Source organism: Skermanella aerolata KACC 11604 (genome assembly GCF_000936425.1).
GTDB classification, from domain to species: Bacteria; Pseudomonadota; Alphaproteobacteria; order Azospirillales; family Azospirillaceae; genus Skermanella; species Skermanella aerolata.
Window position 1 is genome coordinate 1 of sequence record NZ_AVFK01000010.1, and the last position, 56,591, is coordinate 56,591.

Here is a 56,591-nt window from a genome sequence, read left to right on the forward strand (position 1 = left end):
TCGCCGTCGCCTGACTGCTCAAAACCCGCCAATACCGTGAGCAATTACATTGGAGCAGCCCTGGCACAAACATCATGGAGAATACGACTGCCGCTGGTCCGACAACGGATATCCACCCCCAATTGATGCGGGCACGGGCGAAAGTGAGCGCATCAAGCATCGGCGAACTCCAACGGCCGGAGGCGGCTATGCTGTCGAAGCTCTCTTTCAATGACAGGAAAGGCCGTTCAACGCAAAAATGGGCAAGCGTCGAGAGGAGTAACAACACGGCTATAATGGCAATGGTCCTAAGCGACTCGTAGATCCATGAGTCAGGAGATGGGGTGACTTGCCCATACTCGTAAATCTCGAGGAGATAACGAGCAATCGCGAAGGCGGGAAGATGGAGGAGATAAATTGCGAAGGATAGCCGGCCAAGCACTCGGAATGGTGATGATCGGAGCAATTTAGCTGCAATGCTGGTGCGATTATAAAATACCCAGATTAGCAGTGAAGAAAAGATTGCCGCCATAATCATATATGCTCCGGATGACCACCATAAATAAGGTGACCAGAGAGAAAAATGCCAATAATACCCGAATATCGGTATTATCAATATAAAAACTACACCAAAATATTTTGATTTTATTAAATTAATTACTGAATTATTCTGAATATGATTGTGAGCACATATTCGTCCTGCGATTGCACCCAAGAAAAATATCTCAACATAACTGAGAGAAAAGTAATACATGCTGAAGGGGATACCATGGGGATTGCCTGGGCCAAGATAATACATTAGGAAGGTACGGATCAGCAATGCGCCAAAGCAAACTATTATTATATAGCTTGCCTTCTTTGATTTAGTAAATAATAAAAACAAAAAAGGAAATACGGCGTAAAATTTCTCCTCAACATTGATTGACCAGATCACTCCAAAAAAATGTGGAATTCTATCGAAAACCAACGGCCCAAATCCAAATCCGGACATGTTGAGATTGAAAAACAGCAAGAATGGAACCAGGCCAAGATTCCAAAACCATTCCAAAGTCATATGCTCGATAACATGACTGGTTCCTCTGAAAGGACCGGCAGGGCCGGCGAGCACGACAATGAAAATCATCGTTGCGACATAGAGCGGCCAGATTCGAAATACTCGCCGAAGGTAGAACTTCGCGATCCTGATCTTACCATCGTGCATTTCTTCAAGAGTCAGAAGATAACTCATCAAAAAAGCTGACAGAGAAAAGAAAAATGATACCGCCATATTGGCAGTGGAAAACCCGTTCAGCCAAGTATCCGGAAAAAGGTGGGTAAGTGCGACGGTAAGCGCAGCCAGTCCTCTGAGACCGTCGAGCTCCGGTATCCAGGTTGAGCCTGAAGTTCTAGCCTTCATCCTAAAAAGTCCCTGGCACCGGTAATTCACGTGAGTTCAGCGAAAGTCCTTCCATGTCCATTCCAAGAGCCGCAGGCACCTCGTAGGTGCTCATGACCAAAAGGATGCCGGCGTCTGGCGATATCCGTGCCAGCGACCAGATGAAGGCCTGTCGCATCCAACCCGGCGATAGGGGGGCGACAGCCCTCAAACACGCCGTGATTCCAAGCAATGCGAAGATCATCGTAGCCCGTACCGAGCAGGCGTCTATCTTCGAAGACAACTGATTCTGAGCAAGGCCAGCACCATCAAGAGCGATCTGGAACGCCGTGTGCGTCAGTCCACCAACCTGGCCTTGGGAGAAATGCGGCGCCCCGTAAAATCTGAGTATGCTTAAGCTGTAGAAGTAACTATAGCCGACGTTTTCCTTATAATCGGCGCTGGGTGGTATCGCTTTGACAACAAATTCCACTGGTAGCCATGCAATGGATATCACCGTGACCATGCTCGGAATGACTGTTGGCCACCACGCCGGTGTCGAACGAGACATACTGCCATGGCGCATGGTCATCGGAAATTTCCCCGGGCCGGCGTCCGAAAAGTTTCTGGATCGGTGTGGCGGAAGAATAGCTGAAGCCTTCGGAAGGTGCTGTTCAGCTTGTCACCTTGCGGTGTGAGGATAAGAATGCCGGCCGGAGTACGCTGCATAAGGCCTACCTGAATTAGGTTCCCGATCCTTTCCTCCACCATCATCTTGGGATGGTAGCGCTCGGCGACGGTTTGTTCCGGCAAGGCGCCGTGGCGCAGCCGGAGTAGCATGGAAGCCGAGATGCTGCTCCCGACCATGGTGAAGAAGAAAATGTATAGTTCGCACAGGAAGGCGTAGCAAAGCGCCGTCGCAATCAACCCTGACCCAAGTCCCCCTTCCAAATAGAGTTGGGCGAGCATGACGCAGCCGGCGATGCCGCCGATGAGGACGAACTTGTGGACAGACGTTCCGGGCAATCGTAACCGGCAGGCGACAGCGAGAACGGCGATGGCTGTGCCGAGATAGGCCAACGGAATTGTAACAGTGCTCATGGTTTCGGCCGGGGTCCATGGACTGTCCAGGTCAGCCCCGCAAGTACGGAGCTGACCACATGACCCATGAAGGTCAGTTCGAGGCGGTCGCCAGACGACCGCCGGATCAACCCGAGGAGAGCCAGCCCAGAGGTTCGATCCTGGTTCTTTCGGGCGCCGATCGCTTCAAGTTCGGCGAGAACCCGAATCAATCCTTCCGCATCCTGGTTTTTCAGCCGGTCAAGGATGCTCAAAGAGAAACCTCCTTGTGCCAACGACCAGAGTTCCAGGAACGATAGGCTGTAGATGCCATGAACTGCGGCAGCGCCGACCAGCGCGGCAACTTGGCCGGTCACCGCCGCCGCGGCCAGAGCCGCCAATATTGCCATAAGGAAGGACACAAAGTGGTAGAGGAAGATCCACCGCTCCTGCCGGAACGGTGCCCACTCCCTGAACACAACCACGTATGCCAAAAAATGACCAACAACATACGCCAAAGTGCCGATCATGGCTATCAGTGTGGCATCTGTCATGGCAGTCCATTTCTGGCACATGCGCTAACGCTGACGATCAATACGGCCCCTTGAAGTCGTCGGCGAGGTCGATGTCGCCGAGATGGCTGTGGGTCCGTCCGAGAGTCGCGAGAACCGCACGGGCAATAGTCGAAGCCTTCGGGTAGAAGGCAGCTTCCAGAGACATGGAAACCGGCGCAGGGCAGTCGGCAAGTGCGATGCGGCGCACGGGGGCCTTCAGGCTGTGGAACGCCTTTTCGGCGGCCAGGGCTGCGATCTCGCTGACCACACCACAGAGTTCCCAACTAGTGTCGGCGACGACCAGACGGCCTGTCTTGCGAACGGAGGAGAGGATGGTCTCCTCGTCCAGCGGCCGGATCGAGCGCAGGTCGACCAGCTCGACCGAGACACCTTCCTTGGCCAACTCCTCGGCTGCGCGCATGGCCTCGATCACCATGAACGACGTGGCCACGATGGTCACGTCGGTCCCTTCCTGGACCACGCGGGCTTTACCGATCGGCGTCGGCACATAGGCCTCGTCCACCGGGCCGGAAATGCCGTACAGCGTCCGGTGCTCGAGAATCACGGTCGGGGCGTTGCTCTGCAAGGCGGCGATGGTCAAGCCCTTGGCATCCTGAGGCAGGGCCGGAAGAACGACCTGAAGACCGGGAAAGTGAGCCAGCAAGCTTTGCAGGCTTTGGGAATGGGTAGCCCCCTGACCCCATCCCTTGCCGACCACGGCGCGCACGACGACGGGAACGCTGCCAGCATTGCCGCCATACATGTAGCGCCACTTGGCGGCCAGATTGATCAGTTGGTCAAAGGCAAGGAACATGAAATCGTTGCGCGGATGCACCATCATCGGGCGCTTGCCCATGGCGGCGGCGCCGATGCATATCCCTGTCATGGCATTTTCCATGGCGGGCGAGTCGAAGACCCGCTCCGGCCCGAAACGGCGAGTCGCTTCGACGGTCGACCCGAAGATACCGGATGCATAATCGACGGCGATGCCGGTGACGAAAATACTGGAATCGCGCTCCATTGCCTGAACCAAGCCTTCTGACAAAGCCTCGTAGTATTTCAGCTCACGCATATCAATAGTCCTCGGGAATCAACACGGAGGTTAATGGAACGATGCTGTTCTAGTCGTTATGCTAGTAAATATTATCGAACAGGTTTTGCGCTTCCGGCCACGGCGCTTGCTTCGCTGTCAGCACGGCAACGCGAATTTCCGATTCGACCTCCTCCGTCCATCGGGCTATCTGGGCCTCCGACGCGATGCCGCGGCTCTGGAGTCGTTCGCCGGCCAGCTTGACCGGGCAGTGCTCGATCCACTTGTCCAATTCCGCCTTGGTCCGGTATGTGCGGCCAAGTTCATGGTCGAAACCGGGGCCGACATGCTCGCGCCAGCGGTAGGTCATGCATTCCAGGAAAACCGGACCGTTGCCTGCCCGGATCGACTCGACCGCCCGTGTGGCAGCTTCGAAAACGGCGATCGTGTCATTGCCGTCCACTTTCTCGGCCGTCACCTTGAAGGCGCGTGCGCGCTCGCAGAGTTCGGTGCCGGTCGGCTGCCGAGTCGACAGCGGGCTCTCGGTTGAATAGAGATTGTTTTCGCAGACGAACAGGACCGGCAGCTTGCGCAACGCCGCGTAGTTCATGCTTTCGTAGAAGACCCCTTCCTCGCATGTCGCTTCACCGAAGAAGGTCACCGCGACGCGGGACGAGCGGTCCATTTGAAAGGCCAAGGCCGATCCGGTGGCAACCGCGATGGTCTGGCCCAGGATGGCGCTGCTGACGACGAAGCCCTTGTCCACCGCCGTCAAGTGAACCGATCCGCCCCGGCCGTTGGCGCAGCCGGTCTCGCGTCCGTAAAGCTCGGCCGCAAGGCCGGCAACGCTGCCGCCCTTGGCCAGATAGTGGTTATGACAGCGGTGGTGGCTGTAGACGACATCGTCAGGCAGCAACGCCTCGCAAACTCCCGAGGCCACCGCCTCCTGGCCAACCCCGAAATGGGTCGGCGTACGCATTTCCTGCTCGCTGTAGAGAGCGGCCAGGGACTCCTCGGCGCGGCGCAGCCGCAGAACCGACTTGAACAGCCGTATCTCGACATCGGGTGTGACAGTGCCCATTCTCAAGCCTCGTTAAAGAAGGCGCGCCGGATATTCTTCGGCGCGCGCTTTTTGCTTTCCATCGGGGTAAAGTGCGGACGCGGTGTGACGGCACCGAGGGCGGAACTGCCCCGGAACCGCATGCCATCAGCGACGGCGTGCCGCAGCTCTCGGCTTCACGCGCTGGTCACCCCATCATTGGGGAACCTTGGTGCTGATCTTGCTGCTGTCGAAGCGGATGATTTCCCAAACCAGCGTCAGGAGCGTCTTTCCAACATTCGCCAGGTTGCGGAGTCGCAGGGCACTCGATTTGTTCGTGTTCTCGGCGCCCTGCACGCCAATCTGCACACAGCTGCATCCTGCCTTCAGCAGCTTGGTCATGACCTCGCCCTGGAAGGCGAAGCGAGTGCTGCTGATCGTGATCTGCCGCAGCAGAGCAGTGCGGTGTACGGCCAAACCATTATAATATTTGATATTTTGCCTGAATAGAAGGTTCAGCAATCCCGTGTACGAGCGTGACATGACATAGCGGGACGGCGTCTTGATCCGTTTCAGGTTGACCATGTAAGGCGCGATGATATCGGCGGAGCCGATCGCATCGAAGATCGGGGGAAGGCTGCTGGCCGGCAGTCCACCGTCACCGCATAGCAGCATCAGATACTCGAACTTGGCCTGCGCGATGCCCAACTTATAGGCGGAGCCCAAACCCTGGTTCCGTTCGTTATGCACGACGCGGACCTTGGGGTGACCGTCCGCAATTTCGTTCATTATCGCCCCGGTACGGTCGGTGCTGCCGTCGTTGACGAGAATGATTTCGAAATCTTGAAAGCGATCCTCAAGAACGGCAACGATATCGCTGACGATGTCGGCAACGACCTCTTCCTCATTCAGAGCGGGAACGACTATGGAAATGGACTGACTGGAATTGATTTTCGTCATCTGAACCCTTCGAATTCACTGCTGCTTCCATGATTGAGGCCGAAGACGCTAGTGCGATATGATTAACCTAATCGGCCGAGTTTCCGGACCACGCCTGCCAAATATGCTGATTTGAAGTATTGCATTATCGAAAAGATTATGTCAACTGGGGTAATCCAATCAGGGCGCGCGACAAAGCGCTGCTTCAGGATACGCGTGAGGGCTATCCAGGCTGGGGCTCCTGTCTGGAGACAGGCTTGTCCTGTGGCTCACGGGTCCGCCAAGCAAATCAAATGAATGTTTCAGGTGAGGAATGAAAAATAAATTCTCATAATGTTGTTCAGGATTCTGTAATGGACATCAAATATCGGCCGTTAGCGCTGGCCTGTTTTATTGCCGTGCTGTATGTTTGGGCATTTAGTCAAATTCCAGTTATTGCACTGCCTCACTGGGGACATGACGATGGTCTCTTTGTTCGGCTAGCTCGCAACCTGACGCAAACGGGATGGCTCGGCGTTTACGACTCCACCACCCTGATTAAGGGACCGATGTTCCCGGCATGGCTCGCCCTGAACAATGCGCTCGGTCTTCCGCTGCGATTCAGCCAGGCGTTGCTGAATGTCCTCGCCGCCGGTGTGGCCGTTTCGGCTCTACGTCCCATGATAAGGCAGGAAGGCGTGGCGGTGGCCATATTCGCGGCCCTGCTGTTCAATCCGTTCGTCTATAGCGGCAAGCAGCTTCAAGTGCTCCGCGAAATAACCTACCTGCCTCTCACGGTCCTGATCCTTGGACTCGGCTTCTGGTGGCTGCGCCTTCAGGATCGCGCATTGGCCCGCCGGGTTCCGCTGGCCATGGCCATGGGCGTGACCCTGTTCTTCTACTGGACGACGCGCGAAGAGGGAATATGGATCGTGCCGGCATTGGCGGCCGGACTCTTCCTCGACTTGGGGGGGCGATGGCGATCGAGCGAGATCGGATGGCAGGAAATGCGGCGCGAGGCGGTGCTGGTGGCGTTGACCGCGATCATTCCATTCCTTGGCATACAGGCGATTTCCATCATCAATCATAAAGCCTATTCCATCTACAGCGTGGTGGAATTCAAGAACAGCAAGTTCCTGGCCGCCTACAGCGCGCTCTACCGGGTGCGTCACGACAACGATGGCGACCGTGTCGCCGTTCCCCGTGAGGCGTGGCGGGAGATTTATCCCTTCAGCCCCGCTGCCCGAGAACTCCAGCCCTATGTCGATGGAGAACTGTTCCGGGACTGGGCGGAAACGGGCTGTTCAAGTTCACGCATCGTTCCATGCCATGGCGAGATTTCGGTCGGGCATTTCATGTACGCGCTGCGAGATGCCGTCTGGCGCGCCGGGTACCAGGACGGCCCGAGCGGCGAGGCGTTTTACGAGCGACTCGCGCATGAGGTCGATTCGGCTTGCGCCGACGGCCGGCTGTCCTGCCGGCCTCCGCGATACGGCATCATGCCTCCCATGGATGTCGCGACCGTCCTCCGATCATTGAGGCTCATGCCGGAAGCGGTGGCCGTTTTGGTGGGACTCCGGGAGTTGTCCATAGAGGAGCAGGCCAGCGACGGCCCCATTCAGATGCTGATGCCCTTCCTCGATTATATAAGGGCAGATGGCTTCCCGCTCGAAGACGACTTCTCGGAGGAATACTACCTTCTGCAGAACCCCGATGTCGCTGCAGCCGTGCGTAGAGGCGATCTGAAGAGTGGGGGCGAGCACTACAAACTTCACGGCAAGCAAGAAGGGCGTTCCGGCACAGGGGTCAGGTTGACACGCAACGAACAGCCCGGCCGAACAGTCATGAGCCTCCTGAGTGCTCTAGGCCGGGCCTATCAGTTGTTGATCCCGGTCGCCACGGCACTCGGGCTGGCCGCTTTCGGATGGCGGCTCTGGATAGCAGTCGGAACGGGCCGATTTCCGCTTCCCCTGATTGTGAGCGCGATGCTTTTGGCAGTCGTGGTCAGTCGGCTGTCGCTGGTCTGTATACTGAGCGTTTACGGCATGGCGATCATCAGGGAGCAGTATCTGGCGCCGGCGTCGGGCGCCCTTATCCTGTTCTCGATCATCTCTTGCAGTGATGCGGTCAATCACCTGCTGGACCGATACCGGGGGGGAAAGCCGGATCGGGCGGCCAAGCACCCGCTAGTGAATTGACTCATTCCGAAGATACAGTGCGTCGGATGAGTTCATAGAAGATGTCCTTTGGCACTCTGGTTCAGACAGGGGCTTTGCCTTGCCGGCGTGATCGCGGATGTAGAGCCGGATGCGCCGACGGACCATCTCAGCGTGGGACTTCCACGCAGCGCTCCCGTCGAACGACAGCACCCGGGAGTGGCGGGGTGGCTCCCTGCAGGGATGGACGCAGTCCTCGACCTTATCGGCACCGGCTGGATCGATGGACTTCTCTACAACTACTTCAATGCACTAGCGGGTGAAACGCAGCACCATGCCGCTATTACCGGGTTTCGCGCCAGTTATGCGATGATATGGCGTTCCACCCGCAGAGCTTGCGTTCGGCACAAGCTCTCCGCTGACAGGATCCTGTCCCGCCGATGCCAGCATCCTTGCAGCGTCGCGCAACAAGTCGAGTTCTTCCACGGTAACACAGTCGACTGAATGAAGTTTACCCGCAAGCCGACTCAAAGCGCCGGCGTAAAATCGAGGATGAGCCATAGGTCACCGATGTATCGTGTCTGGGAATGTCACTAAACAAGAGAGGCGATCATGTCTTCGTTTCCAAGATGAGCGCCCATGTTCAAGGTGACACGGAACTTGTTGCCTGCCAATCATTCTTAGTAAAATACCACTTAATTGGTGAAAATTAATAATCCATAAGGGGTTTGATCATCAGCTGTTATAGGTAGAGGTTTGCCGATTAGAATATGGAGAACAGAAGTGATGCGGCAGCATGCCACTCCCAAATGCAACCGATAGGCATCGGCAGCGACGATGCGTTAAGACTTTGTATGTAAGTCATAGATCAGATCATAGCGTTCCAAGGATGGTAGGTTGCCGATCATGAGCATGGTGCAGTGGATTTCGAGAAGCGCCGCAACGATAGACGGAAATACCGATGGTCGAGCCGATCTGCGGCAGTCGAGATTCCCGTGTCACGGAAGTCCATGATGCGCCCATAGGGGAGCATTCGCAGAGCTTCCCAACCATTGCCGCTGCGCTTGAAGCGACCTGCACCACGCTGCAAGTGGTCACATCGGCGATCATACCCGATGCAATCCGCGCCCGATTCCAATGGATACGCGCCTCGCCGGTCAACAGGGAGCGGCACTCCACGCCGGTAGTTAGATGAAAAATATGAATTCCATATCAATGGCGAGGGTGTCGATGGTCAAGTACGGTCTCCTGGCAGCCAAGATGGCGATCAGCGTTGGCTTGGTGGTCTGGATCGCGACCCAGATGAAGATCGGTGACGCGTTCCTGCAATTATCGATGATTTCTCCTACTGTCGTGGTCGCCGCCACAGCGGTCATCGCCCTGCAAATGTTCATAAGCGTCGTGCGCAACAGCGTGACGCTCACATTGACGGGCAGTCGACTGCCCGTCCGACAAGTGGGCGTCAACGTGCTGGTCGGCGCCTTCTTCAGCCAGACCATGATCTCGTTCGTCGGCGGGGACGCCATGCGCATCCTTGGGCTGACCCGCCGTGGGTTACCGATTCGCACCGCATCGGCTGCCATTTTGCTTGATCGCACCTATGGTCTGATAGGGCTGCTGTTGCTGGTAGCGGTCTGCATGTCCGCATTGGTCAAGGTCATCACTGATCCAGCGATACGTTCCGGTATCACGCTGGCACTCGTCATGGGCTTTTCGCTTACCGCGGCGTTCCTCATGCTTGGCAGGTTGCCACAAAGTTTCCGTGACCTGCCACGTTTCGGTGTGATCGCGGACATGGCCTCGGTCAGTCGCTATTGCTTCATGCGTCCAGGGGCTTCACTGCTAATCCTGGCGCTGAGTTTCGTAACGAATATTTTCAATGTTGTGGTTGTCTGGCTGGTCGCCACGGACCTTGGGGCTTCGGTCAGCTTCCTGTCTTGTCTGATCGTCGTTCCTCCGGTTCTTTTCCTCTCCATGCTGCCAATCTCTGTATCAGGGTGGGGAGTGCGCGAAGGCGCAATGGTTGTTGCATTCGGCTATCTGGGGGTCGCATCGGACGAGGCATTGGCCACCTCGTTACTGTTCGGCCTTCTAGTGCTCGCGGCCGGCTTGCCTGGAGGGTTGCTCTGGCTATTGGAGCAGCATCGCTACCCACCCGGCGGCAAGTCGTCCGGTGGCGCTCCTCCCGCCAATACCCCGGCCGGCGATGTGGCGGACGGTGTCGGCATACCCGTCTCGTGACCCCGCGACATGCCACCAGCCCTTCACGATGCAAAATTCTCATGAGGCAATTGGAGAACTCCCTGTGCGTGGATTTACGGGACCAGGAAAAGGTGAACTGCGGATAACCGTGCTCTGTTCAGGGGCCTTGGCAAGATGATGCCGCCAAAAATCGGCGATCCAGTCGAAATGCTGCAAACCCCTTTCGTGAGGATTGTTCGCTTTCCCGCGGATTTTGGGGAATTCAGGAAAAACTACGATGTCGTAGTTTTCGGGCCTCGTGCTGGAGTGGTGGCAGTGAATGGCGATCGGATTCTGATGATCCGCCAGTACCGGTTTCTGCCCAATGCCTTATCATGGGAGATTCCCGGTGGAACGGTGGAACCGGGTGAGGATCCCGCAGTCAGCGCGCAACGCGAGTGCCTGGAGGAAACTGGGGTTTTATGTGAAGACCTCAATCCATTGATCACCTATTGGCCCGGTCTGGACAACGTTGACAATGAAACAACTATCTACAGCTGTATAAAAAGCCGGCAGGTGCATCCTTTCCAGCCTAATCCTTCAGAAGTGGTCGAAATCGCGTGGATGCCGCTGATGGATGTCATGGGAATGGTCATGGGTGGTGAGATAAAGGATGTTTTCACACAAACTGCAATGCTGAGCTTCGCCTATTCCAGACTCCGAAGCGGTTGAAGCGACCTTGTCCCCGTGCATCACCTACATTAAGCCGCTTATGTATTTTGCTGACGACGCGGAAATTCCTCGGATGTCATAGGGTCCATCTACCCCAAGGTCGAACCCGATCGATTTCGATCAAAGAAGCTGATCCAGCCCATTGCCTCGTCGGCTATGGGAGGCGTTTAGCGGGAGCAAGGTCATTTCTTCAGGCTATCGTGACGCGGTAGCCCAGCTCCAGCACCTCTCCCGGCGGAATGTGCATCAGACCGGGCTTTTGCGAGAAGTCTCCGTCGAAACCGGCGGGAGAGGTGAATCCCCGCCAAGGCTCGATGCAGAGGAAATCGCCGCCCGCCTTCGACCATAGGCCGAGCTGTTCGAATCCCGTCCAGGAGACCTCGATGACCGGTGCATCCGGCGTGCCCGGCGCGGCGTAGCGGACGGACCGGCTCGCCGGGTGCCTGAGGATCAGGGCGTCTTCGGCGAAAAGCGCCTCGTTCAGACGCAGCCGGCGTCCCTCGACCGGAGTCGGGAAACCGGTGTCGCCGAGCAGGCCGTTGTCCAGGCGGCTCACCGGCGCCGGCTCGTCGGTTTCGAACGTGATTTCGTGGGCATCCTTCGGGATGCCGTCGGCGAGCGGCCAGCGGAAGGCGGGGTGCGCGCCGAGCGATGCCGGCAACTCGACATCTCCTGGATTCGACAGCCGGTATCGGATGTCCAGCGACTCGTCTTCCAGCGCATAGGCGATGTCGAGTCGGAAGGCGAAGGGATAGCGCGTCCGCGTTTCCGCGTCGTCGGTCAGCGACAGGCGGCAGCCGAGCGGGCCGTGTTCCTCCCAGGTGAAGCGGCGGTCGCGGGCGAAGCCGTGCTGGGTCATGGGATAGCTTACCCCACCATGATGCAGGCGGTCGTCCTTGAGCCGTCCCACGATCGGGAACAGCACCGGCGCATGGCGTGGCCAGACGGGACCAGCCTGCCAGAGCAGTTCGGTGCCGTCGGCGGCGCGCAGCGAGCAGAGCTCGGCCCCATCGGCCTTGATGACGGCGCTGAGGCGCCCGTTGTCGATTGTGTGCTGATCCACCCCGATATCTCTCCACTGGCGACGTTCCGGTTCCGGCAGCCCGGCCGGTCCATCTTTACCACCGCTCGACAGGTGTTGCCGACCCCCCTGATCGTCCCCATGATTGGAGCTTCCTTCCCCACGGGGAGCGCCAGCGGGGTGATCGAATAATGGGAATGGTGGTTGATAGTGCCCTCTATGTCGGCGGGCATCGCGATCGGTCCGTCGGCATCGATGTGGCGAAGCCGCCCGAGCAGCCGGACCATTTCGTCTGGATCGGATTGCTGGAACCCAGCGAGGAGATGCTGCGCACCGTTCAGGCCCGGTTCGGTCTTCACGATCTGGCGATCGAGGACGCTCATCGTGCCCATCAGCGGCCCAAGCTGGAAGTCTACGACCATTCCCTGTTCGTCGTGCTACGCACGGCCGAACTGAAGGGCGGCAAGGTCGATTGCGGCGAGACCCATGTCTTCATCGGCCCCGGCTACGTCATCACCGTCCGGCACGGCGCCTCGTCTTCCTACGCGGAAGTGCGGAAGCGGGCGGAAAGCGTGCCGGGGATGCTCGGCAAGGGCATCGACTTCGTCCTCTACTCGATCATCGACTTCGTCGTGGACAACTACTTCCCGATCGTCGAGACCCTGGAGGCGGAGGTCGAGGAGACGGCGGAGGGAGTCCTGACGGCGGCCTTCTCGCCGGAGAAGATCGCCCGAATCTACGAGATCCGACGCGAGCTTCAGCTCCTGCGCCGGTCGGTGACGCCGTTGATCGAGATGGCGGGGCGGCTGGCCCGCGTCGAGGTGCCGCTGATCGACAGCGACCTCAAGCCCTACTTTCGCGACGTCCAGGACCATACGACCCGTCTGACCGAACGGATCGAAAACCTCCGCGAGTTGTTGGCTTCGGCATTGGAGGCCAATCTGCTGATCGTGTCGATCCGCCAGAACGAGGTGATGAAGAAGCTGGCGGGATGGGCGGCGATCCTGGCGGTCCCGACCGCCATCGCCGGCATCTACGGCATGAACTTCGAACATATGCCGGAACTGAAGTGGGAGATGGGATATCCCGCCGTGCTGGTCGCGATTATCGTGATCTGCGCATACCTGTATGTGCGGTTCAAGCGCAGCGGATGGCTCTGACAAGCGCTCTGAGACGGGCAACGAAGAATAAGGGGAGAAAAGAAATGGCGAAGGAACGCATCGGGTTCATCGGCGTCGGGCTGATGGGGCATGGGATGGCCGCCAACATCGTGGACAAGGGCTGGCCGCTGACGGTGATGGGCCACCGCAACCGCGAGCCGGTCGAGGACCTGAAGCGTCGGGGCGCCGCCGAGGCGTCGACCCCGCGCGAACTGGCCGAAGCCAGCGATATCGTGGTGATGTGCGTGACCGGCAGCCCACAGGTCGAAGCCGTGGTCAACGGCCCGGACGGGCTGGCGTCGGCCGGCAAGCCGCTGCTGATCGTCGATTGCTCGACATCGGAACCGTCGGTCACCACCCGGCTCGCTGCCGAGCTGGAGCCGAAGGGCATCGTCCTGATCGACGCGCCGCTCGGCCGCACGCCGAAGGACGCCTGGGAAGGAACGCTGGACGTCATGGCCGGCGGCGCACCGGAGCATGTCGAGCGGGCGCGGCCCGTGCTGGAGGCTTTCGCCGGCCGGATATTGCCGACGGGGCCGACGGGGACCGGTCATACCATGAAGCTGCTCAACAACTTCCTGTCGATGGGCTATGCGGCGCTCTATTCGGAAGCCCTGACGATGGGCGCCAAGGCCGGGCTGACGCCGGCGGTGTTCGACAGCGTGATCCGGGGCGGCCGGATGGATTGCGGCTTTTACCAGACGTTCTTCAAATGGGTTCTGGAGCGTGATCCCAACGCGCACCGGTTCACGCTGCGCAACGGGTTGAAGGACATGACCTATATGGCGTCCTTCGCCAACGCGGCCGGGGCCGCGAACCCGTTGGGTGCGGCCGTCCGGAACTCGTTCGCCATGGCTGTCGGGGCGGGGCGGGGAGATGAATATGTCCCTCGCCTGTCCGACATCGTGGCGGAGCTCAACGGGACATCCCTTGCCGTGGGCCAGGATGCCGAGAAGGCTCCCGGCAAACCCTGACTCGCGGAGGATGCCGCCGAAGGTTCAGCGGGAAGCGAAGGGACGCAGCGGACGGCGCTCGACGATCGGGCCGCTGCGGACCACTTCCAGAGGCGGACGCTCGCGGCCGGTGGAGAGGGTCCGGGGCCGCGGGGCCGAGTCGTAGTCGCGCTTTTCGGCGATCTGGAAGATGCCGGCCTCGACCGGAAGGCTCTCGGCCAGAATCACGGTGGCATTGAGCGAGATCACCTTGGCGGCATCGCCGGAGCGGCCCTCGAAATTACGCAGCAGGCCCGACGCCAGATACTCCTTGATCTTGGCGGCGTTGCAATTCAGCCAGTGGGCAGCCTGCTCGACGGTAATGGCGATGTCACGCATGAGGATCTCCAAATCATTGCCGGTTCCGGAGCGCCGCCTCTAAATCGAGGGCCGTCCGGCCGGAGGAACAAGTCACAAAAGGGTGCCGCGATCCGGCACCAGCACTCGAACCCGATGGGGCGTGGCCGTACCAGGAAGGCGGTACGTCGCCCTGTCGGCGGGCGCCGATCCGGCACCTTCAAAAAACCGGTCGCTCGTTTCCGGTCCCCAGCCACGGCCGCAATGCCGTGGCTCGGAACTATACGGAAATCAGGCGGCCTTGGCGGTGCGCTCGACGGTCTTCGGCTTCTGGGCGACGCTCTTGATCTCGTCCAGGCTGGCGACGACGCGGCGGCTCAGGATGTCGGAAGCCTCGGTGGTCACCTTGGTCAGGATGTCCTGAAGCTCACGGGCGTTGGAGACGTTCTTCTCGTAGGCGGCCTTGACCAGGTCGGCCTGCTTGACCAGATTGTCCTCGACCTTGGCGGTCGGGGCGGCCGTGGTCAGCAGCGACTGGAACTGCTCCATCTGCTGACGGGCGATTTCGCTCTGGCGCTTGGCGACGGTCTGGAGACCCTGGGAGAAGGTCTGGCTGGCGGCGGTGAACGCCTCGATGTTCTTGCGCTGAATGTCGAAAATGGTGCCGAAGTCGAAGTTCGGGACCGAGAAGCCTTTGATCGCGCTCATGGATGTGTTTCCTGTCCTGTAAGATGATAACAAGTCGGGTCGCCGTGCCATCGGGCCTCGAAGCGCCCCATTTCCTTGCTGCACTGCAACATGAGAGCAATCGGCAAAAGGTTCAAGGAGAATCATCGAATTTTTTGGGGCAAACGGTGAAAAAAATGGCTGCCGTGTACACAAGGTCAGCAATCGGCTGGTAGAACCTGCCCGATAGTGTAAGGACAGGATCGTTTCGTGCTTTGATGAAATGCCCAGTTGCGGCCGGCGCGGATCCTTTAGGCGGCGGTCAGTTGCAAACCGATGAATTTTCAGGGCGGTAGCTTCGTTATGGCTCAGGGAAAAATGGTGTGGCATGGTGGCTGCCTTGGGAAAGGGGCATCATGAGCACCGGAGGAAGGCGCAAAAGCAGTTACCGGCCGCAGCTCGATCCGTCCGGGGAGAGCGTGCATTACACCGCTACGACTCCGGCGGGTGGTGCGGAGCGCTGCCGGGATTGCGGACGCAAGCACGGGACGGTCGTGCGCTGCCTAGCCGACGGACGCTGGTTCGATGCCGACGACCAGACCTGGCGAGACCGGCGCGGCCGGCGGGCCGAGTGGCCCAACGTGGTCGAGTACAGCGAGGTGCGGGACCTTCCGGTAGCGGTGCGGCAGGTCAGGCTGTCCGGCGACACCAGCGCCAAGCTGACGAAACTGTGCCGGCGCTGCCAGATGAGCCGGGAAGCCGTGCGCAACGCCATCCGCAGCCGGATCAGGGCCTTGAGCCGGCGGGCGCTCGGCGACCTTTTCCTGGGCGGCTACGGCGAACCGGACGAGATCGAGCGGTTCAAGGTCCTATCCAGGCAACCGAAGAAAACCAGCCGGCCCCTCTGACGCCGGCAGGACGGAGATCCATCTTCGACAGCAGGGCCGCGTGCAGCGGCCGTCAACGACGAAGGGGATTTTTCGATGACGAGGCATTCCGTCCTCAGCCGCCGAGCCCTGCTTGCCCTGATGGCCGCCGGCAGCACCGCCATGCTGGCGCCCGGTCTTTCCCGGGCGCAAACCGGCGGGCCGGAACCGAGACCGGGACTGCGCCGGATCCCCTCGACCGGGGAGCAGGTGCCGGCGGTCGGCCTCGGTACCTGGATCACCTTCAATGTCGGCGCCGACCCAACCTTGCGCGACGAATCGGCCGATGTCATGGACGCCTTCTTCAAAGCGGGCGGCCAGATGATCGACAGTTCGCCGATGTACGGTTCGGCGCAGGAAGTGGTCGGTTACGGCCTGCGGAAGCTGGGCCACCCGCAGGCCCTGTTCTCCGCCGACAAGGTCTGGATCTCGTCGCCGGCGGCAGGGCCGGGGCAGATCGAGGAGTCGCGGCGGTTCTGGGACATCCCCCGGTTCGACCTGCTCCAGGTCCATAACCTGCTCTCCTGGGAAAGCCATCTGGAAACGCTGTTCGCCATGAAGGCGGAGGGCAAGCTGCGCTATGTCGGCATCACGACCTCCGAAGGCCGGCGCCATGGCGAATTCGAGCGCATCATGGCGTCCCAGCCGCTGGACTTCGTCCAGGTCAGCTACAACGCGCTGGACCGGGAGGTCGAACGGCGAATCCTGCCCCTGGCGCAGGAGCGCGGCATCGGCGTCATCGTCAACCGGCCGTTCCGCCAGGGCAGCCTGACCCGCAGCCTGGAGGGCGAGGCGCTGCCGGACTGGGCGGCGGAGATCGGAGCGGCGACCTGGGCGCAGTTCCTCTTGAAGTTCATCGTCTCCCATCCCGCCGTCACCTGCGCCATCCCGGCGACGACGCAGGTGGCCCATGTGACCGAGAACATGGCGGCTTCCGCCGGCCCTATGCCGGACGAGGAGATGCGCCGGCGCATGGCGGCCTTCGTCGAGGATATCTGATGTCGGAGTGGTGGACCTATTCGCTCTCCGACTTCCTGCTGTTTTCGCCCCGCACATATTACCGGCTGTTCGAATTGTACAATGCCGCTCTTTGGCCGGCGCATCTGCTGGCGGCGGTGGCGGGGCTGGCCATTCTGGCCTGCATGCTGCGCGGAGGCAGGGGATGGAGAGCCGCCTGCGTGCTTCTTGGGGCGTGCTGGCTCTGGGTGGGTTGGGTCTTCCTGCTCGACCGCTACGCCACGATCAACTGGGCGGCGGCATGGTTCGCCGGCCTCTTCGTGGTCCAGGCGATTCTGCTGGTGCTGACCGGAGCCGCCGCTGGATCGTCCGGGGAAATGTCCCGATCGCGTGGAGCAGCGGCGATCACGTTGCTGGTCTTCGCCCTGGCAGTCTATCCTTCGATCGGCATAGCCGTAGGACGGCCCTGGACCCAGGCGGAGGTTTTCGCCATGGCGCCGGACCCGACCGCGCTGGGAACGCTGGGTTTCGCCCTGCTGGCGCCGACCGCCGGACGGCGCTGGCTGCTGCTGGCCATCCCGTTGCTGTGGTGCGCGATCTCGGGGGCGACGCTCTGGACGATGGAGGCACCGGAGGCGCCGGTCCTGCCCGCCGCCGGTCTCGTGGCGCTGATCGTCGCGGCATCACGGCGCCAGGGCGCTGCGTAGCGCCTCGGCGGTCGGGCCGTCGGCCGGGAAGAAGGCCTCGATCGCCAGTTCGGACAGGGTGACGTCCACGGCGGTCCCGAACACCGTGGTCGTGCTGAAGAAGCTGAGCAGACCGGCGTCGGTGCGCAGGCGGAGAGGCACGACGACATCGGCGTGACCTCCCGCCATGCCGGCGTCCGGATTGGCTTCCAGCCCGGATGAGCCGGGTACCGGCAGCGCCTTCAACTCGGCGTGGAGCGATGTCAGCACCGGATCGCCGCTGACATCGACCTGCCGGGCCAGCCGGGTCAGCACATGGCCGCGCCACTGGCCGAAGTTCTCGATCCTGGGGGCCAAGCCTTCGGGGTGGAGGCTCAACCTCAGGACGTTGACCGGCGGCCTCAGCAGGTCGGACGCCGCTCCGGCAAGCAGGGGGCCGACGGCGCGGTTCGCGGCGACAAGCGTCCAGTGCCGGTCGATCGCCAGTGCCGGATAGGGTTCATGCCCGGCGAGGACCAGATCGACCGCCTCGCGGGCGGCGCGCAGGGCCGGATCGTCCAGCCCATGCTCGGGGTAGACGGGAGCATATCCCGCCGCCACCAGCAACCCGTTCCGCTCCCTCAAGGGGATGTCCAGCCGCTCCGCCAGATGGATCACCATGGAGCGGCTGGGCAGCGACCTGCCCGTTTCCAGGAAGCTGACATGCCGGGTGGAAATGTCGGCGGCGCAGGCGAGGTCCAACTGGCTGAGACCTCGCCTGCGCCGCCACTGGCGCAACAGCTCCCCGACCGGCGGTGCCCTGCGGAGGATGGAGCGGGTGTCGGACTGCCGTGCGCTTTCCGCCATTGCCGGACCTTTCTCGGTTTCATGAAGCCGCGAACGCGGCCAGATCGCGGTTCAGCCGCTCCCTGTGGGTGATGAACAGCCCGTGCGGCGCCCCTTGGTAGATCTCCAGCCGCGCTCCGGGTATCAGGTCCGCCGTCGGACGGCCGGCCAGATCGATGGGGGAGGATATGTCGGCATTCCCCTGGATGACCAGCACCGGCAAATCGATCGTCTTCAGCTCTTCGCGGAAGTCCTCCCGCACCAGCATGCGGTGGCAGTCCAGTACCGCCTTCAGCGAGGTGCCGAGCGCCATCGACTTGACCCACTCCACCGTCGCCTGCGAGGTCTCCGGCAGGACGAAGGGGCGGGCGTTCTCCTCGACCCAGAGCGGGAAGTCCTGCTGGAAAGCCCGGTGCAGGTCCTCCAGCACGGCCTCGTCGAAACCGTGGGGATTGTCGGGCCGGCGCATTACCAGCGGCGTCGTCGGGGCGATCGAGACCAGCCGGCCGACACGGGCGGTTCCGTGGCGCGTCACGTAGCGGACGATCTCGGCTCCGCCCATGGAAAAGCCCACGAGCGTCACGTCGCGCAGGTCGAGCGTGTCGAGGACGGCGGCCAGATCGTCGGCCAGCGTGTCGAAGTCGTAGCCGCGTCCGGGATCGCTGGAGCGTCCGTGGCCGCGCCGGTCATAGGCGACGCAGCGGAAACCCTGCTCCGCCAGGGCCGCCATCTGGTAGCTCCAGCTTTCCGACGGCATCACCCAGCTTGCCACGAAGACTACAGGCTTGCCGGTACCCCAGTCGCGGTAGAACAGCGACGTGTCGTCGCTCGTCCGGATGAAGTCCGGCATGGTGGCGGCGACCGAAAGCGCATGACCCATGGCTGAATCTCCTGTCGTTGCGACCTCCGGCCGATCCGGGGTCGGGCACAGGATCGTCCATGGAGCGGGTGGCGGTCGATTACGTCGCAGGTAACGGCATGCGCATTTTCCGACTTTTGTCCCCATCCCGAGAGGGCAGCACCTCCTTGTACTGAACCCCCTGAGCGCCAGCTTGTTAACCATTACAAGCGCGCAAACATCTCAATATGCAGGGAGGCCGGAGTGGCTGATTTGAAGAAGGTCCTGGGGACCATGCTGGTTTCGGGATTGGCCGGGCGGACCGGCGGCCGGGGAGCGGCGCTGGCGACGGCGGCGCCGATGCTGCTTGGCGGCGGCACGACCAAGGCCGGCATGAGCCTCGGCAAGAAGGCCGGTCTGGCGGCCCTCGCCTATCTCGCCTACAAGGCCTGGAACGACAGCGGCAACGCCCAGCCGCAGGCGACGCCGGCGGCAGCGCCGGAGAAGAAGGGGGCGAGCGGGCCGTTCGGCGCTTTGTTCGATGCGCTGGGTGTCTTCCAGCCCAAGAACGAGGCCGACGAGGCGGCGGCTTCCGCCGCATTGCCCGGCATCGACGATGCCCAGGCGCTGCTCCTGATCCGTGCCATGATCGCCGCCGCGAACTCCGACGGACAGATCACTCCGGACGAGCGGGCGCGCATCCTCCAGCACCTGGACAAGGCAGGGGCCGGTGCCGAGGAGCGCCGGATCGTCGAGCAGGAGATCCAATCGCCGCGCCCACTGGACGAGATCATCCGCGACGTGCGCGACCAGGATACCGCCGAGCAGGTCTATCTGGCGTCGGAGATTGCGCTCAAGGGCGGCACGGCGACCGAGCAACGCTACCTGGACTTCCTGGCGAGCCGGCTGAATATCCCCGACCAGCGCCGCAAGGAACTGGACAGCATCACCTGATAGGCCAACAAGGCCAGGACGGGGAGGGGCCTTGCGGCTGGCACCTCCCCGCCGGTGCGGCTGTCAGCGGTTACTTGCCGCGCTTGCCGCCATGATCGTCATTGGCATCGTGACCGGCACCGTCATCGGCACCGTTCTTGGCGAAGGCAGCCTTCAAGACGATGCCATGGCTTGCAGCATCGTAGGTGAACGGAGCGGCGAACAGGCCGAGTACCAGGAAAGATAGACCGAAAGCAGTCGCGAGGGTGCGCTTCGACATAAAAGCCTCCATAGGTTGGTTGATTTGTTTTTCAGAGCATGGAAATCTTCTTCAAAGAGAACGACGCTGTTTGTGGCGTAGTTATCTGTTGAAATTATGGAGTTCATGTAAAGAACTTTTTTTCTCATTTCCCTGAGAGGCTGGTGTCTCACCGGCCTCTTCTAAACAACGATCCAGAAAGCCCGGAATTCCCTTTTGCCGATTTTTTCACTTAGGCATTTTGGGGATATTCCGGAGCCAATTTATGGGAGATGCCGCTCCCCATTGTCTCATAGCAGAAGCTGAAGAGTTTGACCGGCGGTCGGCAAGTGTTGGGCCACGGCCCAACCTACGAAACAGGAGCCTGTAGGTTGGGCCGTGGCCCAACAAACACTATCCACACAGGTCAATGTCTTCGGCCCATGGTCTCATGCAGGCCACTGGGGTCTGGACGGCGCCGGCTGTAAAACGATCGAGCGGCGGTATCGCAAAGGATACCGCAGCTCGATTTCCTGTAACTCGATGTCAAGTGCAGCCGGGTTTTTCGGGTCGGGACGTCCGAACAGGGGCCGGTGCTATCCCTCGTGAAGGACCCCTTCCTGCTGCGGGACTTCTCCCACTCCGACGCTGGTATCGACCTTGGCCGCGATCCGACGGACGCCGTCTTCGGTGAGGGCGCCGACTACGACATAGGTGTAGCCGTTCTCGTCCCAGACGCCGACATTCAAGCCTCGATGATGCTCGATGTTCAGCGGCTTGCTTTCGGTAGGGCCGAAGGTGACGCAAAGGGCAACGGGATCGCCGTGCTCACGCGACCAGAGCAACTGGGCGACGGGATAGGCGTCGATCGCCAGCAGGCGCGCGCCTTCGAACTTCAAGCCTTGTGACGACAGGTCGGGGACCTTCAGCGACCTGTTCAGCAGGGAGCCGAGCCATGCCTCGATATGCTCGCGGCGCTCGGCCGGCACTTCCGCCAGATGCTCGGTCTGGCGGGCGTAGACCAGATGATAGGCGGCGATCTCGTCCATCATGGCCGTACGTTCATTCATGGCGGCGGCGGTTTCGACCGGCCACGCATGATGATCCAGGGTGTAGTCGATCCCGGCGAGACAGATCAGCAGGACCGAAGCCGCCATCATCCGGTGCAGCCAAGGAGTCCGCGCCGGTGCCGGCCGCTTTTCGACCAGCTGCATCAGGCGGTCGGGAACTTCCTGGAAGTGGGACTCGGCGCAGGCCGCGCGCAGCAGTGCCGTGGTCTCGCGCATGCGCCTGACCTTGTACCGCGCTTGCGGGTCCGCGATCAGCAATCGATCGATTTCCCGGAGCTGGGCGGGGTCCAGTTCCCCGTCCACATAGGCTGCCAGCATTGCATCGTCTATGAACACGCTCATGGCAGTCACCGTAGCTTGAGAATGTTATCGGCGGAATGCCCGCCGGATGCTTCTATGCGGTCGGCAAGGGCCAGACGTCCCCGCGCCACGCGGCTCATGACCGTGCCCACGGGGATGCCCAGTATTTCGGCGACTTCCTTGTAGGAAAGGCCGTCGACGCAGACCAGCGTCAGGACGGCCCGCTGCTCCTCGGGCAGGTTACATAGTTCGCGGTAGACATTGTCCAGCGTCAGCCGAGCCTCCGCCCGCCTGACCCCGTCGTCGCCGATCTCGTCGGTCGCCGCTTCGATCGGAGCCTGGGTGCGACTGCGTGCCGACTTCCGTTCGTCGGCCCATGTGTTCTGGATGATACGGAAAAGCCAGCTGTCGAGCCGGCTGCCCGGCTGCCACTGGTAAGTGCGCGTGAGCGCCCGTTCGCAGGCATGCTGAACCAGATCGTCGCCTTCGGCCCTGGAGCCGGTCAGGGCCACGGCGAACCGCCTCAACCTTGGATATAAGGGCACCAAGGCACTGCGCACATGGTTCTCCACCATGACTCTCCCGAACCATCATCATTGTTGCTTGATGACAGAACGATTGAGGAGAGGGGCGAATTCCACTACCTCGCCTTTCAGGCCGATACCGATACCAACGGGGAGGGTCTAAATCCCGAACGGGATCCGACGAACCGGCACGGAATCCGATGGGCCGACCGCGTCAGTGGACCAGACGGCCGACCGTCCAGCGCGAAACTTCGGTGAGGGCCTCGTCCAGCGGGACTTCGGGATGGTGGAAGCGGTGGATGATCAGGGCTGCTTCCAGCGCATGCCGGTCGGGAGCACCTGATGCCTTCATTTCGGTAAACGCTCGTTCGACGGCGGGGCGGCAGCACATGGGTTAGTCTCCGATAGCTTCGGGCTGTTTCGGATTATAGCGTGTCGATCAGAACAATGTATGTTCGACCAGAATCTTGGTGCCGATGGCGACAAGTCCAAGCCCACCGATCAATTCGGCCCGGCGTCCCAGCATCGGCCCGGCCGCGCGGCCCAGCATGACGCCGCCGAAACCCATCAGGAACGTGACGAGCCCGACGAGGCTGGCGGTCAGCGCGATGTTGACGTCGGCCATGGCCAGTCCGACGCCAACGGCGCTTGCATCGATGCTGGTGGCGACGCCGGTGGTCAGCAGCGACAGCCAGCCCGACCGCTTGGCGGCGGCGGGATCGTCGGTCTCTCCCGTGATCGCGTTGCGCAGCATGCTGCCGCCGATGGCGAGCAGCAGGGCGAAGGCGATCCAGTGGTCGTAGTCCTGGACGACATCGGCGAAGGAGGATCCGACCGCCCAGCCGGCGACCGACATCAGGAGCTGGCAGATGCCGAAGATGAGGCCGACCCGAAGCGCTTCGGGCAGACCTGGCTTGTTCTGGGCGGCCCCGCGCCCAAGCGCGGCGGCGAACGAATCCATGGACAGGCTGAGAGCGAGCGCGAAGGAAGTGGCGCCGAACATCCGGGTATCTCCGGCCAGACGAGCAAGGATAGCACGCCCGCACCCGGTTGGCCTTCGGGCGGCGGTCGTGCCATCAGTCTCGCCGAACCGCCGGATCACATCGTCGCCTTAGCGGACGATGTTCCGTAAGCCGCACGCGCCACGGGCATGACACCCGAGTCTGTTGGCACGCGCCCCTTCGTGAAGGGTGGCTACTCCCCAATGGACGGGCGCACCTTACTGACGGCTCCGACACCTGTCAATCTGAACAGGTGTTCAATCGTTACTAAAAGGAAGTAAGTGCGGCACGGCGGGGTAGGGGAGAAACCCCATTGAAAAAGAGCTTTCTCCCCAATCCCTTAGCCTTAAGCCGAGCCTTCGGCTTACGCCTTGAGCTGTTCCCCGATCGGCAGCGTCCGGATACGCTTGCCGGTCGCGGCGAAGATGGCGTTGGTCAGGGCCGGGGCCAGCGGAGGCAGGCCCGGCTCGCCGACGCCGCCGGGCGCCAGGTCCCAGTTCGACGGGACGATGTGGACGTTGATCTCACGCGGGGCCTGATCGATCCGCGCCACCACATAGTCGTCGAAGTTGCCCTGGACGACGCGGCCGTCCTTGAAGCTGATCTCGCTCGACAAGGCGAGGCTCAGGCCCATGATGCAAGCACCCTCGACCTGGGAGCGGATGCGGTCTGGGTTGACGACGTTGCCGCAGTCGATCGCCACGTCGATCCTCGGGATGGATAGCGTGCCGTCTTCCGCCACCGCCGCCTCGACCACCGTCGCGACATATGTCACGAAGCTCCGGTGCGCCGCGATGCCCAGGCCGTGCCGTTCCGGCACCTTGCGGCCCCAGCCGGCCTTTTCCGCGACCAGCTCGGTGACGTGGCGCAGGCGGCCGACATCGACCGGGTACATCTTGGTCGACTCACCGTAGTTCCACAGCGTATCGAGCGACTTCAGCTCGGCGACCCTGGCCGGTCCCATCAGCTCCAGCAGGTAGTCCTTCTGGTCCTTGCCGGCGGCATGGGCCATTTCCGCCGCGAACGACTGGATGGCGAAGGCGTGCGGGATGTTCGAGACCGACCGGAACCAGCCGATCCGGGCATGGGCCTCGGCCTCGCCGTTCTCGCAGCGCAGGTTGGGGATGTCGAACGGCACGTCGACCAGCCCCATGCCCAGTTCGAACGCTCCCTGGTGCTTCGGATCGGGGGCGAAGATCGACACGATGCTGGGAGCGACACTGCGGTGCAGCCACGCGACCGGCTTGCCGTTGGCATCCATGCCGGCTTCGATCCGCTCGGCCGAGACGGTGTGATAGTAGCCGTGCCGGATGTCGTCCTCGCGGGTCCACAGCAGCTTGACCGGGGCGCCGTTCATCTCCTTGGCCAGCAGGGCGGCCTCGACCGCGAAGTCGGGCTTGGACTTCCGTCCGAAACCGCCGCCCAGCAGCGTCACATGGACGGTGACGTCCTCGAACTTCATGCCGAGCTTCTCGGCGATGTCGGTCCGGGTGATCTGGGGCGCCTGGACGCAGGCCCAGACGTCGCACTTGCCGTCCTTGATCCGGACGGTGGCGGCGGGCGGCTCCATCGGGGCCTGGGCCAGATGGGGGATGTAGTATTCCGCCTCGAGCTTCTTCGCGGCCTTGCCCAGCGCCGCGTCCACGTCGCCTTCGTTCCGCACGACCTTGGCCGGCTTGCGGGCGGTTTCCTCCATCTGGGCGCGGTAGGCTTCGCTGTCGTAGGACTTGTGCGGCCCGTCGTCCCAGGTGATCTTGAGCGCGTCGCGGCCCTTCATCGCCGCCCAGGTGTTCTTCGCGATGACGGCGACGCCGCCCAGCGGCATGAACTTGGCGGGGGCCGGAGTGCCCTCGATCCTGACGATCTTCAGGACGCCGGGGATCTTCTTGGCTTCCGAATCGTCCAGCGACGCGACCTTGCCGCCGAACACCGGCGGCCTTGCGACCACGGCGTAGTTCATGCCCTCCATCCAGGTGTCGAAGCCGTACATGGCCTTGCCGACCGTGATGTCGAAACCGTCCGCCAGCGGAAGCCCCTTGCCGATATAGCGGAACTGGTCAGGCGTCTTCAGCTTGATCTGGTCCTTGGCCGGAACCTCCAGGATCGCCGCTTCCTCCGCCAGTTCGCCGTAGCCAAGCTTGCGGCCCGACGCCTTGTGGACGACCTCGTGGTTGCTGGCCGACACTTCCGACGGATCGACGCCCCAGCGCTTGGCGGCGGTCTGTTCCAGCATCATGCGGGCGCTGGCGCCGGCTTCGCGCATCGCCGGCATGAAGTGCCGGGTGCTGCGCGAGCCGTCGGTGTCCTGGTTGCCGTATTTCTCCTCGTCGCCGGTGGCGTTGACGACACGGACGCGGCTCCAGTCGGCTTCCAGCTCGTCGGCCACGATCTGCGGCATGCCGGTGCGGACGCCCTGGCCCATCTCCGAGCGGTGGCAGACGATGGTGACCGTCCCGTCCTTGGCGATCGAGATGAAGGCGCTGGGCGCGTTGACCGTGCCGTGGGGCATGGCCGCGGCGCCGTAGGCCGTCGCGGTCTGGGCGAAGGGACGGCCGACCGGCATGATGCGGGCGGCCAGCACTAGGCCGCCGCCGGCGACGATGCCCTTCAGAACGCCGCGCCGGCTGACATTGGTGATGCCTTCGCCGGTGATGCGGTCGTTGGCGGACGGAATGACTGGTTCGGTGACCGGGGTGTTTATCAACGAGGTCATGTCACGCTCCCTTTACCGCTTGGCGGATGGCTGCGCGGATGCGCGTATAGGTGCCGCAACGACAGATGTTGCCCCACATCGCGGTGTCGATTTCCTCGTCGCTCGGCGACGGCGTCTGCTTCAGCAGCGCTGCCGCCTGCATGATCTGGCCGGCTTGGCAATAGCCGCACTGCGGCACGGCGACGTCGCGCCACGCCTTCTGGAGAGGGTGGTTGCCTTGCGGGTCCAGGCCTTCGATCGTCGTCACCGCCGCATTCTCGGCGGCGCTGATCGGCGTCTGGCACGACCGTACGGCCTCGCCGTCGAGATGGACCGTGCAGGCGCCGCAGGCGGCGATGCCGCAGCCGAACTTGGTGCCGGTCAGCCCCAGTTCGTCCCGCAGGTACCACAGCAGCGGCATCTCGCCGTCGCCGTCGAATTGCTTCTCCTGGCCATTGATGCGCAGCTTGATCATCGGTTCCTCTTGAGAAAAAACGAGCCGTTTAGAAAGATTAAGGTCGGCAAAGGCTTCGGGCGAAGCCGCTCAACCGGAACTCGCCGGCGGCATGACGACGTAAAGGATGTCCTTGATCGTCAGGTCGGAACCGGCCTGCTCGACCTTTCCGGGGTCTTCCCATTCGAAGACGATGATGCGGCCGTTGATCGTTTCCAGCTTCATCGGGGAGCCTGCCTGCACAGGTCGCCGCGACGTCCCATCCATCTTCTTCTCGGTCGAGTAGAGGATTTCGAGCTGCCCGTCGGATTTCGGGATACCGATGCCGCAATTGGTGGCCGGGCACCAAATCACCTGGGGACAAGGCTCGGAATAGGTCCCTTGGGCACAGATGGTTTCCTTGACGTCCTGGGCCATGGCGCCGCTTGCGGCGCCTCCCGTCAGGACAGCGGTACAGAGCGCAGCCAGCGCTATCTTGTTCATGATCCCTGATCTCCCCTGCCAAGCGTCTTCGTTCTATCCATGCCCAGGATTGCCCTGGAGCCGGTGCGACACCTGATTGCGGAGAACGGTCCACTGGTACTACCGGTTCCAACGGCGCGGTTTCACGTGAAGCAAAAGCGGCCGTCTGCAGCTATGCGGAAATACCCTTTTTCATCCGGCTTGGAAGAAGGTAGGATTTATGGTTAACGTCAGTCGCGCCGGTCGGTCCCGACAACCACATTGGGCGCGTCGCCCCCGTTTCCGCCTCCGCTGCCGTCGCTGCCCATGACGGCGTCGCGCAGGTCCCGACGGGCTACCTTACGCGCTGGCCTCTTGCTGGCGGTGGCGCCCTCCGCATCAATTTCCGCGCTGACCCGGGCGGGTGCCTGCCGATCGATCAGGCCCAGTTCGGCCGCGTGGTCGGCGATCGCGAGACTGTCAGCCGCCAGCACCATGCCGCTCCCCGCCGCCGTCACGGCCTTCGCCAGATCCTCGATCTCCCGGATCCTCGTCTCGTCGCGCGAGACGTTGCGGATATAGACTGCCGTCACCCGGCCGGGATATTCGTCGACGATCTGCCGGTAGACTTCGGGATCGTGCTGGCCGCTGTCGCCGATCAGGACGAAGGGCAGGTCCTTGTAGAGCGCAAGCATGTTGCCGATCAACTCGCGCTTGTGGTCCTCCGCCTTGCGGGGCAGCGGACTTTTCCAGGTGACTCCCCATTCCCGCAGGAACAGCATGGGGCCGACGGGGATGTTGTGCATCCGGAAGAACTCGTCCAGCACGTCGTAGATGCCCCACGGTGCCCGGGATACATAGAGCATCGGGTTGCTCTCACGGCCGGACGGCCCGGCATGCATAGCCCGGTAAAGCTCCGCCACGCCGGGGAAGGCGACGCGGTTCTCCGCATCCTGGACGAACAGCCGCCACATCATCTTCAGCTTGCCGGCGACGCCGGTGAACATCACGGTATCGTCGATATCGCTGATCACGACATGCCGGCAGTGCCGCGGCGGGATGAAGACCTGCGCTGTCGCGGTCACCGGGTCCGGCTGCTCAAGCTCCAGGTCCATGTCGTGCCAGCAGTCGTCGCTGGGCGCCAGCTCTCGGACCTTCAGGTGAATCCGGAAATAGCCGTCGCGGTCGGTCACGGCCCGCTGCTCGGCGCCACCGAACCGCGCGCGCACCGTAGCGCCGGCGACGGAGCGGCGGACGATCCTGCGGCCGATGTCACGCAGATGGCCGGCCAGATCGTCCTCGCCGCCGCCGTGTTCGGTACGGGACTGACGGAAAGCACGGCCGATCAGGAAGACTTCCTCCCGCGATCCGTAGCCCCGATAGGGCTGAAGGACGATGCCGCGCTTGCCATGGGCCGTCCGGACAGGCCGGGCCGCAAGATCGAGGATGCGGGTCGCCGCCCTCTTCCATTTCCTGAGAGTACCGCGCGAGCCCATGACATTACCGTTCTGCTGATCTTCCTTCTTCCTTAATGCTCGAACTCCCGGAAAAGTCCCAAAATTCCGGCGCCTCTGTAAATTGGCCCCCCGCCTCCGTACTTATGGGGAAACATCCTGAGGATACGAGACATGCGAAAGCCCGTGGTCGTCACCATCCCCCATCAGCTCGGACGCGAAGAGGCGAGGCGGCGCCTTCAGGACGGCATGGGACAGGTCCGCTCCCAGCTTTCCGGCGTCGGCGCCACGGTGGAAGACCGCTGGACCGACGACCGGCTGGCCTTCGACGTGGCCGTCATGGCCCAGACGATCAGCGGGCGGGTCGATGTCGGCGACAACGAGGTTCGCCTCGAAGTGGACCTGCCCTGGATGCTCGCCATGCTGGCGGAAAAGATCACGGGCAAGATCGCCAGGCAGGGAACGCTTATGCTGACGAAAAGCTGAGCTAAGGCCGATCTTTCGACAAGTCCAGCCGTAGCCGGCGGGCTTCGTTGGCAAGCGCCGGCTGACCGGTATGCCGGGCCAGGGATTCCGCGCGGCGGAGGCGGGATGCCGCCTCGGCGTCGCCTTCCTGGGCGGCGCTCCTGCCGGAGCGGAACCAGAGGTCGGCCGCCTTCGCCTTCTGGCCGTTCCTCTCCGTCGAATCCGCTGCCAATGCCAGCGCCCGCGCGACGCCCGGCTCGTCGCCGGAAGCGCGGCGCAGAGCTTCCTCCGCCATGAAGGCGTCGGCGGCCTGGACGTAGTCTTTCCGGATCAGGTGAAGCCTGCCGCTCAGATGAAGGTTGTCCGCCTTCATCTCCGGCTGCTCGCCGCTTCGGGAGAGTGTGTCCGAGGCGGCGGTAAGGGCCGGGACGTCGCGCCGGTCGGCCGCGATCATGCCGAGCAGGAAGGTCGCGCGGCTCGCCGCCATCGGATCGTCGGGAGCAGCGGCGACCTCGCGGGCCAGCCGTTCCGCCACGGCGGTCTCCTTCAGCCGGTAGCGCGCCGTGGCCTCGACCAGCGCCAGAGCGGGACGGGCGGGGCGGCCCCGGCGCGCCAGTTCGTCCCTGGTCCTGGAGGCAGCCTGCACCGCTTCCTTCGGCTTGCCGGCGCGCAGGTATGAGAATGCAAGTTCCTGACCCGCCACAGCGATCGCCGCCACATCGTCACGGGCATAGGCGCGGTCCAGGCTGCCGGAATACGCCCTTATCGCCTGATCGTAGCGGCCGGACAGGAAGGCGAAGCGGGCCATTTCCAGGGACGCCGAGATCTCCGCCTCCTGCACCGCCTCGGGACTAGGCGGCGGTTCCGGCGTGCCGCCGCAGGCCGACAGTATGCTGCCGCTGGCGGTCAGCATCAGGCACAGGATGGCGGCGGATATGCCGCCACGACGCGGCCTCACGGGCGGACCTCCAGCGGGGACAGCGGTTTCCTTTCGGGCTGGCCGGGCTGGCCGCCTCCACCGCCCAGCAGCCAGTTACCCTGCAACTGGACCAGCAGCCGCTCCAACTCCGCCACGGCGGCCTGGGTCTGGTTGATGAACATCGGCAACTCCGCCGAGGCGGAGCCGGCTTTGCCCGCCAGGTCCCGGATCTGGGGCACCAGCCGGTTGACGTTGCGCAGGACGGCGTTCAGCGACACCAGAGCCGCATCGGCATTGCCGACCACGGGCGGCACCTGGGCGACCGCCGCTTCCAGGTCGCGGATGAGGGTGTCGTCCACCAGCAGATGACCCGCCGAACCCTCGCCCCGGTCCAGTTCCTCCGTGATGTTCGCCAGGGCGGCCATGACGCGGTCTGTCTTGTCGATGACCGGGAAGATCTTGGTGCTCAACTGGTCGATGATCTGCCCGATGTTTTCGGTGGCGCCGCGTTCCGGTGCCGCTTCCAGCACGGCGTAGTCCCAGTCCAGTTCCGTCCCGGTGCCGCGCGTGATGTCGAGGAAGGCGGCGCCCGCTATGCCGAACTGCTTCCGGATCAGCACCTTGGAATCGCTCCGGATAAAGGGCTGCATCGCCTTGTCGATCCGGACGATAGCGTGGAAGTTCTCGGTCGGATTGATCACGATCTCGCGCACTTCGCCGGCCTTGGTGCCCAGCACCTCGACGGCGGAACCGCGCGCCAGACCCGCCAATCCTTCGGCTGGCATGATGACGCGCAAGGTCGATGTCGGATTGAGCAGTCCCCGCAGCATGCCGGCCTGGAGGATTGCGGCGACGAAGACCGCCAGCGCCAGCAGCACGAACAGGCCGATGCGCCGGCTGGCATAGCGGAATTGCCGGGTCTCTGCGGTCATCGCGGGTCTCCCTCGGCCACGAGAGTGTCGCCGCGCAGCCGGTACCGGCGGGTGGCGGGAATGGCGGGCTCGTACCAGAGCGCCGGATCGAGCGTGAACCAAAGCACGGCGCCGTCCCGGTCGCGCACCGCCCGGATCGCACCGACCAGCGGACCGATGCCGTCGGCCGGCGGTCCTTCCAGGATCACCAGGATGGGAGACCCGGTGAAGGCGCGGATCAGGTCCGCCCGGACAAGATCGGACGCGGTCGCCTGTCCCGGCAGCACCGTCGGCAGTCCGGGCAGGCCGAAGCCGGCTGACAGCCTGTTCGCCTCGTCCCGGATCTCGGCATAGGGGCGCGTGGTATGGTGAAGCTGGGGCAGCAGGATATTGTCGATCAGGCTCAGATACGGGACCCAGGAACCGCGCCGGAAGCTGTGACCAATCCGCCCGCGCAGGGCGTTGGCGTGGTCGGGCTGCTGCTTCAGCCAATCGCGTCCGAGCATGCTGACGGTCCCTTGCAGGGGCGGCGCCAGCCCGCAGGCGGCATCGGCGATCGTCCGCTCGTGCTCCTCATCGCCCGGATCGATCAGGATCAGCTCGCCCGGTCCCAGCGTCAGGTCGACCGACAAGCCGTCCGTCAGGACGGTGGATGCGAACCTCAGGACCGGCGGCTGGTCCATCGTCTACACCATGGCGCTCAGCAGCCCGTTCACCACCAGGGTGAGCAGCAGCGCCCGGAAGAAACCCGACGGCAGCAGGGTCGTGGCGGCCTCGTCTCGACCGGCGCCTTGCTCAAGCGCCGTGACGCAGGCCGCCAGCCCGATCAGGAACCCGATGCTCAGCGACTTCAGCGGCAGGATGAGGTAGCCGGCCGATCCGATGATGGAGAGGATGTTGAGGAGGACTTGATCGACCGGCTGGCGGACGATGCCCAGCGCCAGCGCCGCCAGCATGCCGGCCAGGGGAGCCACGGCGACGAACAGGATCGTCAGGCAGAAGGTGCTGAGCGACAGCGCCAGCACGCGTGGCAGCACCAGCAGGAGCAGCGGGTCCAGCCCCTGCGCATCCAGCGCCCGCAGCCGTCCTTCCTCCCGCATGCGGCTCAACTCGCTGAGGATGATCAGCCCGCTGCGTCCGATCGCCAGCAGCCCGACGGTGAGCGGCGCCACTTCCCGCACCAGGATGGTCAGGATGATCTGGGTGATCTCGTCGTTCTGGCCGACCTGCTCGAGCCAGTAGAGCGCTTGCGACAGCAGGCCGAGACCGGCCAGGACAGCGGTTATGGTGACCGCCGGGATGCTTTGGAGACCCGAGATCGCCATGAAGCGCATAAACTCCATCCGGACGGGCCGGCGCCATGTGACCGGCCTGACCATCTGGCGCAGTACCGCCGTTCCAACGGCGGCCGTCGTGACGATCCAGCGCGGCGACCAGGGCGGCAGGGGCGCCGGCTTTCCCGCCTTGACGGCTTGGCCCGTCATCGTGCCGGTCACAGGCGCCCCCGCAGGAAATAGGTCGTCATCTCGCCCAGCCGCTCCAGCCAGAAGGCGCCGCGCCGGCGGAACACGAAGCCGTCGCGCAGAAGCTCGTAGGTGCTCTGGGTCACCTGGACCATGCCGCCGGGGGCCGAGTTCGCCATGGTCGCCGCCACCCGCACCGCTTCGCCCCAGACGTTGAAGGCGACCTGCCCGAAGCCGATCGCCGATCCCAGGACCGCCCCGGTGTCGAGCCCCAGCGCGAAGCCCGGCGGACGGCCCAGGCTGGTGAAGATGCGCATGCATTCGGCATCGATTTCCAGCGCCGCACTCGCTAGCCGCCTCGCCGCGTCCTCCCTGTCGTCGGAGTCAAATCCTTCCGCCGCGACGATCTGCTCGTTCAGGATCTTCAGGTAGCGGATGCGGTGCCGTTCCGCCGCACCCTGGCAGGACCGGACGATCCGTTCGATCACTACGGCGTCTGCGGCATTCCCCGTAGCCAGTGCTATGTCGTCGGCCATCCGCAGCACCATCACGGTGACGTGGGAGAAGCGCATCGCGGCGAGCTGATCGTCGCCCAGCCCGCGCCGGGTGATCTCGTGGAGCAGAAGCCGGTCGCGCTCGACCGACAGGGAAGCGTTCCGCAGCCCCGCTTGTCCGCCCGGCAGGCAGGCGCCGCCGCGTGCTTCGGCGGCAGCCCGCGCCGGAGGCTGCGCAGCCGGAGCCTCCGGCACTGGCATAGTGGCGAAGCGCGGCGCCAGCAGCCGGCCCAGGATGCGGACGAAGCCGATGGCGTCCTGTTCCGCTTCCGCCGACAATGCTGCGTCCTCGATCCAGACGCATCCGACCACGCGGTCGTCGTTCCGGACCGGCACGCTCAGCAGGCTGCGGCAGCCGGCGGCCTGAAGGTAGATCAGGTAGAGCTCCGCCGTCAGCGGGTCGCTTCCGGCGTCCGCCACCGACAGGATTTCACCGGACGACAGGCTTTCGGCGAACTGCGGGCACTGGTCCAGCGGGATTTCCGCAGCGTCGGTGTGACCCCGGCTGTCGCGGTCGAAGCTGTCGGCGCAGACCAGCAGCCGGTCCTCGATCCGCCACAGGCTGATGCCGCGCGCACCTGTAGCCCCTGAAATGATCTCCGTCGCGCGCCGCAATGCCGCCCCCTCCGCCGGGTTGCCCAGCCCGTCCAATCCGGCAAGGTCCCGCAGGGCGGTGTTCTGAACAGCCAGCGCCCGCTGGCGCCGCAGTAGGTCGCGGGCATGACGGTCCGTCCGGACGCCCTGCCATGCCAGGAAGCCAGCAAGCCCGATCGCCAGCAGCATGACCGACCCCGACAGCATCAGCGTCCTGATGTTGTTGGCCGCGACGAACCCGACGAAGTCCGTTTCCGGCACGATCAGCAGCAGCCACCAGTCGCGCCCGACCGTCTGCCGCAGGGAGGATGCCGAGACGATCTGCCGGGTGCCGTCGATCTCCATGAGGGCGCGCGTCTCGCCGCTGATCCTCACCCGGTCGAAGGCTTCCCGGATCACCGGCTGGCCCAGTTCCTCGATGCGGGCGGGTCGCGGCGCATCGTCCTCGCCGCGCAGCAGGGCCGCCGCATCGGGAAGGGCTACCAGCCTGCCATCCCCCTCGGTGATCAATGCCCGTCCGGTACGGCCAACGTCCAATTGGCCCAGGAACTCGCCGATCGCGGCAAGCTCGACATCGGCTCCGACTACCGCCGACACGGAGCCATCCGTCCGGCGGGCTGATTTCGACACCGTGATGCCGGGCTTCCGGTTGGAGAAGAAGACGTAGACGTCGCTCCAGAACAGCCCGTCGGCCGCGGCGGCGCCCCGGTACCATGCCCGTTCCGCCGGGTCGTACGTGTCTGCGGGATCTTCCTCGGTCCCGGTCACCGCACCGTCCGGCGCGCGCCGTGTCCAGGTCACCCGGCGCTGTCCTTCCGACTTGACGATCCGCTTGGTGTCCAGCCCGCCCGCCGCCGAGCGCTGCACCATCAGGAAATCGCCCCCGGCACCGCCGACATACAGGGAAGTCAGCCGGGTGCGGCTGCGCATCAGGGTCAGCGCCAGCGCTTCCGACCCAGGGCCGAAGGGGTCTTCCGCGACGGCGCCGGCGAAGACTTCGGCGGTATCGGCGGCCGGTTCGAGCCATGCCGTCACCTGCGTCCTGACACGCCGGTCCAGGGCTTCGATCAGGTCCTCACTCAGGATCAGCGCGTCCCGCCGGTTGACGGTGTAGGAGTAGTAGGCTGTTCCGGCCAGCGCCCCGGCGATCAGCAACACGCCCAAAATCGGGACGCCCAGCCGAATGACGCGGCGGAGGCGGTCGCGGAGCGCCTCCGCCGGATCGGTATCGACGTCGATGACGTCCCGTCCGCGCACGGCCGGTTCCTTGGGGTCAGCTCTGGATGTTGCTGCTCAATCGGTTGCGCAGCCCGTCGGCCTGCGGGTTGGATACGTTGCGGCTGACCAGGATATCCACCGGGCGGACCTGGCGCCCGTAAAATGTGGAATTCCAGGCGTCGCGAGGGGCGATCACCGACCCGTCGAGGCTGACGCCGCCGAAGAACCCCCTGGACCGGGAAAACGCCAGGATGTCGGAGGTCTGGACCTGGGCGCCGGTGCCGACCGGGCCGGCCGCAACGCTGGCATCGGCGCCCAGCCTGAAGGAATTGCTCAGCATCGCGTCGGCGCCGCGCTGGGAGCGGATCATCAGGATTACTTCCGCCACCGAGGCGCCGGCCTGGAAGCCGACGCTGCCGGAGGCCACCGTATAGAAGGCCGGATAGCTCCAGTTGCCCGAATCGTCATGGACCATCAGCGTGCCGTTGCCGCCGCCGCCGCCGAAGATGAAACCGGCCCGGACGAAGGCCGGAACGATCAGCACGCCTCGCGCGCTCGGCAGGTTGTTGCGGAACCACGTCATGTCCGGATCGCGCAGGAAATTGCTCAGGGTCGTATCGGCGCTACTGACCAGGGCCGCGGGATCGTCGGGTGAGGCGGGGGGATTCGATGCGCAAGCGCCCAGCGCGAACGATGCAGTGAAGCCCTGGGCGCCGAGCGTCAGAAGACGGCGGCGTGACAGCGAACCATTCATGGAACTTATCCTTTTTATCGTTGGGTCGGCATGCCGGTAGCACGCAGACCCCCGATCTTTCCATGAACGACCCAAATCTCGGAAGGTGTTGACTGTATGTAACGCTGTTGGGCAGGTGTTAGTTAAGCCGTCCGCCCGGCTGCTTCGACAGGCTGCGCTGCATCGCCTTCCGCCCGTCGCAGTCCTGTTCCTGCTCACCGCGCTCGGAACCGTCCTCCGGAACGGGACAGTCGTGCCTTGGAGCGTCGGTGCCGGCGGTTGCCACTTCCTCCTGGAGGGCCGTCATGTGACGGGCGAGCGAGGCCGAGGCCTCCGCCTCCATCTCGCGGTAATGGCGGATCACGGTCTCGCCGAAGGCGGTCAGGCCCGTCCCGCCGCCTTTCCGCCCGCCGACGACGGCGCTGACGACCGGCTGGCGGAAGGTCTGGTTCAAATCGTCGATCAGCAGCCATGCCCTGCGGTAGGACATGTCCAACTCGCGGGCGGCGCTGGAGATGGAACCGCAGCGCCGGATCGCTTCCAGCAGGGCCACCTTGCCGGGGCCGAGCGAGCCGGCGGGTTCGAAATCGATGCGCAGCCTGAGCTTCGCCATGGCGGTTGATTCCTCAACTCTGTTCTTGCGGCCCTTAGAGGGCGATCTGCTTTCCCGCCGGTCCCGGAAAGACTCGGTCGAAGGCGACGCTCTTCACCAGGGCGAAGACCTGGACACCGACGGACAGCCCCAGCCGTTCGACCGAGTGCTGGGTGACGCGGGCCAGCAGGAACGATCCCCCGAGATCGATCTTAACGTCCCGCGACGGTCCGGTTGCCTCGCCAAGCTCGATGATACGGCCTTCCAGCATGTTATGCACGCTGATCCGCGACGGCGGTTCCAGCGCCAGGATCACGTCGCGCGCCTGGATGCGAACCCGCAACGACTGGCCGATACCCAGGCCCAGCAGCGGCACCGTCAACTCGCCGCCGTCGAAGCCCAGGGCCGTCAGGCGGGAGGCCGGATCGTGACCGATCACGGTGGTATCCAGCACGGCGCCGGCTTCCGGCCCGCCGATCGCGCCGTCAAGGTCCAGCCGGACCGATAGTTCCGCAACCGTACCGGTCGCCCGGACCCGCCCGTCGGCGACCAGTACCAGCGTCGTGGCCAGTCTGACAACCTCGTCCGCCGAATGGCTGACGAAGACGATCGGGATGTTCAGCTCGTCGCGCAGCCGCTCGATATAGGGCAGGATCTCGGCCTTGCGGGCAGCATCCAGCGAGGCCAGCGGCTCGTCCATCAGCAGGATGCGCGGCTGGGCCAGCAGCGCCCGCCCGACCGCGACCCGCTGCCTTTCGCCGCCGGAAAGCGTGTGGGGACGCCGTTTCAGCAGCGGATCGATCCCCAGCAGCTTCGTTACCGGCTCCAGCTCGATCCGGCGTTCGCCTTGAGGAACCCGGCGCAAGCCGTAGAGCAGGTTGTCGAGCACCGACATGTGCGGGAACAGGCGGCTGTCCTGGAAGACGTAGCCGACGCGGCGCTTTTCCACCGGCACGTCGATCCTGCGGGCGCTATCGAACAGGACGGCGCCGTCCAGCAGGATGTGCCCGGTATCGGGCCGGCTCAGGCCCGCGATGGCGTTGATGACGGAGCTTTTGCCCGACCCGCTGGGACCGAACAGCGCCGTGACGCCCTGGGAAGGCGCCTGGAAGGCGATGTCGAGGTCGAACGATCCCTGCCGCCGCTTGATGGCTACGTCCAGCATTCAAAAACCCCCCATGCCGGCATCGCTCAGGGCCTGCCCATCATCCGGCGGACCCGGCGGCCGAGCCATTCCGACAGGATCAGCGCGCTCAGCGACAGGGTAAAGGACAGCGCCACCAGCCGGGCGGCTTCCAGGTCGCCGTCCGGCGTCTGCGTCGCGGTATAGATCGCCAGCGGCAGGGTCCGGGTCTCGCCCGGAATGTTCGAGACGAAGGTGATCGTGGCGCCGAACTCGCCGAGGCTGGCGGCGAAGGCCATCACGGCGCCGGAAAGGATGCCGGGAAGCATCAGCGGCAGGGTAATGGTCAGGAACCGGTCGATCGGACCGGCGCCCAGCGTCCGCGCCGCCGCTTCCAGCCCGCTGTCGATCGCCTCGATCGCCAGCCGGATCGCCCGCACCATCAGCGGGAACGACATGACGCCGGCGGCGACCGAAGCGCCCGCCGACGTGAAGATCAGGCGGATGCCGAAGTTTTCCAGCAGCCATGACCCGATGACCCCGCGCGTTCCCAGCGTGATCAGCAGCAGATAGCCGATCACGACGGGTGGCAGCACCAGCGGCAGGTGGATGATGCCGTCGAACAGCGATTTTCCCCAGAACTCGGCACGGGCCAGGATGAGCGCCGCCACGATGGCGAGCGGCAGCACGGTCAGGGTGCTCCAGCTCGCCACCCACAGGCTCAGGCTGACCGCCTCGATTTCCAGGGGAGTCAGCACGTCAGCCCCGGGGAGCGGGGGCTGCGGAGAAGCCGTACTTCCGGAACACGTCGAAGGCGGCCGGCGACTTCACGAAGTCCAGGAACGCCTGGGCGTCCGGAGCCTTGCTGGTTGCCGTGCGTGCGATCGGGTAGATGATCGCCGGGTGGCTATCCGCCGGGAAGGTCCCGATGACCGCAACACCCTTGTCCACCTTGGCGTCCGTCTCGTAGACGATGCCCATCAGCGCCTCGCCGCGCGACACGAAAGTCAGCGCCGAGCGGACGCTTTCGGCCCGGACCAGCTTCGGCTCGACCTCCTCCCAGATGCCGAGATGCGTGAGCGCTGCCTTGGCGTATTTGCCGACCGGAACGCTGTTGGGCTCGCCGGTCGCCAGACGGCTGTTGCCGATCCGCTGGAGCAGGGGGAAATTGCCCTTCTCGACGGTGATTGGGCTGGCATCGGCCTTGGGTGCGATCAGGACGAGCCTGTTACCGACGAGGTTGGACCGGCTTTCCGGTTTGATCAGGTCGCGCTTGGCCAGATAGTCCATCCAGTCGAGATCGGCTGAGATGAAGATGTCGGCGGGAGCCTGCTGCTCGATCTGTTTGGCAAGGGCGGAACTGGCGGCAAAGGACAGGGCGACCTTCTTCCCCGTGTTCCGTTCATAGAGCTTGGCGACTTCTTCCAGGCTGTCCTTCATGCTGGCGGCGGCCAGCACCAGGGTATTGTCCGAGGCACGCGCCTGGGGCGAGATCCCGATCAGAAGACCGAGGGCTGTGGCTGCAAGCGCCGCTTTGCCAAAGAGCCGGCGGTTCAGGAGACCTGTAGAAACTCTCATGTCCAGTGCCCTCTCCATGAAGCTGTATCGAGCCATATACAACGAAAAATTCGATATTTGCAAATTCCTTTCCCGCTTCACCCCTGTACGATAGGGGCATGATGCCGTCCTCTGCCACTCCCCATGAACTTTCCAGCATTCGCATGCGTGGATTCGCCGCGCGTGCCAGCCTCGACGAGACCTGGGCGTGGATCGATACCCGCATCCAACCTCTTGCTTCCGAAACGGTCGAGCCGTTTGCGGCGGTCGGCCGCATCACGGCAGGCGACATTGTCGCTACCGGCGATCTTCCCGTCTTGGACAGAGCCGCGCGGGACGGTTACGCGCTCAGGGCCGCCGACAGTGTCGGCGCCTCCGACTACAACCCGATCCCGCTCGGCCTTATGGAGGCGTTGTCGCCCGTTTCCGCTGGCGATGCGGTGCCGGAGGGTGCCGACGCCGTCGTCGCGGTCGAACATACCCGTTGCGATACCGGAACGGTCGAGCTGGTCGCGGCAGTCGCCGAGGGCGAGGGGATCGAGCGTCGGGGGGACGATATCGCTGCCGGAACGATCCCGCTGCCGGTTCGCCGGCTGGTGCGTCCGGCGGATGCCGCTCTCCTGACGGCGCTCGGAGTGGCCGATATTCCGGTCGTTCGGCGCCCTGTCGTAAGGTTGGTGGCAGTCGGCAGCGAGTTGGAGCCGTCCACCGATCTCGACACGCCAATGCTGGCGGCGCTGGTCGCGCGCGACGGCGGGATCGCGGAGCGTCACCCGCCGCTGCCCGACGACGCTGCTGCGATCCGGGAATTCCTCGCCCGGCCCGGCGCCGACCTGGTCATCCTCTGCGGCGGTAGCGGTCTCGGGACCAATGACCTCACCGCTGAGGCCCTGGCGGGCGCCGGAACGCTGGCGATCCACGGGATCGCGCTACGGCCCGCCGACAGCATTTCCTTAGGCGACGCCGCCGGTGTCCCCGTCGCGGTCCTGCCCGGCAGCCCCGCCGCCTGCCTGAGTGCCTATGAGACCGTTGCGGGCCGGGCGGTGCGCCGGCTGGCGGGTGGTTCCCCGGACTTTCCCTTCGTCTGCCGCGCGCTTACGACCGCCCGCAAGATCGTCTCCCCCGGCGGGTGGGCGGACTTCTGCCGCGTCCGGATCACCGCCGATGGCCGGGTCGAGCCGCTCGGCTCCGGCGGCAACGCCAGCCTGTCGTCGGTCGTCCGGGCCGACGGCTTCGTCCTTGTCCCGGCGGAGCAGGAAGGCTTCCCGGCGGGAAGCGCCGTTCCGGTCCACCTATTTGCTCCTTCCTGGAAGGACTGATGGGGACCATGGGTGGGGCGTTGCTGTTATACGTCGTGGCGGCGCTGGCCGAGATCGCGGGTTGCTTCTCGTTCTGGGCCTGGGCTCGGTTGGGCAAGTCGGCTTTATGGCTGGGGCCGGGTATGCTCAGTCTGGCGGCGTTCGCCTGGGTGCTGACCCGGATCGACGCCGAGTTCGCCGGCCGCGCCTATGCCGCCTATGGTGGCGTTTACATCGCGGCTTCGCTCGGCTGGCTGTGGGCGGTGGAGGGGGCGCGTCCCGACCGTTGGGACTTGGCCGGAACCGTTCTATGTCTGACGGGCGCCGCGGTGATCCTGCTGGGACCGCGAAGCGCATGAGGAAAATTTCCGAGGTGACCGATGTCTGAACCCGACCTGAGAGAGAAGCTGCGCGCCGCAGCCCGGCAGGAGCAGTTCCTGGAAGTGGTCGGCAGGGACGAGGCTACAGCTCGTTTCCACGGCCACCTGAAGCTCGAACCGGTCGGGACGGAAAATGTCTCGCTGGCGGAGTCGCTGGGCCGCGTGATCGCCCGCGATGTCGTCGCTGCCGTGGATGTACCCGGCTTCGACCGCTCCGGCGTCGACGGCTTCGCGGTGCGCTCCGCCGACACTATAGGCGCGTTGGAGGAACGGCCCCGCGTCCTGACGCTCAACGCCGAGGTGCTGACGCCCGGACGTGCCCCCGAGGTGACGGTCGAGCCCGGCACCGCCACCCTGATCGCGACCGGCGGCATGGTCCCGCGCGGTGCCGACGCCGTGGTGATGGTCGAGCACACCGACGTCATCGACGACGCGGGCGCGGCAGTCCGGGTCGAGTTCCACCGCGCGGCAGCACCCGGCCAGTTCATCGCCTATGCCGCCAGCGACATCGCGCGCGGCGAAACCGTGCTGCGCGCCGGTCACCTCGTCACCTCGCGCGAGATCGGCGTGCTCGCCGCCGTCGGCATCGACGCGGTCGAGGTCTGCCGCCGTCCGCGCGTGGCCGTCCTGTCCACCGGCGACGAGATCGTGGCGCCCGGCAGTCCGCTGCCGCCCGGCAAGGTCTATGACAGCAACGGCGCCATCGTCGCGGCTGCCGTCCGGGAACTGGGTGGGGAGCCGGTCGAACTCGGCATCCGGCCCGACGACGAAGCAGCCTTGATCGCCGCCGTGGCCGAAGGCCTCGCCTGCGACATGGTGATCCTGTCGGGCGGCACGTCAAAGGGAGCCGGCGACCTGTGCTACCGCGTCATCAGCCGCTTCAGCGATCCCGGCATCGTCGTCCATGGCGTGGCGTTGAAGCCGGGCAAGCCGCTGTGCCTCGCTGTGACGGGGGGTAAGCCGCTGGTCGTGCTGCCGGGTTTCCCGACCTCCGCGATCTTCACCTTCCATGAGTTCGTTGCCCCGGTCATCCGCGCCTTCGCCGGATTGCCGCCCGAGCGGCGGGAGGCGATCCCGGCCACCCTGCCGATCCGCCTGACCTCCGAGCGCGGCCGGACCGAGTATTCCATGGTGTCGCTGGTCCGCACGGATGAGGGCTTGGCAGCCTATCCGCTCGCCAAGGGATCGGGATCGGTCACCGCCTTCAGCCACGCCGACGGCTTCGTCGCCATCCCGCAACACCAGGAAAGCGTCGAGGCCGGCACGGCTGTTTCCGTCCAGACGATAGGGCGCGGGGTCGAGCCGGCCGATCTTGTCGCGATCGGCAGCCACTGCGTCGGCCTCGACCATCTGCTGGGCGAGATGCAGCGGCGCGGACAGTCCGTCAAGGTGCTGAACGTCGGCAGCATGGGCGGCCTGACCGCCGCCAAGCGCGGCGAATGCGACCTTGCTCCCGTCCACCTGATGGACCCTGCGACTGGTCGATACAACGAACCCTTCCTGGCCCCCGGGCTGTCGCTGATCCCCGGTTACCGGCGGCTGCAAGGGATAGTTTTCCGCAAGGGCGATCCGCGCTTCGAAGGTCTCGACGGCGGCCAAGCGCTGGCCGCCGTCGCCGGCCTTCCCGACTGCCTGATGATCAACCGCAATCCCGGCAGCGGCACCCGCATCCTGACCGACCGCCTGCTCGGCGGCGCCAAGCCCCCCGGCTACCAGGGCCAAGCCAAGTCCCACAACGCCGTAGCGGCTGCCGTGGCGCAGGGCCGTGCCGACTGGGGTGTGGCGATCTCGACCGTGGCCGCCGACTACGGCCTGGGCTTCCTGCCGCTCCAGCCCGAGCACTACGACTTCATCATTCCCACCAGCCGCCTCGACCGCCCGCCCGTCCGCGCCTTCATCGACCTGCTCGCGGAGCCGGAGACGGGGCGCTGGCTGGAGGAAAGGGGCTTCAGCGTCTGAGGGTGCCCGACATCCGCCATGAGCGTTTTTGAGGCCGATGATCGATTCTTGAAGATTTTCGGGGAACCGTGAAGATTTTCATGGCTTCACAGCTCTCCGTAAACCCTTTCGCTAGGCCGGATCAGCTTCCGCCGGCTCCTCGCTGAACAGGCCGGTCGGCAGGCCGTCCATGCTGCGGGCGTTCTTTTCCAGCCGGTAGGCGGCCAGACCCTCTTCGCCCTTCGCCTCGGCCCAGCGGTCGAGGTTGTGGCGTTCGCCGTGGTAGTCGAACAGGGGGACGCCGAAGCCGCAGGAGGTCTGGACCAGATCGACGTCCAGCAGCACGATCTGGCGGGCTCCCAGCGGTTCCTCCCCGAAGGCATCGGTCAGCAGGGCCTTGTACTCGCCGGTGTCGCGGTGAAGCACCCGCCCCTGGCCGTAGAGGCGGAGGATCAGCGGCGCTCCTTCGAAGGCGCAGAACATAATCGTCAGCCGCCCGTCGGCCAGCAGATGCGCCGCCGTTTCGTTGCTGCTCCCCGTGCGGTCCAGGTATGCGACGGCGTTGTCCCCGATCACGCGGAAGGCGTTGGTCGGCTTGGGCGACAGGTTGACGCGGGCTCCCTCCGCCGCCGACGCGGTGAAGAAGACGTATTGCCGCGCGATGAAATCCCGATGCGTGTCGGTGATGTGGGGGAACTGCTTCGCCATGGTGCTGGCCGCTCTCATTATAGGTTTCACGCGAAAACTATAATGGAGCGTCATTCCATACAAGCTTCGGCCCCTGCTATCCCTCCACAAGCTTTCTGCCGCTGGCGGCTGCCTTGCCGACCGTGGCGTTCACCGTGTCCAGGAAGTCCGCCTCCCCGCGCCAGAACGGCAGGGGACCCAGCGTCGCGGCCAGCACCGTCGGCGCGTCGGGCAGAGATGCGGCGCCGTAGAGGTCGGTGGGGACGGGGCGGCCCTGCCAGAAGGCTGTTGCATCCACCTTCAAGGGTTGGGACGGGACCGGCGGCGCCTCGATCGCGGCGGCCTTCGCCATGCCGCCGAGCAGGCCCACGAACTCGTCGCGCGACTTGCCGCGCAGGCGGAACAGCAGGAAGGGATCGTTGTCGAAGCTTTCGGCCAGCAGATAGTAGACGGCGGCGACGTGCTTGCACGGATTCGACCAGTCGGGGCAGGAACACTCCGTCGTCAGGTCGCCCAGCCTTGCCGGGAACAGCGGCACGCCCGCCGACTTGAAAGTGCCTTCCAGGGTTTCCGGCATCTCGCCGGAAATCAGGCGGGCGGCGCTCCAGGTGTCGTCAGACACCGCCTTGCCGACTTTTTCCCACTGTCCGCTGGTCAGTGGCTTTATCTCGATCGTCACGGTGTAGGGACGTGGTCTTGATCCCTGGACCTTGGCGTGGACCAGCCCCGGATCGATCTTCAGGTCGAGCACCTGCCCCTTGCGGGCATAGGTCCGGCCCCGGGTGAGCCGTTCGCCGATGTTGAAGGATTCCAGCACCTCGATCCAGCGCCGGCCCCACCAGCTTTCGGCGAAGGCGCCGCGCTTGTTTCGGGCCTTGATGCCGCCCTTCGCCTCGCGCGGGCGGGTCGGCCCCCATTCGTACCAGGACATGACGGTGTGCCCTCCCTCAGCCTCAACCGACCGCTTCGCGGCTCAAGGATAGCAGGTCGCGAAGCTGCGACGTGTTCAACTCCGTCAGCCAGTCTTCGCCGGCGCCGACGATGGCTTCGGCGACGCTCTTCTTGGCCTCGATCATCTCGTCGATCTTGTCCTCCAGCGTGCCGGCGCAGATGAACTTATGGACCTGCACCTGTTTGGTCTGGCCGATGCGGAAGGCCCGGTCGGTCGCCTGGTTCTCGACGGCGGTGTTCCACCAGCGGTCATAGTGGAAGACATGGTTGGCCGCTGTCAGCGTCAGACCGGTACCGCCCGCCTTCAGCGACAGCAGGAAGATCGGCGGGCCGTCCGCGCCATCCGCGCCATCGTTCTGGAAGCGCTCGACCATCCGGTCGCGCTTGGCCTTCGGCACGCCGCCGTGGAGGAAGATCACCTCCCGGCCGAAGTTCTCCTGGAGGTGACGCTGGATCATGTCGCCCATTTCCGTGAACTGGGTGAAGACCAGCGCCTTCTCTCCCACCGCCAGCACTTCCTCCAGCATTTCGGTCAGCCGGGCGAGCTTGCCGGAGCGGCCGTCGATCGCGGTATTGTCGCCCAGGAACTGGGCCGGGTGGTTGCAGATCTGCTTCAGCTTCGCCAGCGTCGCCAGCACCATGCCCCGGCGCTGGATGCCGTCGGCCTGTTCCAGCGCGTTCAACTGTTCCTCGACCACGGCGGCGTAGAGCGATGCCTGCTCCTTGGTCAGGGTGCAGAACACCTTCATCTCTAGCTTCTCGGGCAGGTCGTCGATGATCGACTTGTCCGTCTTCAACCGGCGCAGGACGAAGGGGCCGGTCAGGCTCTTCAGCCGGTTGATGGCATCCCCGTCGCGTCTCGTCTGGATGGGCACGAAGAAGTTGCGCTTGAAGGCGGTCTGGGTGCCTAGGAAGCCGGGGTTCAGGAACTCCATCAGCGACCACAGGTCGCCCACGTTGTTTTCGACCGGCGTGCCGGTCAGCGCCACCCTGTAGCCGGATTTCATCGCGCGGGCGGCCTTGGCCTGCCGGGTTTCCGGGTTCTTGATGTTCTGCGCCTCGTCCAGGACGACGCCGGTCCACGGCACCGACTTCAGCGCCTCCGCGTCGCGCTGGAGCAGGGAATAGCTGGTGACGACAAGGTCGTGGCGGCGGCATTCCCGGCTAAGCTCGGTGGCGGTCTTGGTCCGGGCGGCGCCATGGTGGATCATGACCTTGAGCCTGGGCGTGAAGCGCGCCGCTTCCCGCTGCCAATTTCCGACGACCGAGGTCGGGCAGACCAGCAGCACGGTGGGCTTGGACGATGCCGTCTCGCGGTCGTGCTGGATCAGGGCCAGCGTCTGGATCGTCTTTCCCAGGCCCATGTCGTCGGCAAGACAGGCGCCCAGTTCCCAGCGCCGCAGGAAGGACAGCCAGGAATAACCCCGGCCCTGATAGGGCCGCAGGATGGCTTCCAGCCCCTTGGGTGGAGGCAGGTCGTCGATCGGCTCCCGGCCGGTCAGCCGGCCCAGCAACTCGTCGATCCAGCCTTCGGCGGCGATGCCCTCGATATCGCTGTCGCCGCCACCGCCCAGCGCCATGCGCACCAGATCGCGGACGGTGGCCTGTTCACCCCGCCGTTTCAGGCGAGCGGCAGCCTCCTTGATCTCGGCGGCGTCCAGCAGCACCCATTGCCCACGCACCCGGACCAGCGGAGTCTTCAGCCGGGCCAGTGCCATCAGGTCCTGGCCCGACAGCGTCTGGTCGCCCAGCGCCACTTCCCAGTCGAACTTGACCAGTTCGTCCAGCGACAGGCCGCTGCCGCCCTGCATCTTCGATGCCCGGACCTTGGCGCGGGCGCTGATCCGGGTCTTGGTCCCCTTCGCCGTCCACCACGACGGCAGCAGCACGCCGAAGCCCGCCTGTTCCAGCCCGGCGGCGTATTTCGTCAGGAAATCGACGGCGCCGGTGGCGTCCGTCTCGAACCCTTCGGGAATGCCGCGTTTCAGGCTGGCCTCGACCGGCGGGCACAGCCGGCTGGCTTGGGCGAACGACAGCAGCAGGAACTCCTTCAGGTCCGCCTTACCGCCGGTCAGCCGAGCCAGCTCGCTGCCGCCGCCGTCGCACAGGTCGGCGGCCGGGACCAGCAGGCTGGGATCGTCGTGGGGTTGAAGCAGGAAGCGCACCATCCACGGGCCGGTCGGGTTCACGACGGCCCTGGCGTTCTCGCCGTCCTCATCGTCTTCCTGGCCGCTATCCTTGCCGTCGCCGGAATCGGTGAGGACCAGCGGTTCCTCCAGCCGGAAGCACAGCCGGACCGGACTTCCCGCCGTCACGGCGACCGGACGGCGCCACTGCCCGATCCGCTGCGCGAACTCGCGGATCTCGTACCCGTCGGCTTTCAACGCGGCGTCGCCACCCGTCAGCGCCGCCAGCCAGCGGTCGTCCAGCGTCGCCCTGGACGGTTTCGGCAGCGCTTCCGGCTCTCGCCGGATCAGCCCATCGGCCATCAGGGCGACGAACTCCGCCAGCACCGCAGCCGGTCCCGTGTCCGGCGCCGCCGCAATCGTTCCGACCGAACGCGCCGCGTCCGGCATGGCATGCGCCAGCCGGGCCAGCGCCTGCGCGTCGCGCCCCAGGAAAGCGGGCCGCCATCTGGCGAAGGCGCTATCGTCGGCATTCATGACCAGATCGGGCAGCACCGCCCCGCGTGCCACGATGGCCCCGGCAAAGCGGAGCGCCATCGTCCAGTAGACCAGATCGGCGGCGGCGAACAGGCCGGGGGCGAAGGTGCGATCGGGCGGGCACTCGGTCAGCAACTTGACGATGTCGTCAGTTTCCAGGCCCAGCACCGTGGTCTCCCAGGCGCGGAGGGTGACATCGCCCGGCTGTTCCGGCGGTTCCTCGACCAGCGGGCTGGAAGCGACCGGCCTTTCCGCCGTGGATGGCAGCCACAGAGTCGCGCGGTTGACGTCGGCCGCGAGGTCCATCAGCCCCGCGATTTCGTCCAGCGCTTCGGCGCCGATGTCGAACGGGCTGGACAGCGCCCTCGGCTGCCGAGGTTTACGTCCGCGCGGCGGAGGAAGCGGCACGGCGGAATCCCGCGCCGTCTCGCCCCACAGCCACAGCCGGCCGGCATCGAATGCCGCATGGAAGAAGACGCTCATATCCCTCGTTTGCCCAGGACCAGTTCCTCGATCCGCCCGATCTCCTCGATAAGGTCGTAGTAACGGTTCGTCCAGGCTTCGTCGCCCTTCTTACAGCCTTGCTCGTTGACCTCGCAGGTATGGGCGGTGCAGATCGGACGCAGGTGCGGGGCTACGGTGCAGCCGGCCGGTCCCATGAAGGGCAATGTTGGGTGCCAGCCCGGCTCCAGCCTGACGCCCCAGTGCTCACGCGCGAAGTCGCCGGCAAGATCGCAGTACATCGGCGCGCAGCAGGACAAAGGCTTGGCGCAGCGGCTGCCGGCGCATTCCGGTTCGGTATGGGCGCCAAGGTCGGCGTACAAGGCGATCAGGCGCCGTCTCAGATCATCGGCCATGGCAAGTCGGGTACGGGGATGGGTCGGCCAATGGTGCGGTTTCCGCCGGACGGAATCAATAGCGGGTCATCCGATCGATCGGATCTCTCCCGTATTTGCGGTGAGTGCCCTTTCAGGCAACCCATCGAACCCCAATCTGTTAATATGTTAACTATGGGCTGATGAGTCCGCGCGTCATCAGCGGTCTGCGTTTTCGTCCTCGTCGAGACAAGGAAGAGCAATGAAATCCTATAAAAGTCAGGTTGGATCAACGAACGATCTCAACTCTCTGATCGACGAGTATATCGCCAAGGGCAACAAGGTGACCCAGTGCCCACCCGGCCCGTCGGAAGAAGTGGTTTACAAGAACCAGTATCGCCGCCGTCCGAAGAAGGCCGAAGCCAAGCCCGAGGAAGCGACACAGGAAGCGGGCGACCAGGAAGCGAATAGCCAGAAGGTCGCCGAAACCACAGAGGCCGCTTCGGAGTAATGAAGCCGTCCGACAGCCCCGGCGGATACCATTCCCGCCGGGCGGTGTCGGGGCAAGCTCCCGGTGGACTGGCTCTCATGGACGAGAACCGGCTGAAACGTCGGTAAGTTCCGGCCGCCCTCTAATCTCCGTCGCATCGCTGCCAAACTGCACTTACCAAGATTTATCGCCCCAGCCTTATCGCCGGCGCGATGCCGGTCATGGGCTCGACGATCCCGATCACGGTCGCCCGGACATACCCCGCCGCCATCAGGGCGTCGATGCAGGCGTCAGCCGCGGCCTCCGGAACTCCGGCCAGCAATCCGCCCGCCGTCTGAGGGTCGTACAGAAGCTCCGGGGCTTCTCCGGCGAGGCCACCCGCTTCGGCATTGCCGGAATGCAGGGTGCTACGAAATCCGGTCTCCAGCATTTCCGATGCACCGTCCAAAGCAGGCACCGTGTCCGGGTCGATCCGGACATCGACATCGGATGCCTGCGCCATCTCCGCCAGATGACCGATCAGGCCGAAGCCGGTGACATCGGTGCAGGCGGTGGCGCCGTGATCGCCGAGACAGCGCGCGGCCTGTCCCGAAGACTGTTCCATCGACGCCAGCGCCGCCACGATCCAGCGCGCCTTAGCCTCGCCTCTCATCGCGGCGGCAAGGAGCACGCCCGTCCCCAGCGGTTTGGTCAGGATCAGCCGGTCGCCGGGCTTCAAGCCTCCCTTGCGCAGGATGCGGCCGGGTGCCACCGATCCGGTGATCGTGAATCCCAGGGCGTGCTCCGGCCCTTCGGCGCTGTGGCCGCCGACCAGCCGGGCTCCCGCCTGCTCCAGGACGTCCAGGCCGCCGCGCAGCATTTGGTATAGATCGTCCTCGACGATTTCGGCACCGGCGGGAGGAACGCAGGCGATGGCGAGCGCCGTTCGCGGCTCCGCCCCCATCGCGTGGATATCGCCCAGCGCGTGGTTGGCCGCGATGCGGCCGAACAGGTATGGATCGCTGGTGAAGGCACGGAAGAAATCGACGGTCTGCACCATCAGTCCGCCGTCGTCGGGAGGGCTCAGCACCGCCGCGTCGTCGCCGGCGTCCAGCCCTTCCGGAGCCAGCCTTTCCAGCACGCGGCGGAGCAGGCGCGACGGCACCTTGGCGCCGCAGCCGGCGCAACGCATGTCCATGGCGGCCGCCGCCCTGCCGGACGGCATGGCTGGCACGTTCTGGAACTTGTCCATGAACCGGCGGTCGATCCAGTCCTTCAGCCGCCAGACCCAGCGCCCCTCCGCCGAAAGCCGGCCGCGCGAGGCGACGGCATGCTTGTCGCCGGTCGTGATCAGCTTCAGGAACTTCGTCTGCGGCTCGAAGGGCTGCAAGGCTTCTCCCGCCAGCGCGCGGCGCAGGTTGGCGGTCAGCGGCGGTCCCTGCCGCACGGCGAACACGCCGGCCTTCTCGCGCGGGTAGGGCAGCACCGCGGCGACGTCGCCGACCGCGAATATCCGGGGGTCGTTGACCGAGCGCAGCGTCGCGTCGACCGCGACGAAGCCCTTGTCGTCCAGTCGGAGACCGGTTTCCCGCAGCCACGGCGCCGCCCCGGCCTGGACGGCCCACAGCGCCTCGTCGAAGCGGATGCGCCGTCCGCCGGTACAGAGCAGCGCTTCCGGCTCGACCTTGACGACTTCGGCATCCTCGTGGACGGCGACGCCATGTTCCCGCACGACGCGCCGGAAGGCTGCACGTACCCGGTCGGTGTGCCCGGACAGCATTTGGCCACGGGTCGCCAGGGCTACGCGCGGCCGGAACCGGGCGGTCCTGAACCGGTGGTCGATCGATAGCGCCAGTTCGACCCCCGCGGCACCGCCGCCGACCACGACGAGATCGAGCGGCCCGTCCGCCGCCGAAACCCGCTCCACCAAGGCGGCCCAGCGTCCGGCCAGCCTGTCCACCGGCTTGACCGGCGTCGCGTGCTCGGCCGCACCCGGTACGTCATGCGCCCTGGGCGTCGATCCGATGTCGAGCGACAGCAGGTCGTAGCGGATGGGAGGGCGGCCGCGCAGATGGACCGTCCGCGCCGTCCGGTCGATCCCGACCGCTTCCGCATGGATCAGCCGGGCGCCGGCGAAGCCGGCCAGTTTCATCACGTCGATGTGGCAGGCATCGTGATCGTAGTGCCCGGCGATGAAGCCGGGCAGCATGCCGGAATAAGGCGTCTCGACATCCCGCGCCACCAGCGTCAGCCGCATGCCGGGGACCGGCTTCATGCCGAAGTTTTTCAGCACCTGAACATGGGAATGGCCACCACCGACCAGTACCAGTTCCCTCGTCACCGGCTCCACCTGTCGCAATTCGTCACTCCGGCATCGGCAATCGGGGGGGCGTCCGACCAGCTCGGCAGTCCGGGCGACCCCCCGACAGGCTTAGCTAGCTGGACGGCCGCAGTATTCCAGGGTCGTGAAGCGCCCGGAGATCGTGTACGGCGCGCCGGGCTTCAGGATGAACTCGCTGACGCCCTTCGGCTTGTGCGGGTTCGCGGTATCGCTGGCCGGAGCCCAGTCGTAGGTGTATCCCAGCCGTGTCCAGGGCGCACCCGAAACGCTGTAGGACTTGGCGAAGTTGCCGGTGAACCACGCCCTGTAATCGTCGACGTCGCTCGCGGCATCCACTTCACAGCGGTTGTCGTCCACCTCGCGGTCGGGGCAGGGGCGCATCATGTCCTTGGGCGATACCCACATCTCGACGAAGCGGGCGTTCTTGCCGGTCGGCGGCAGTCCGATGAGCTGAAGCAGGCGGTTGGTGATCGCGGCGTTGTCGCGGGTGCCCAATGCGCGGCAGAAGTCGCGCACCTGCGGGACGGCCGTCACCCACATCATCGTGCCCCAGGTCGGCGGCGCCGATTTGTCGGCCGGCAGGTCCTCCGGCTGAGAATAGTAGCGCTGGAACGCATCTTCCGACATCCAGGACACCACCTTGACCCGTGCATCCGGGCTGTCGTTTTCCCAGCGCAATGCCGGATTGTCGCGCCGGATCGGAACCAGACGATCGTCGATCTTGGCCGGAGTCGGCACCGCCGCGTCGGAGATCGCCTCGATGAACCGCTTCTGGGGATCGGCCCCGTCGGGAGAAGCGGCCGACGCCGTGCCGGCGAAGACGAACAACCCAGCGGCCAGCACCGCGCGAAGAACTTTGCCCATACCCATATGCCTTGCCTGAATGGATATCGGCCGGCACGGGATCGGGCCGGCCCGGCGCCGTCCGCTCTACTCGACGGACGTGCCGGACCCTTGCCTACAGCTTAGACGTATATAAAAGGTATAAGAACTACGCTAAAAGGCATATCAGCGCAGCCAGCCGCGCTCCTCGATCATTTCGACGGTGCGGCGGACGACGGTTTCCATATCGGCGCCCTCGGCCCGCCATCCGTCGCGGGCCCGCGACAGCTCGTCCAGGTGGTCTTCCCAGTCCGGCTGGAACAGGTCTTCCAGGTAGCGGCGGAGCCGCTGGGCAAGGCCGGGGCTGCGGCCGCCGGTCGAGATCGACAGCAGCAGGTCGCCGCGCCGGACCTGCGACGGCGTGTGGAAGTCGCAGAGCGGCTTGACGTCCTCGACATTGACCAGCCGCCCCAGCGCCCGGCAGCGTGCCGCCATCCCGGCGGCGACGCCGGGCTCGATATCGACGATGTAGATCACCTGGAAAGCCGCCAGATCCTCGTCGGTCGGCAGGCGGCGGATCAGCCGCTCGCCCGCCAATGCCGCCAGCGCCGTATCGTCGCTTTCCGAAAAGACGGTCAGCCGCCGCGCCCCGGCCTGGATGAACTGCGTCAGCCGCTTCGTCGCCAGCGGGCCTGAGCCGACCAGCGCCACCGGAACGATCTCCAGGTCGAGGACGATGGGAAACACGTCAGATAGCCTCCACCAGCTTGCGTTCCGCCTTGCCCGGGATAGCGGCTCCGGCATCTTTCGACACCAGCGCCGTCACCCGGTCCAGCCCGAGACGATACAGGAAATCGCCGAAGCCTTCCCCGCTATTCCGGGTCCTGGCGAACTCCGCGAAAAGCGGGGCCAGTGTCTCCGCGACGTCGTTCTCAGGAACACGGTCGAGCAGTCTCCAGTTCAACCGCGTCCCTTCGAAATCGCCGCCGACATAGAGCGCGAAATACCCCGGCATGCGGCCGACCAGTCCGATATCGCCGGCATAGGGCCGGGCGCAGCCATTCGGGCAGCCGGTTATGCGGATGCTCAGGCGTTCCTGCGCCAAGCCATAGCGTGCCATCACCTCGGCGATGGCGTCGATCATGGGTGTGCGGATACGCTCCGCCTCCGTCAGCGCCAGACCGCAGGTCGGCAATGCCGGGCATGCCATCGACCAGCGATGGACCGGCAGCAGGTCCGATGCGAGCTTGACGCCGTGGCCGCGCAGGGCCGCTTCGATCGCTTCGCGGTCGCCGTCGGCGATATCCGCCAGGATCAGGTCCTGCGTCGGCATCAAGATCAGCGCCGGTTCGAACGATCTTACGACCTCGCGCAGGCCCGTGCGCAACGTCACCGGTCCGGCATCCTGGATGCGCCCGCTGGGAACCGGCAGGCCGAGATACCAGCGGCCGTCGCCCTGGGGATGCCAGCCCAGATGGTCGACCACCTTGAACGGAGGCATCGGACGCGGATCCTCCAGCGGATGGCCGAGTTCCCGCTCCATCTCGCCCTTGAACCAGTCGAGACCGCGCTCGTCGATGGTGTATTTTAGACGGGCATGGCGCCGGTTCGTCCGGTCGCCGTAGTCGCGCTGGACGGCCACGACGGCTTCCACCGCCGGGATCAGGTCATCCGGCTCGACGAAGGCGATGAAGCTCGCCAGCCTGGGGTATGTCGCCGGCTTGTTGTGCGTCATGCCGAGACCGCCACCGACCGCGAAGTTGTAGCCGGTCAGCCGGTCGCCGTCGAACAGCGCCACGATGCCGAGGTCGTTGGTCAGCACGTCGACCGAATTGTCGTCCGGCGTGGCCAAGCCGATCTTGAACTTGCGGGGCAGATACGTGGAGCCGTAGAGCGGCTCGGACTCGGGCTCACCGTCATCGAGCCTCTCCCCGTCCAGCCAGATTTCGTGATATGCCTGGGTATGCGGCAGCAGGCGGTCCGATATGCGTTTCGCGTCGGCCGCCAGCCGTTCGTTGACCGGGCCGCGCACGGGGGCAGGCTGGGCCGTGACGTTGCGGACCACGTCGCCGCAGGCACCCAGCGTCGTGATCATGGTCCGGTTGATCTCGGCTATGGCGGCTTTCAGGTCGTCCTTGATGACTCCGTGGAACTGGATCGCCTGCCGGGTCGTGATGCGCAGCGTATTATTCGCGCGGCGGCCGGCAAGATCATCCAGATCAAGGTATTGACGCGCAGTCAGACGTCCCGCCGGAATCCGGGCGCGGACCATGAATTCCCATTTCTTCTCCGCCTTCTGTTGCTTCAGCTCGGTCGCGGAGTCGCGATCGTATCCCTGATAAGTCCCATGGAATTTAAGAAGATTGTATTCATCTTCACTGAACTTTATGGAATTGCTGTTCAAGGTCTGCCGAATGCTGCCTCGAAGCAGCACGCTAGCCTGCTTGACGCCTTCGACTTGCGACGGTTTGGCGGGTTGTGCCGTCGGTTTGGCAGTTGGGGGAAGGCTGGAATTCTCTGACATGGCAAAGCCGCTTGTTCACTGGAATAGACAGGGGAGTAGACAGGTCGTTCTGCGGTTCGTGTTATAAAGTGAGCTCTTCCGCAGAATTCAACACACTTTTCATGTGTGAAAATCTGCATTGACTCAGTGTCGCATGTTAAACGCATTGCATAATCACGGGGGGATCGCTAGATTGCAATTGCGAGATGAGAAGACTCGCAACTGTTTTTGGATCGAACCGAGCCATGATCGAACTGGCGGAAACTCAGAAAGCAACGGACTTTTCGGCCCTTCAGGCCCGCTATGACGGGCTTTCCGGCAGCGATCTCCTGCGTCCGATGATCGAGCTGGAGTTTCACAGGAAAATCGCGTTGGTTTCTTCGTTCGGGACCGAGGCAGCCGTCCTGCTGGCCCTCGCGGCGGAGATCGATCCCGGCATTCCGGTCATCTTCCTGGACACCGGCAAGCTGTTCGGGGAAACGTTGCGCTATCGCGACACCCTGATCAAGAAGCTCGGGCTGACGGATGTCCGCACGGTCGAACCCGATCCGGTCGAGTTGAAGGCCGCGGACCCGGAAGGCTTGCTGTGGCAATCCCGGCCCGACGCCTGTTGCCATGTCCGGAAGACGATCCCGCTGGAGCGGGCGCTCAAGGGGTTCGACGCCTGGATCACGGGACGCAAGCGCTTCCAGGCTTCCACCCGCGCCGCCCTGTCCGGCGTCGAGTTGGATGTGGACGGCAAGGTCAAGGTCAACCCGCTGGCGTCCTGGCCTCGCGACCGGATCGAGGCGGAGTTCGAGAAGCGCGGGCTGCCGCGCCATCCTTTGGAGGCCGACGGCTTCCTGTCGATCGGGTGCATGCCCTGCACCGACCGGGTCGCCCCCGGACAGGATCCCCGGTCCGGCCGTTGGGCCGGGCTCAACAAGACCGAGTGCGGCATCCACATGTCCGCCGCGTCACGCAACTCGTCACCTATTTGATACGGTGGAATTTCTGAAATGACCGATCTCGACCAACTGGAAAGCCAGAGCGTCTATATCCTGCGCGAGGCGTTCAACAAGATCGACCGTCTCGCTCTCCTGTGGTCGATCGGCAAGGACAGCAACGTCCTCCTGTGGCTGGTGCGCAAGGCGTTCTTCGGCAAGGTGCCGTTCCCGGTCGTGCAACTCGACACCGGGATGGAACTGCCGGAGGTCTACGAGTTCCGCGACGTGACGGCGCGCGACTGGGACCTGGACCTGGTGATCGAGCAGTGCCCGCCGGAAAGCGAGATGGACCCGACCCTGCCGCCGGCCACCCGCGCCGCCGCCCGCAAGACCGAAGGCCTGAAGGCGCTCCTGAAGCGCGAGCAATACCAGGGCATCTTCGTCGGCATCCGCCGCGACGAGCAGGCTACCCGCGCCAAGGAGCGGGTGTTCAGCCCGCGCGCGCTGGACGGCGTGTGGGACTTCAAGGACCAGCCGGCCGAGTTCTGGGACCACTACAAGACCCGGTTCGCCGAAGGGACCCATGTGCGCATCCATCCCCTGCTGCACTGGACCGAACTGGACATCTGGCGCTATTCCAAGCGCGAGGGCATTCCGATCGTACCGCTGTACTTCGCTCGCGACGGCAAGCGGTACCGCTCGCTCGGCGAGAAGAACATCACATTTCCGGTGGATAGCAGCGCCGCCAATATCGACGAGATCATTTCCGAACTGGAGATAACCCGGACGCCCGAGCGGGCCGGCCGGTCCATGGACAACGAGACCGAAGACGCCTTCGAGCGTCTGCGCAGCTCCGGGTATATGTAAGATGACCACTCCCGTATCCGAAATCCCCGCGTCGATGCGCCGTCAGGCCCGCATCGTCATCGTCGGCCACGTCGATCACGGCAAATCCACCCTGATCGGCCGCCTGCTCAACGACACCCAGAGCCTGCCCGACGGCAAGGTCGAGGCGGTCCGCGAGATGAGCCGCCGGCGCGGCATGCCGTTCGAGTGGTCCTTCGTGATGGACGCGCTCCAGGCGGAGCGCGATCAGGGCATCACCATCGACACGACGCAGATCCATTTCCGCACCAAACAGCGGCCCTATGTGATCATCGACGCGCCCGGCCACACCGAGTTCCTCAAGAACATGGTGACTGGCGCGTCCAGCGCCGACGCGGCCCTGCTGGTGATCGACGCCGGTGAAGGAGCGCTCGAGCAGTCGCGCCGCCACGCCTATCTGCTGCACCTTCTCGGCGTCAAGCAGGTCGCCGTGATCGTCAACAAGATGGACATGGTCGAGTTCTCGCAGGACCGCTTCGACGACGTCTCCGCCGAGATCCGCGCCTACCTGAACGAGATCGGCGTCGCCCCCGGCGTCATCGTCCCGATCTCCGCCCGCCACGGCGACAACGTGGTGACCCGCTCCGAAAACCTGCCCTGGTTCAAGGGTCCGACCCTGGTCGAGGCGCTGGACGCCTTCAAGCCGGTCGCATCCGAGGACGAGTTGCCGCTGCGCCTGCCGATCCAGGACGTCTACAAGCCGGACGAGCGCCGCATCCTGGCTGGTCGGATCGAAACGGGGCGTCTCCGCGTCGGCGACACGCTGCACTTCTCGCCGATCAACCGGACCGCGAAGATCGTCAGCATCGAGGCGTGGAACCGCGAGACCGCAATCACCGCGACCGCCGGCCAATCGATCGGCATCACGCTCGACCAGCGCATCTTCGTCGAGCGCGGCCATGTCGCCAGCCTCGTCAGCCAGCGTCCGATCGAGTCGCACCGGCTGACCGTCCGCCTGTTCTGGCTGGCGTCCAACCCGCTGACCGCCGGCAAGACCTATACCCTGAAGCTCGCCACGGCTGAGCATCGCGTCAGCGTCGAGAAGATCATCGAAGTCCTGAACATCGACGACCTGACCGCCGGCAGCGCCGACAAGGTCAGCCGCAACGAGATCGCCGACGTCGTGCTGCACAGCCGCAGCCTCGTGGCGGTCGATCTGGCGATCGACCTGCCGCGCACCGGTCGCGGCGTCCTGCTGGACGGCAACGACGTCGTCGGCGGCTTCGTCGTGACCCAGGCCGACGCGGTCGATGCCCGCAACCTCCAGCGGGTCGAGCATGCCGTCACCCCGACCGAACGGTCGCGCG

General features: G+C 64.5%; 56 protein-coding genes and 1 riboswitch (1 of these 57 running past the window's edge). Of the genes, 17 read left to right on the forward strand and 39 right to left on the reverse strand.

Annotation, left to right across the window (positions count from 1 at the left end; all coding sequences use genetic code 11):
- From N826_RS43040 to N826_RS40000, 7 genes are all read right to left on the reverse strand, one after another.
- Window positions 1-1,375, reverse strand: a 1,375-nt coding sequence (locus N826_RS43040; protein WP_157599341.1) for an acyltransferase family protein, incomplete at its 3' end; no start/stop codon positions are given.
- 1 nt (window position 1,376) lies between these two features.
- Window positions 1,377-1,925, reverse strand: coding sequence for a hypothetical protein (locus N826_RS14130; protein WP_044429819.1), 549 nt, complete (start codon window positions 1,923-1,925; stop codon window positions 1,377-1,379).
- On the reverse strand, window positions 1,922-2,413 hold the full coding sequence (locus N826_RS14135) for a hypothetical protein (protein WP_147040745.1): 492 nt from the start codon (window positions 2,411-2,413) through the stop codon (window positions 1,922-1,924). The genes N826_RS14130 and N826_RS14135 overlap by 4 nt, the downstream gene beginning before the upstream one ends.
- A gap of 17 nt (window positions 2,414-2,430) precedes the next feature.
- Window positions 2,431-2,946, reverse strand: coding sequence for a hypothetical protein (locus N826_RS14140; protein ID WP_147040747.1), 516 nt, complete (start codon window positions 2,944-2,946; stop codon window positions 2,431-2,433).
- A gap of 37 nt (window positions 2,947-2,983) precedes the next feature.
- A complete protein-coding gene (locus N826_RS14145; protein ID WP_044429822.1) occupies window positions 2,984-4,018 on the reverse strand; it encodes an alpha-ketoacid dehydrogenase subunit beta in 1,035 nt (344 codons plus the stop codon).
- A 61-nt stretch (window positions 4,019-4,079) separates the two neighbouring features.
- Complete coding sequence (locus N826_RS14150) at window positions 4,080-5,057, reverse strand: thiamine pyrophosphate-dependent dehydrogenase E1 component subunit alpha (protein WP_044429823.1); 978 nt, start codon at window positions 5,055-5,057, stop codon at window positions 4,080-4,082.
- A 174-nt stretch (window positions 5,058-5,231) separates the two neighbouring features.
- Window positions 5,232-5,975: a glycosyltransferase family 2 protein gene (locus N826_RS40000; protein ID WP_052831236.1), complete on the reverse strand. Its 744-nt coding sequence runs from the start codon at window positions 5,973-5,975 to the stop codon at window positions 5,232-5,234.
- Between the two features lie 332 nt (window positions 5,976-6,307).
- On the opposite strand from N826_RS40000, the gene N826_RS14160 reads away from it, so the two are divergent.
- The 3 genes from N826_RS14160 (at window position 6,308) to N826_RS40010 (ending at window position 11,002) form a co-directional block, all read left to right on the forward strand.
- Complete coding sequence (locus N826_RS14160) at window positions 6,308-8,131, forward strand: hypothetical protein (protein WP_044429824.1); 1,824 nt, start codon at window positions 6,308-6,310, stop codon at window positions 8,129-8,131.
- A gap of 1,149 nt (window positions 8,132-9,280) precedes the next feature.
- Window positions 9,281-10,330 (forward strand): lysylphosphatidylglycerol synthase transmembrane domain-containing protein, encoded by a 1,050-nt coding sequence (locus N826_RS40005; protein WP_084720748.1) that lies wholly within the window; start codon window positions 9,281-9,283, stop codon window positions 10,328-10,330.
- Between the two features lie 135 nt (window positions 10,331-10,465).
- Window positions 10,466-11,002, forward strand: coding sequence for an NUDIX hydrolase (locus tag N826_RS40010; protein WP_052831240.1), 537 nt, complete (start codon window positions 10,466-10,468; stop codon window positions 11,000-11,002).
- 190 nt (window positions 11,003-11,192) lie between these two features.
- On the opposite strand, the gene N826_RS14180 is transcribed toward N826_RS40010, so the two are convergent.
- Window positions 11,193-12,065 carry an aldose 1-epimerase family protein gene (locus N826_RS14180; protein ID WP_044429826.1) on the reverse strand — a complete coding sequence of 291 codons (873 nt, stop codon included), beginning with the start codon at window positions 12,063-12,065 and terminating at the stop codon, window positions 11,193-11,195.
- A gap of 155 nt (window positions 12,066-12,220) precedes the next feature.
- Between N826_RS14180 and corA the strand changes: the two genes are divergently transcribed.
- Complete coding sequence (gene corA, locus N826_RS14185; RefSeq protein WP_211099285.1) at window positions 12,221-13,183, forward strand: magnesium/cobalt transporter CorA; 963 nt, start codon at window positions 12,221-12,223, stop codon at window positions 13,181-13,183.
- Window positions 13,174-14,157, forward strand: coding sequence for an NAD(P)-binding domain-containing protein (locus N826_RS14190; RefSeq protein WP_147040748.1), 984 nt, complete (start codon window positions 13,174-13,176; stop codon window positions 14,155-14,157). Before corA ends, N826_RS14190 begins: the two co-directional genes overlap by 10 nt.
- Window positions 14,158-14,181: 24 nt before the next feature.
- Here N826_RS14190 and N826_RS14195 read toward each other — a convergent pair whose 3' ends face one another.
- Window positions 14,182-14,514 (reverse strand): globin family protein, encoded by a 333-nt coding sequence (locus N826_RS14195; protein WP_044429831.1) that lies wholly within the window; start codon window positions 14,512-14,514, stop codon window positions 14,182-14,184.
- A gap of 249 nt (window positions 14,515-14,763) precedes the next feature.
- Entirely contained in the window at window positions 14,764-15,180 is a 417-nt protein-coding gene (locus N826_RS44180) for a phasin family protein (RefSeq protein WP_044429834.1), read from the reverse strand.
- A gap of 374 nt (window positions 15,181-15,554) precedes the next feature.
- Between N826_RS44180 and N826_RS45240 the strand changes: the two genes are divergently transcribed.
- The 3 genes from N826_RS45240 (at window position 15,555) to N826_RS14215 (ending at window position 17,728) form a co-directional block, all read left to right on the forward strand.
- Entirely contained in the window at window positions 15,555-16,046 is a 492-nt protein-coding gene (locus N826_RS45240) for a hypothetical protein (protein ID WP_052831242.1), read from the forward strand.
- 75 nt (window positions 16,047-16,121) lie between these two features.
- Window positions 16,122-17,063 (forward strand): aldo/keto reductase, encoded by a 942-nt coding sequence (locus tag N826_RS14210; protein ID WP_084720750.1) that lies wholly within the window; start codon window positions 16,122-16,124, stop codon window positions 17,061-17,063.
- Window positions 17,063-17,728 carry a DUF6064 family protein gene (locus tag N826_RS14215; protein ID WP_044429837.1) on the forward strand — a complete coding sequence of 222 codons (666 nt, stop codon included), beginning with the start codon at window positions 17,063-17,065 and terminating at the stop codon, window positions 17,726-17,728. Before N826_RS14210 ends, N826_RS14215 begins: the two co-directional genes overlap by 1 nt.
- Here N826_RS14215 and N826_RS14220 read toward each other — a convergent pair.
- On the reverse strand, window positions 17,705-18,553 hold the full coding sequence (locus N826_RS14220; protein WP_044429840.1) for a helix-turn-helix domain-containing protein: 849 nt from the start codon (window positions 18,551-18,553) through the stop codon (window positions 17,705-17,707). The two genes, N826_RS14215 and N826_RS14220, sit on opposite strands and share 24 nt — an antisense overlap.
- Window positions 18,554-18,572: 19 nt before the next feature.
- Complete coding sequence (locus N826_RS14225) at window positions 18,573-19,412, reverse strand: alpha/beta fold hydrolase (RefSeq protein ID WP_044429843.1); 840 nt, start codon at window positions 19,410-19,412, stop codon at window positions 18,573-18,575.
- A 222-nt stretch (window positions 19,413-19,634) separates the two neighbouring features.
- Here N826_RS14225 and N826_RS14230 point away from each other — a divergent pair, with 222 nt between their 5' ends.
- Entirely contained in the window at window positions 19,635-20,324 is a 690-nt protein-coding gene (locus N826_RS14230; protein WP_084720751.1) for a tellurite resistance TerB family protein, read from the forward strand.
- Between the two features lie 70 nt (window positions 20,325-20,394).
- Here the strand turns inward: N826_RS14230 and N826_RS14235 are convergent, their stop codons facing one another.
- The 9 genes from N826_RS14235 to N826_RS14270 form a co-directional block, all read right to left on the reverse strand.
- The gene (locus N826_RS14235; RefSeq protein WP_044429846.1) at window positions 20,395-20,583 is read right to left on the reverse strand and encodes a hypothetical protein; all 189 of its coding nucleotides are present in this window, start codon (window positions 20,581-20,583) and stop codon (window positions 20,395-20,397) included.
- Window positions 20,584-21,137: 554 nt separating this feature from the next.
- Window positions 21,138-21,953: an anti-sigma factor gene (locus N826_RS14240; protein WP_044429849.1), complete on the reverse strand. Its 816-nt coding sequence runs from the start codon at window positions 21,951-21,953 to the stop codon at window positions 21,138-21,140.
- Between the two features lie 5 nt (window positions 21,954-21,958).
- Entirely contained in the window at window positions 21,959-22,486 is a 528-nt protein-coding gene (locus N826_RS14245) for an RNA polymerase sigma factor (protein ID WP_044429851.1), read from the reverse strand.
- A gap of 163 nt (window positions 22,487-22,649) precedes the next feature.
- Window positions 22,650-22,826, reverse strand: a complete 177-nt coding sequence (locus tag N826_RS44185) for a hypothetical protein (RefSeq protein WP_169789353.1) — start codon at window positions 22,824-22,826, stop codon at window positions 22,650-22,652.
- A gap of 48 nt (window positions 22,827-22,874) precedes the next feature.
- The gene (locus tag N826_RS14250) at window positions 22,875-23,438 is read right to left on the reverse strand and encodes a manganese efflux pump MntP (protein ID WP_044429854.1); all 564 of its coding nucleotides are present in this window, start codon (window positions 23,436-23,438) and stop codon (window positions 22,875-22,877) included.
- Window positions 23,439-23,487: 49 nt separating this feature from the next.
- Window positions 23,488-23,650: riboswitch (yybP-ykoY riboswitch) on the reverse strand.
- Window positions 23,651-23,800: 150 nt separating this feature from the next.
- Window positions 23,801-26,149 (reverse strand): xanthine dehydrogenase family protein molybdopterin-binding subunit, encoded by a 2,349-nt coding sequence (locus tag N826_RS14255; RefSeq protein WP_084720752.1) that lies wholly within the window; start codon window positions 26,147-26,149, stop codon window positions 23,801-23,803.
- A gap of 1 nt (window position 26,150) precedes the next feature.
- A complete protein-coding gene (locus N826_RS14260) occupies window positions 26,151-26,603 on the reverse strand; it encodes a (2Fe-2S)-binding protein (protein WP_044429856.1) in 453 nt (150 codons plus the stop codon).
- A gap of 69 nt (window positions 26,604-26,672) precedes the next feature.
- A complete protein-coding gene (locus N826_RS14265; protein WP_044429857.1) occupies window positions 26,673-27,065 on the reverse strand; it encodes a hypothetical protein in 393 nt (130 codons plus the stop codon).
- 209 nt (window positions 27,066-27,274) lie between these two features.
- Window positions 27,275-28,519, reverse strand: coding sequence for an App1 family protein phosphatidate phosphatase (locus N826_RS14270; protein WP_052831247.1), 1,245 nt, complete (start codon window positions 28,517-28,519; stop codon window positions 27,275-27,277).
- A 132-nt stretch (window positions 28,520-28,651) separates the two neighbouring features.
- Here N826_RS14270 and N826_RS14275 point away from each other — a divergent pair, with 132 nt between their 5' ends.
- Window positions 28,652-28,963: a polyhydroxyalkanoic acid system family protein gene (locus N826_RS14275; protein ID WP_044429859.1), complete on the forward strand. Its 312-nt coding sequence runs from the start codon at window positions 28,652-28,654 to the stop codon at window positions 28,961-28,963.
- A gap of 1 nt (window position 28,964) precedes the next feature.
- Here the strand turns inward: N826_RS14275 and N826_RS14280 are convergent, their stop codons facing one another.
- The 10 genes from N826_RS14280 to modA form a co-directional block, all read right to left on the reverse strand.
- A complete protein-coding gene (locus tag N826_RS14280; protein ID WP_044429861.1) occupies window positions 28,965-29,900 on the reverse strand; it encodes an outer membrane protein assembly factor BamD in 936 nt (311 codons plus the stop codon).
- Window positions 29,897-30,793, reverse strand: a complete 897-nt coding sequence (locus N826_RS14285; protein WP_044429863.1) for an MlaD family protein — start codon at window positions 30,791-30,793, stop codon at window positions 29,897-29,899. Before N826_RS14285 ends, N826_RS14280 begins: the two co-directional genes overlap by 4 nt.
- Window positions 30,790-31,455 carry a P-loop NTPase family protein gene (locus N826_RS14290; protein ID WP_052831250.1) on the reverse strand — a complete coding sequence of 222 codons (666 nt, stop codon included), beginning with the start codon at window positions 31,453-31,455 and terminating at the stop codon, window positions 30,790-30,792. Before N826_RS14290 ends, N826_RS14285 begins: the two co-directional genes overlap by 4 nt.
- Before the next feature lie 3 nt (window positions 31,456-31,458).
- Complete coding sequence (locus tag N826_RS14295; protein ID WP_052831252.1) at window positions 31,459-32,268, reverse strand: ABC transporter permease; 810 nt, start codon at window positions 32,266-32,268, stop codon at window positions 31,459-31,461.
- On the reverse strand, window positions 32,265-34,640 hold the full coding sequence (locus N826_RS14300) for an adenylate/guanylate cyclase domain-containing protein (RefSeq protein WP_044429865.1): 2,376 nt from the start codon (window positions 34,638-34,640) through the stop codon (window positions 32,265-32,267). Before N826_RS14300 ends, N826_RS14295 begins: the two co-directional genes overlap by 4 nt.
- 16 nt (window positions 34,641-34,656) lie before the next feature.
- On the reverse strand, window positions 34,657-35,355 hold the full coding sequence (locus N826_RS14305; RefSeq protein ID WP_084720753.1) for a lipid-binding SYLF domain-containing protein: 699 nt from the start codon (window positions 35,353-35,355) through the stop codon (window positions 34,657-34,659).
- A gap of 118 nt (window positions 35,356-35,473) precedes the next feature.
- Entirely contained in the window at window positions 35,474-35,947 is a 474-nt protein-coding gene (locus tag N826_RS14310; RefSeq protein WP_063772257.1) for a winged helix-turn-helix domain-containing protein, read from the reverse strand.
- 34 nt (window positions 35,948-35,981) lie between these two features.
- Window positions 35,982-37,091, reverse strand: a complete 1,110-nt coding sequence (gene modC, locus N826_RS14315) for a molybdenum ABC transporter ATP-binding protein (RefSeq protein ID WP_044429867.1) — start codon at window positions 37,089-37,091, stop codon at window positions 35,982-35,984.
- A gap of 26 nt (window positions 37,092-37,117) precedes the next feature.
- Window positions 37,118-37,807, reverse strand: a complete 690-nt coding sequence (modB, locus tag N826_RS14320; protein WP_044429869.1) for a molybdate ABC transporter permease subunit — start codon at window positions 37,805-37,807, stop codon at window positions 37,118-37,120.
- A 1-nt stretch (window position 37,808) separates the two neighbouring features.
- Entirely contained in the window at window positions 37,809-38,627 is an 819-nt protein-coding gene (gene modA / locus N826_RS14325) for a molybdate ABC transporter substrate-binding protein (RefSeq protein ID WP_044429871.1), read from the reverse strand.
- Between the two features lie 143 nt (window positions 38,628-38,770).
- On the opposite strand from modA, the gene N826_RS14330 reads away from it, so the two are divergent.
- From N826_RS14330 to N826_RS14340, 3 genes are read left to right on the forward strand one after another with little or no spacing between them, the layout of a single operon-like run.
- Complete coding sequence (locus tag N826_RS14330; protein ID WP_052831254.1) at window positions 38,771-39,925, forward strand: molybdopterin molybdotransferase MoeA; 1,155 nt, start codon at window positions 38,771-38,773, stop codon at window positions 39,923-39,925.
- Window positions 39,925-40,263, forward strand: coding sequence for a YnfA family protein (locus N826_RS14335; RefSeq protein ID WP_044429873.1), 339 nt, complete (start codon window positions 39,925-39,927; stop codon window positions 40,261-40,263). The genes N826_RS14330 and N826_RS14335 overlap by 1 nt, the downstream gene beginning before the upstream one ends.
- Window positions 40,264-40,284: 21 nt before the next feature.
- Window positions 40,285-42,243: a molybdopterin biosynthesis protein gene (locus tag N826_RS14340; RefSeq protein WP_044429874.1), complete on the forward strand. Its 1,959-nt coding sequence runs from the start codon at window positions 40,285-40,287 to the stop codon at window positions 42,241-42,243.
- A 111-nt stretch (window positions 42,244-42,354) separates the two neighbouring features.
- Here the strand turns inward: N826_RS14340 and N826_RS14345 are convergent, their stop codons facing one another.
- From N826_RS14345 to N826_RS14360, 4 genes are read right to left on the reverse strand one after another with little or no spacing between them, the layout of a single operon-like run.
- The gene (locus N826_RS14345; protein ID WP_211099286.1) at window positions 42,355-42,948 is read right to left on the reverse strand and encodes a pyridoxamine 5'-phosphate oxidase family protein; all 594 of its coding nucleotides are present in this window, start codon (window positions 42,946-42,948) and stop codon (window positions 42,355-42,357) included.
- Between the two features lie 58 nt (window positions 42,949-43,006).
- Window positions 43,007-43,840, reverse strand: a complete 834-nt coding sequence (locus N826_RS14350; RefSeq protein ID WP_044429876.1) for an SWIM zinc finger family protein — start codon at window positions 43,838-43,840, stop codon at window positions 43,007-43,009.
- 22 nt (window positions 43,841-43,862) lie between these two features.
- Entirely contained in the window at window positions 43,863-47,006 is a 3,144-nt protein-coding gene (locus tag N826_RS14355; protein WP_044429878.1) for a DEAD/DEAH box helicase, read from the reverse strand.
- Window positions 47,003-47,380: a hypothetical protein gene (locus N826_RS14360; protein WP_044429880.1), complete on the reverse strand. Its 378-nt coding sequence runs from the start codon at window positions 47,378-47,380 to the stop codon at window positions 47,003-47,005. Before N826_RS14360 ends, N826_RS14355 begins: the two co-directional genes overlap by 4 nt.
- A 220-nt stretch (window positions 47,381-47,600) precedes the next feature.
- On the opposite strand from N826_RS14360, the gene N826_RS14365 reads away from it, so the two are divergent.
- On the forward strand, window positions 47,601-47,849 hold the full coding sequence (locus tag N826_RS14365; protein ID WP_044429882.1) for a hypothetical protein: 249 nt from the start codon (window positions 47,601-47,603) through the stop codon (window positions 47,847-47,849).
- 163 nt (window positions 47,850-48,012) lie between these two features.
- On the opposite strand, the gene selD is transcribed toward N826_RS14365, so the two are convergent.
- The 4 genes from selD to N826_RS14385 form a co-directional block, all read right to left on the reverse strand.
- Entirely contained in the window at window positions 48,013-50,148 is a 2,136-nt protein-coding gene (selD, locus tag N826_RS14370) for a selenide, water dikinase SelD (protein WP_211099287.1), read from the reverse strand.
- A gap of 90 nt (window positions 50,149-50,238) precedes the next feature.
- Complete coding sequence (locus N826_RS40015) at window positions 50,239-51,012, reverse strand: hypothetical protein (protein ID WP_052831255.1); 774 nt, start codon at window positions 51,010-51,012, stop codon at window positions 50,239-50,241.
- 144 nt (window positions 51,013-51,156) lie between these two features.
- Complete coding sequence (locus N826_RS14380; protein ID WP_044429885.1) at window positions 51,157-51,717, reverse strand: precorrin-2 dehydrogenase/sirohydrochlorin ferrochelatase family protein; 561 nt, start codon at window positions 51,715-51,717, stop codon at window positions 51,157-51,159.
- Between the two features lies 1 nt (window position 51,718).
- Window positions 51,719-53,494, reverse strand: a complete 1,776-nt coding sequence (locus N826_RS14385; protein ID WP_044429886.1) for an NADPH-dependent assimilatory sulfite reductase hemoprotein subunit — start codon at window positions 53,492-53,494, stop codon at window positions 51,719-51,721.
- A gap of 224 nt (window positions 53,495-53,718) precedes the next feature.
- On the opposite strand from N826_RS14385, the gene N826_RS14390 reads away from it, so the two are divergent.
- The 3 genes in view from N826_RS14390 to cysC are tightly spaced (at most 18 nt apart) and all read left to right on the forward strand, a layout consistent with a single transcriptional unit that may run on beyond the window.
- A complete protein-coding gene (locus tag N826_RS14390; RefSeq protein ID WP_044429888.1) occupies window positions 53,719-54,453 on the forward strand; it encodes a phosphoadenylyl-sulfate reductase in 735 nt (244 codons plus the stop codon).
- Window positions 54,454-54,471: 18 nt separating this feature from the next.
- A complete protein-coding gene (gene cysD, locus N826_RS14395) occupies window positions 54,472-55,266 on the forward strand; it encodes a sulfate adenylyltransferase subunit CysD (protein ID WP_044429890.1) in 795 nt (264 codons plus the stop codon).
- Between the two features lies 1 nt (window position 55,267).
- Window positions 55,268-56,591, forward strand: the 5' portion of a protein-coding gene (cysC, locus tag N826_RS14400; protein WP_044429892.1) for an adenylyl-sulfate kinase. 575 nt of this gene lie beyond the right edge of the window; 1,324 of the gene's 1,899 nt are visible here — the first part of the coding sequence; its start codon is at window positions 55,268-55,270; the stop codon falls past the right edge of the window.

Coding starts and splice junctions, on each gene's coding strand:
- N826_RS14330 (WP_052831254.1), top strand. CDS start 38,771: ATGCGTGGATTCGCCGCGCGTGCCAGCCTCGACGAGACCTGGGCGTGG.
- N826_RS14305 (WP_084720753.1), bottom strand. CDS start 35,355: ATGAATGGTTCGCTGTCACGCCGCCGTCTTCTGACGCTCGGCGCCCAG.
- N826_RS14225 (WP_044429843.1), bottom strand. CDS start 19,412: ATGGGTCATGCGCTTTCGGTCGCCGCCACCATGCCGGACTTCATCCGG.
- N826_RS40005 (WP_084720748.1), top strand. CDS start 9,281: ATGAAAAATATGAATTCCATATCAATGGCGAGGGTGTCGATGGTCAAG.
- N826_RS40000 (WP_052831236.1), bottom strand. CDS start 5,975: ATGACGAAAATCAATTCCAGTCAGTCCATTTCCATAGTCGTTCCCGCT.
- N826_RS14240 (WP_044429849.1), bottom strand. CDS start 21,953: ATGAGCGTGTTCATAGACGATGCAATGCTGGCAGCCTATGTGGACGGG.
- N826_RS14365 (WP_044429882.1), top strand. CDS start 47,601: ATGAAATCCTATAAAAGTCAGGTTGGATCAACGAACGATCTCAACTCT.
- modC (WP_044429867.1), bottom strand. CDS start 37,091: ATGCTGGACGTAGCCATCAAGCGGCGGCAGGGATCGTTCGACCTCGAC.
- corA (WP_211099285.1), top strand. CDS start 12,221: ATGGTGGTTGATAGTGCCCTCTATGTCGGCGGGCATCGCGATCGGTCC.
- N826_RS14335 (WP_044429873.1), top strand. CDS start 39,925: ATGGGGACCATGGGTGGGGCGTTGCTGTTATACGTCGTGGCGGCGCTG.
- N826_RS44185 (WP_169789353.1), bottom strand. CDS start 22,826: ATGTGCTGCCGCCCCGCCGTCGAACGAGCGTTTACCGAAATGAAGGCA.
- N826_RS14245 (WP_044429851.1), bottom strand. CDS start 22,486: ATGGTGGAGAACCATGTGCGCAGTGCCTTGGTGCCCTTATATCCAAGG.
- N826_RS14360 (WP_044429880.1), bottom strand. CDS start 47,380: ATGGCCGATGATCTGAGACGGCGCCTGATCGCCTTGTACGCCGACCTT.
- N826_RS14260 (WP_044429856.1), bottom strand. CDS start 26,603: ATGATCAAGCTGCGCATCAATGGCCAGGAGAAGCAATTCGACGGCGAC.
- N826_RS14285 (WP_044429863.1), bottom strand. CDS start 30,793: ATGACCGCAGAGACCCGGCAATTCCGCTATGCCAGCCGGCGCATCGGC.
- N826_RS14345 (WP_211099286.1), bottom strand. CDS start 42,948: ATGAGAGCGGCCAGCACCATGGCGAAGCAGTTCCCCCACATCACCGAC.
- N826_RS14350 (WP_044429876.1), bottom strand. CDS start 43,840: ATGTCCTGGTACGAATGGGGGCCGACCCGCCCGCGCGAGGCGAAGGGC.
- N826_RS14150 (WP_044429823.1), bottom strand. CDS start 5,057: ATGGGCACTGTCACACCCGATGTCGAGATACGGCTGTTCAAGTCGGTT.
- N826_RS40015 (WP_052831255.1), bottom strand. CDS start 51,012: ATGGGCAAAGTTCTTCGCGCGGTGCTGGCCGCTGGGTTGTTCGTCTTC.
- N826_RS14355 (WP_044429878.1), bottom strand. CDS start 47,006: ATGAGCGTCTTCTTCCATGCGGCATTCGATGCCGGCCGGCTGTGGCTG.
- N826_RS14140 (WP_147040747.1), bottom strand. CDS start 2,946: ATGACAGATGCCACACTGATAGCCATGATCGGCACTTTGGCGTATGTT.
- N826_RS14235 (WP_044429846.1), bottom strand. CDS start 20,583: ATGTCGAAGCGCACCCTCGCGACTGCTTTCGGTCTATCTTTCCTGGTA.
- N826_RS14195 (WP_044429831.1), bottom strand. CDS start 14,514: ATGCGTGACATCGCCATTACCGTCGAGCAGGCTGCCCACTGGCTGAAT.
- N826_RS14270 (WP_052831247.1), bottom strand. CDS start 28,519: ATGGGCTCGCGCGGTACTCTCAGGAAATGGAAGAGGGCGGCGACCCGC.
- N826_RS14340 (WP_044429874.1), top strand. CDS start 40,285: ATGTCTGAACCCGACCTGAGAGAGAAGCTGCGCGCCGCAGCCCGGCAG.
- N826_RS14385 (WP_044429886.1), bottom strand. CDS start 53,494: ATGTCAGAGAATTCCAGCCTTCCCCCAACTGCCAAACCGACGGCACAA.
- N826_RS14190 (WP_147040748.1), top strand. CDS start 13,174: ATGGCTCTGACAAGCGCTCTGAGACGGGCAACGAAGAATAAGGGGAGA.
- N826_RS14130 (WP_044429819.1), bottom strand. CDS start 1,925: ATGACCATGCGCCATGGCAGTATGTCTCGTTCGACACCGGCGTGGTGG.
- N826_RS14255 (WP_084720752.1), bottom strand. CDS start 26,149: ATGACCTCGTTGATAAACACCCCGGTCACCGAACCAGTCATTCCGTCC.
- N826_RS14275 (WP_044429859.1), top strand. CDS start 28,652: ATGCGAAAGCCCGTGGTCGTCACCATCCCCCATCAGCTCGGACGCGAA.
- N826_RS14210 (WP_084720750.1), top strand. CDS start 16,122: ATGACGAGGCATTCCGTCCTCAGCCGCCGAGCCCTGCTTGCCCTGATG.
- N826_RS14390 (WP_044429888.1), top strand. CDS start 53,719: ATGATCGAACTGGCGGAAACTCAGAAAGCAACGGACTTTTCGGCCCTT.
- N826_RS14215 (WP_044429837.1), top strand. CDS start 17,063: ATGTCGGAGTGGTGGACCTATTCGCTCTCCGACTTCCTGCTGTTTTCG.
- N826_RS40010 (WP_052831240.1), top strand. CDS start 10,466: ATGATGCCGCCAAAAATCGGCGATCCAGTCGAAATGCTGCAAACCCCT.
- N826_RS44180 (WP_044429834.1), bottom strand. CDS start 15,180: ATGAGCGCGATCAAAGGCTTCTCGGTCCCGAACTTCGACTTCGGCACC.
- modA (WP_044429871.1), bottom strand. CDS start 38,627: ATGAGAGTTTCTACAGGTCTCCTGAACCGCCGGCTCTTTGGCAAAGCG.
- N826_RS14160 (WP_044429824.1), top strand. CDS start 6,308: ATGGACATCAAATATCGGCCGTTAGCGCTGGCCTGTTTTATTGCCGTG.
- N826_RS14310 (WP_063772257.1), bottom strand. CDS start 35,947: ATGGCGAAGCTCAGGCTGCGCATCGATTTCGAACCCGCCGGCTCGCTC.
- cysD (WP_044429890.1), top strand. CDS start 54,472: ATGACCGATCTCGACCAACTGGAAAGCCAGAGCGTCTATATCCTGCGC.
- N826_RS45240 (WP_052831242.1), top strand. CDS start 15,555: ATGAGCACCGGAGGAAGGCGCAAAAGCAGTTACCGGCCGCAGCTCGAT.
- N826_RS14145 (WP_044429822.1), bottom strand. CDS start 4,018: ATGCGTGAGCTGAAATACTACGAGGCTTTGTCAGAAGGCTTGGTTCAG.
- N826_RS14290 (WP_052831250.1), bottom strand. CDS start 31,455: ATGGACCAGCCGCCGGTCCTGAGGTTCGCATCCACCGTCCTGACGGAC.
- N826_RS14220 (WP_044429840.1), bottom strand. CDS start 18,553: ATGGCGGAAAGCGCACGGCAGTCCGACACCCGCTCCATCCTCCGCAGG.
- N826_RS14250 (WP_044429854.1), bottom strand. CDS start 23,438: ATGTTCGGCGCCACTTCCTTCGCGCTCGCTCTCAGCCTGTCCATGGAT.
- N826_RS14265 (WP_044429857.1), bottom strand. CDS start 27,065: ATGAACAAGATAGCGCTGGCTGCGCTCTGTACCGCTGTCCTGACGGGA.